The organism is Pseudomonas sp. LW8, assembly GCF_041956865.1.
Lineage (GTDB): Bacteria > Pseudomonadota > Gammaproteobacteria > Pseudomonadales > Pseudomonadaceae > Aquipseudomonas > Aquipseudomonas siliginis.
Window position 1 is genome coordinate 577,486 of record NZ_CP168138.1, and the last position, 57,671, is coordinate 635,156.

General features: G+C 61.3%; 46 protein-coding genes (2 of these 46 only partly in view). 22 read left to right on the plus strand and 24 right to left on the minus strand.

Going from position 1 to position 57,671, the window contains the following annotated elements; genetic code table 11:
* Both cobJ and AB9L16_RS02695 read left to right on the plus strand, forming a co-directional pair.
* On the plus strand, positions 1–329 hold the 3' end of the coding sequence (cobJ, locus tag AB9L16_RS02690; protein WP_375123070.1) for a precorrin-3B C(17)-methyltransferase. Its footprint begins 1,372 nt before the window's first position; the window shows 329 of its 1,701 coding nt (coding positions 1,373–1,701); its start codon lies beyond the left edge, outside the window; it ends in the stop codon at positions 327–329.
* Between the two features lie 366 nt (positions 330–695).
* The gene (locus tag AB9L16_RS02695; RefSeq protein ID WP_375123071.1) at positions 696–7,802 is read left to right on the plus strand and encodes a TcdA/TcdB pore-forming domain-containing protein; all 7,107 of its coding nucleotides are present in this window, start codon (positions 696–698) and stop codon (positions 7,800–7,802) included.
* A gap of 78 nt (positions 7,803–7,880) precedes the next feature.
* On the opposite strand, the gene AB9L16_RS02700 is transcribed toward AB9L16_RS02695, so the two are convergent.
* The 8 genes from AB9L16_RS02700 to prmA form a co-directional block, all read right to left on the minus strand.
* Complete coding sequence (locus AB9L16_RS02700) at positions 7,881–8,477, minus strand: MarC family protein (protein ID WP_016771870.1); 597 nt, start codon at positions 8,475–8,477, stop codon at positions 7,881–7,883.
* 63 nt (positions 8,478–8,540) lie between these two features.
* Entirely contained in the window at positions 8,541–11,318 is a 2,778-nt protein-coding gene (locus AB9L16_RS02705; protein ID WP_375123072.1) for a response regulator, read from the minus strand.
* Between the two features lie 99 nt (positions 11,319–11,417).
* On the minus strand, positions 11,418–12,713 hold the full coding sequence (purD, locus tag AB9L16_RS02710) for a phosphoribosylamine--glycine ligase (RefSeq protein ID WP_375123073.1): 1,296 nt from the start codon (positions 12,711–12,713) through the stop codon (positions 11,418–11,420).
* Between the two features lie 147 nt (positions 12,714–12,860).
* On the minus strand, positions 12,861–14,468 hold the full coding sequence (purH, locus tag AB9L16_RS02715) for a bifunctional phosphoribosylaminoimidazolecarboxamide formyltransferase/IMP cyclohydrolase (protein ID WP_375123074.1): 1,608 nt from the start codon (positions 14,466–14,468) through the stop codon (positions 12,861–12,863).
* An 83-nt stretch (positions 14,469–14,551) separates the two neighbouring features.
* Complete coding sequence (gene fis, locus AB9L16_RS02720) at positions 14,552–14,872, minus strand: DNA-binding transcriptional regulator Fis (protein ID WP_002555375.1); 321 nt, start codon at positions 14,870–14,872, stop codon at positions 14,552–14,554.
* Positions 14,869–15,879 (minus strand): tRNA dihydrouridine synthase DusB, encoded by a 1,011-nt coding sequence (gene dusB, locus AB9L16_RS02725; RefSeq protein ID WP_016771866.1) that lies wholly within the window; start codon positions 15,877–15,879, stop codon positions 14,869–14,871. Before dusB ends, fis begins: the two co-directional genes overlap by 4 nt.
* A gap of 185 nt (positions 15,880–16,064) precedes the next feature.
* Positions 16,065–17,324 carry a DUF3426 domain-containing protein gene (locus AB9L16_RS02730; protein WP_375123075.1) on the minus strand — a complete coding sequence of 420 codons (1,260 nt, stop codon included), beginning with the start codon at positions 17,322–17,324 and terminating at the stop codon, positions 16,065–16,067.
* Positions 17,325–17,354: 30 nt separating this feature from the next.
* Positions 17,355–18,233, minus strand: coding sequence for a 50S ribosomal protein L11 methyltransferase (gene prmA / locus AB9L16_RS02735; RefSeq protein WP_095180914.1), 879 nt, complete (start codon positions 18,231–18,233; stop codon positions 17,355–17,357).
* Between the two features lie 194 nt (positions 18,234–18,427).
* On the opposite strand from prmA, the gene AB9L16_RS02740 reads away from it, so the two are divergent.
* On the plus strand, positions 18,428–22,381 hold the full coding sequence (locus AB9L16_RS02740) for a type III effector 1 (RefSeq protein WP_375123076.1): 3,954 nt from the start codon (positions 18,428–18,430) through the stop codon (positions 22,379–22,381).
* Between the two features lie 65 nt (positions 22,382–22,446).
* Here the strand turns inward: AB9L16_RS02740 and accC are convergent, their stop codons facing one another.
* The 5 genes from accC to gcbA form a co-directional block, all read right to left on the minus strand.
* Positions 22,447–23,802: an acetyl-CoA carboxylase biotin carboxylase subunit gene (accC, locus tag AB9L16_RS02745; protein ID WP_024011424.1), complete on the minus strand. Its 1,356-nt coding sequence runs from the start codon at positions 23,800–23,802 to the stop codon at positions 22,447–22,449.
* A gap of 17 nt (positions 23,803–23,819) precedes the next feature.
* On the minus strand, positions 23,820–24,278 hold the full coding sequence (gene accB, locus AB9L16_RS02750; RefSeq protein WP_016771862.1) for an acetyl-CoA carboxylase biotin carboxyl carrier protein: 459 nt from the start codon (positions 24,276–24,278) through the stop codon (positions 23,820–23,822).
* A gap of 24 nt (positions 24,279–24,302) precedes the next feature.
* Positions 24,303–24,758, minus strand: coding sequence for a type II 3-dehydroquinate dehydratase (gene aroQ, locus AB9L16_RS02755; protein ID WP_016771861.1), 456 nt, complete (start codon positions 24,756–24,758; stop codon positions 24,303–24,305).
* A gap of 241 nt (positions 24,759–24,999) precedes the next feature.
* Positions 25,000–25,548: a methyl-accepting chemotaxis protein gene (locus AB9L16_RS02760; RefSeq protein ID WP_370593508.1), complete on the minus strand. Its 549-nt coding sequence runs from the start codon at positions 25,546–25,548 to the stop codon at positions 25,000–25,002.
* Between the two features lie 1,449 nt (positions 25,549–26,997).
* A complete protein-coding gene (gcbA, locus tag AB9L16_RS02765; protein ID WP_016771860.1) occupies positions 26,998–28,668 on the minus strand; it encodes a diguanylate cyclase GcbA in 1,671 nt (556 codons plus the stop codon).
* A 324-nt stretch (positions 28,669–28,992) separates the two neighbouring features.
* On the opposite strand from gcbA, the gene AB9L16_RS02770 reads away from it, so the two are divergent.
* The 10 genes from AB9L16_RS02770 (at position 28,993) to AB9L16_RS02815 (ending at position 38,774) form a co-directional block, all read left to right on the plus strand.
* A complete protein-coding gene (locus AB9L16_RS02770; RefSeq protein WP_375123077.1) occupies positions 28,993–30,141 on the plus strand; it encodes a DUF2515 family protein in 1,149 nt (382 codons plus the stop codon).
* Positions 30,141–30,863 (plus strand): hypothetical protein, encoded by a 723-nt coding sequence (locus tag AB9L16_RS02775; RefSeq protein WP_056787700.1) that lies wholly within the window; start codon positions 30,141–30,143, stop codon positions 30,861–30,863. Before AB9L16_RS02770 ends, AB9L16_RS02775 begins: the two co-directional genes overlap by 1 nt.
* Positions 30,842–31,348: an Hcp family type VI secretion system effector gene (locus tag AB9L16_RS02780; protein WP_056787703.1), complete on the plus strand. Its 507-nt coding sequence runs from the start codon at positions 30,842–30,844 to the stop codon at positions 31,346–31,348. Before AB9L16_RS02775 ends, AB9L16_RS02780 begins: the two co-directional genes overlap by 22 nt.
* Positions 31,345–31,821, plus strand: coding sequence for a hypothetical protein (locus AB9L16_RS02785; protein WP_056787705.1), 477 nt, complete (start codon positions 31,345–31,347; stop codon positions 31,819–31,821). The genes AB9L16_RS02780 and AB9L16_RS02785 overlap by 4 nt, the downstream gene beginning before the upstream one ends.
* A gap of 138 nt (positions 31,822–31,959) precedes the next feature.
* Entirely contained in the window at positions 31,960–33,027 is a 1,068-nt protein-coding gene (locus AB9L16_RS02790; protein WP_041480664.1) for a DUF2333 family protein, read from the plus strand.
* 3 nt (positions 33,028–33,030) lie between these two features.
* Complete coding sequence (locus AB9L16_RS02795) at positions 33,031–33,588, plus strand: NUDIX hydrolase (protein ID WP_041480663.1); 558 nt, start codon at positions 33,031–33,033, stop codon at positions 33,586–33,588.
* A 315-nt stretch (positions 33,589–33,903) separates the two neighbouring features.
* Positions 33,904–34,275, plus strand: coding sequence for a translation initiation factor Sui1 (locus tag AB9L16_RS02800; protein ID WP_007914613.1), 372 nt, complete (start codon positions 33,904–33,906; stop codon positions 34,273–34,275).
* Between the two features lie 220 nt (positions 34,276–34,495).
* Entirely contained in the window at positions 34,496–36,409 is a 1,914-nt protein-coding gene (gene speA, locus AB9L16_RS02805) for an arginine decarboxylase (protein ID WP_016771856.1), read from the plus strand.
* Positions 36,410–36,642: 233 nt separating this feature from the next.
* Positions 36,643–37,989: a type VI secretion system Vgr family protein gene (locus tag AB9L16_RS02810; protein WP_305382136.1), complete on the plus strand. Its 1,347-nt coding sequence runs from the start codon at positions 36,643–36,645 to the stop codon at positions 37,987–37,989.
* Positions 37,986–38,774 carry a DUF4123 domain-containing protein gene (locus AB9L16_RS02815; protein ID WP_252868741.1) on the plus strand — a complete coding sequence of 263 codons (789 nt, stop codon included), beginning with the start codon at positions 37,986–37,988 and terminating at the stop codon, positions 38,772–38,774. Before AB9L16_RS02810 ends, AB9L16_RS02815 begins: the two co-directional genes overlap by 4 nt.
* A gap of 7 nt (positions 38,775–38,781) precedes the next feature.
* Here the strand turns inward: AB9L16_RS02815 and AB9L16_RS02820 are convergent, their stop codons facing one another.
* Entirely contained in the window at positions 38,782–40,131 is a 1,350-nt protein-coding gene (locus AB9L16_RS02820) for an MATE family efflux transporter (protein ID WP_375123078.1), read from the minus strand.
* Here AB9L16_RS02820 and AB9L16_RS02825 point away from each other — a divergent pair.
* On the plus strand, positions 40,130–40,651 hold the full coding sequence (locus AB9L16_RS02825) for a hypothetical protein (RefSeq protein WP_375123079.1): 522 nt from the start codon (positions 40,130–40,132) through the stop codon (positions 40,649–40,651). The genes AB9L16_RS02820 and AB9L16_RS02825 overlap by 2 nt on opposite strands.
* A 4-nt stretch (positions 40,652–40,655) precedes the next feature.
* Here AB9L16_RS02825 and AB9L16_RS02830 read toward each other — a convergent pair whose 3' ends face one another.
* On the minus strand, positions 40,656–40,949 hold the full coding sequence (locus AB9L16_RS02830; protein ID WP_039757018.1) for a hypothetical protein: 294 nt from the start codon (positions 40,947–40,949) through the stop codon (positions 40,656–40,658).
* 245 nt (positions 40,950–41,194) lie between these two features.
* Here AB9L16_RS02830 and AB9L16_RS02835 point away from each other — a divergent pair, with 245 nt between their 5' ends.
* From AB9L16_RS02835 to AB9L16_RS02855, 5 genes are all read left to right on the plus strand, one after another.
* Complete coding sequence (locus AB9L16_RS02835) at positions 41,195–41,497, plus strand: MazG-like family protein (protein ID WP_016771852.1); 303 nt, start codon at positions 41,195–41,197, stop codon at positions 41,495–41,497.
* Positions 41,497–42,246, plus strand: coding sequence for a methyltransferase (locus tag AB9L16_RS02840; protein ID WP_024011431.1), 750 nt, complete (start codon positions 41,497–41,499; stop codon positions 42,244–42,246). Before AB9L16_RS02835 ends, AB9L16_RS02840 begins: the two co-directional genes overlap by 1 nt.
* Before the next feature lie 12 nt (positions 42,247–42,258).
* The gene (locus AB9L16_RS02845) at positions 42,259–42,870 is read left to right on the plus strand and encodes a DUF4136 domain-containing protein (RefSeq protein ID WP_095180903.1); all 612 of its coding nucleotides are present in this window, start codon (positions 42,259–42,261) and stop codon (positions 42,868–42,870) included.
* Positions 42,871–42,911: 41 nt separating this feature from the next.
* Positions 42,912–43,469, plus strand: coding sequence for a DUF4136 domain-containing protein (locus tag AB9L16_RS02850; protein ID WP_375123080.1), 558 nt, complete (start codon positions 42,912–42,914; stop codon positions 43,467–43,469).
* 219 nt (positions 43,470–43,688) lie between these two features.
* Positions 43,689–45,686 carry a pilus assembly protein TadG-related protein gene (locus AB9L16_RS02855; protein ID WP_375123081.1) on the plus strand — a complete coding sequence of 666 codons (1,998 nt, stop codon included), beginning with the start codon at positions 43,689–43,691 and terminating at the stop codon, positions 45,684–45,686.
* On the opposite strand, the gene AB9L16_RS02860 is transcribed toward AB9L16_RS02855, so the two are convergent.
* Together AB9L16_RS02860 and AB9L16_RS02865 are read right to left on the minus strand one after the other, a co-directional pair.
* Positions 45,671–48,433, minus strand: a complete 2,763-nt coding sequence (locus AB9L16_RS02860; protein WP_375123082.1) for an ATP-binding protein — start codon at positions 48,431–48,433, stop codon at positions 45,671–45,673. The genes AB9L16_RS02855 and AB9L16_RS02860 overlap by 16 nt on opposite strands.
* Positions 48,430–48,876: a TadE/TadG family type IV pilus assembly protein gene (locus AB9L16_RS02865; RefSeq protein ID WP_024011435.1), complete on the minus strand. Its 447-nt coding sequence runs from the start codon at positions 48,874–48,876 to the stop codon at positions 48,430–48,432. The genes AB9L16_RS02860 and AB9L16_RS02865 overlap by 4 nt, the downstream gene beginning before the upstream one ends.
* A gap of 75 nt (positions 48,877–48,951) precedes the next feature.
* Here AB9L16_RS02865 and AB9L16_RS02870 point away from each other — a divergent pair, with 75 nt between their 5' ends.
* The 3 genes from AB9L16_RS02870 (at position 48,952) to AB9L16_RS02880 (ending at position 52,010) form a co-directional block, all read left to right on the plus strand.
* Positions 48,952–49,422, plus strand: coding sequence for a prepilin peptidase (locus AB9L16_RS02870; RefSeq protein ID WP_150638175.1), 471 nt, complete (start codon positions 48,952–48,954; stop codon positions 49,420–49,422).
* A gap of 106 nt (positions 49,423–49,528) precedes the next feature.
* Positions 49,529–50,308: a response regulator gene (locus tag AB9L16_RS02875; RefSeq protein WP_370695132.1), complete on the plus strand. Its 780-nt coding sequence runs from the start codon at positions 49,529–49,531 to the stop codon at positions 50,306–50,308.
* A gap of 1,339 nt (positions 50,309–51,647) precedes the next feature.
* Positions 51,648–52,010, plus strand: a complete 363-nt coding sequence (locus tag AB9L16_RS02880; protein WP_252887265.1) for a DUF6124 family protein — start codon at positions 51,648–51,650, stop codon at positions 52,008–52,010.
* Between the two features lie 110 nt (positions 52,011–52,120).
* Here the strand turns inward: AB9L16_RS02880 and AB9L16_RS02885 are convergent, their stop codons facing one another.
* The 7 genes in view from AB9L16_RS02885 to AB9L16_RS02915 are tightly spaced (at most 23 nt apart) and all read right to left on the minus strand, a layout consistent with a single transcriptional unit that may run on beyond the window.
* Complete coding sequence (locus AB9L16_RS02885) at positions 52,121–52,393, minus strand: DUF3613 domain-containing protein (RefSeq protein ID WP_041480652.1); 273 nt, start codon at positions 52,391–52,393, stop codon at positions 52,121–52,123.
* A gap of 9 nt (positions 52,394–52,402) precedes the next feature.
* Positions 52,403–53,125 (minus strand): hypothetical protein, encoded by a 723-nt coding sequence (locus AB9L16_RS02890; protein WP_353188303.1) that lies wholly within the window; start codon positions 53,123–53,125, stop codon positions 52,403–52,405.
* Between the two features lie 23 nt (positions 53,126–53,148).
* Complete coding sequence (locus tag AB9L16_RS02895; RefSeq protein ID WP_110647081.1) at positions 53,149–54,033, minus strand: type II secretion system F family protein; 885 nt, start codon at positions 54,031–54,033, stop codon at positions 53,149–53,151.
* 1 nt (position 54,034) lies between these two features.
* A complete protein-coding gene (locus AB9L16_RS02900; protein ID WP_375123083.1) occupies positions 54,035–54,919 on the minus strand; it encodes a type II secretion system F family protein in 885 nt (294 codons plus the stop codon).
* Positions 54,920–54,936: 17 nt separating this feature from the next.
* Complete coding sequence (locus AB9L16_RS02905) at positions 54,937–56,205, minus strand: CpaF family protein (protein WP_041480648.1); 1,269 nt, start codon at positions 56,203–56,205, stop codon at positions 54,937–54,939.
* Complete coding sequence (locus tag AB9L16_RS02910; RefSeq protein ID WP_041480647.1) at positions 56,202–57,392, minus strand: pilus assembly protein; 1,191 nt, start codon at positions 57,390–57,392, stop codon at positions 56,202–56,204. The genes AB9L16_RS02905 and AB9L16_RS02910 overlap by 4 nt, the downstream gene beginning before the upstream one ends.
* Positions 57,389–57,671, minus strand: partial view of a type II and III secretion system protein family protein gene (locus AB9L16_RS02915; RefSeq protein WP_024011445.1) — the final stretch only. 935 nt of this gene lie beyond the right edge of the window; the window shows 283 of its 1,218 coding nt (coding positions 936–1,218); its start codon lies off the right edge, out of view; its stop codon occupies positions 57,389–57,391. The genes AB9L16_RS02910 and AB9L16_RS02915 overlap by 4 nt, the downstream gene beginning before the upstream one ends.

Consider the following 57,671-nt stretch of genomic DNA (forward strand, 5'->3'; position numbering starts at 1 on the left):
TCGAGAAACGTCTGGATCTGGCCGCCCAAGCGGATCTGGCCCTGGCGTTCTACAACCCGATTTCCCGGGCGCGCCCGTGGCAACTGGGCCGGGCGCTGGAGATCGTTGCGCAGCACCGCTCGCCTGAAACACCGGTGGTGCTCGGCCGGGACATCGGCCGGCCGGGGCAGACGCTGCGCACCACGACCCTGGGCGCATTGACACCGGAACAGGTGGACATGCGCACCATGGTGCTGATCGGTTCTTCGACCACCTGCACCTTCGCCCGTGCCGGAGGCGGTGAGTGGGTTTACACGCCGCGTTGGTATGGTGAAAAACCGCTGTCCTGAAAAACCCTCCGCTCATTCAATATTCGGCTTTGGGAAAGTTTGAGCGGTTGTAAGTCCGATTGAAGTTTCAATTGTTTTCCACCAGCAATAAACAATGGTCATGTCCCACAGGGCAGGGCCATTTTTTTTGCCCGACGGTCGCGCCGGTCCGCTAATTATTTCGCAGCCGTTACAGCATAGTGTTTCGGTGTTATCAGATATTGCCGGGGACAAGCTTTGTATTCCTTGTTGTTTGTGTGGCGCGTATTCGCCCACTAGGGTGCTGTGTTCATAGCACTTGTCGAGTGTCGTTCAATCAATTTACCGCTCTGCAGCGGCGCAAGAGTGCGCGCGTCAATGGGCCATTAAATAAACAAGGAGTGTGTGATGGCTTTAAAAAACGATTACTCGTTCGGGCGAGCATTCATTTCTGCGCAAGAGTATTCCGTACTTTCAAAAGCATTGCGGGAGCTTTCTGCCACCCCCCAATATCAAGCGCTGAACGACTATTACCAGCAAGCCGGTCAAACGACCGACCCGGTGTCGTTCTTGACCCTGGCGAGCCTGTTTCAAGAGCAACTTGCAGCGTTGTTGAAACGCAATAAAACCCCTGTTCCGGTGGCTGTCGATGACATTGCGCGAGGGCTGCAACGTTATCTGTCACGGCTTTTGACGACCGTGGAAATGTTGTCGGGGCCGACCCGGCCGGTGCCGAAAGTCATCCATTTCGTCTGGGTTGGCGGCAGCGAAGTCGGTGTCAATCAGCGCGATTACATGAATATCTGGCGCCAGGTGATGGCGGCGCAGGGTTACCGCTTCAATCTCTGGTACGACAGCGATGCGTTGCTGGCTTTCGAGATGAACCGGATCATTCTCGACAGCGCCAGGGCTGATGCGATGGCATCCGGTGGTGCAGCCCTCAAGCATGCCGGGCAACTGGCGACGATGATTGAAGAGCGTGCACGGGTGTTGAAACAGCAGATGTTCGACTACCTCAGCCAGCCGAGGTGGAAGGGGCGGACCGATGAAGCACGCATCGATCTGATGGTGCGTGCTTATGGCAAGGACCGCGCGAGGCTGCAGGATTTTCGTCAGCGCTGCCTCGACAGCCATCTGGCGATGGTGGGGCCGGATCTGCAATTGCGCGATGTCACTCACGTCTTTGCCGATGACTTGTTGGCGGACGTCTACCGCCGCGAAGTGTCGATGCGCGGCAACTTCGCCGCAGCGAGCGATGTGGTGCGCTTGCAGGCGGAATTTCGTGAAGGCGGGCGTTATACCGACATGGATTATCTGCCGCCACTGCTCGATAAGTTGGGCGGTGTCGATATCAGCGATTACAGCCAGACGCAGAAAATCGCGGTTCTGCAACTTCTGTTGAACAACAATCCGCAGTTGATGCCGGGGCGCGATCCGCAGCATTACCCCGACAGGACCGACAGTCTTCCAGAGCAACACAAACAACTTCTCGAGGATTTTGCTCGCAGCAAACCGGACGTGCTTGAACTGTTCGTGCCGCCACAAACCGTGGAGGCCGGCGAGAACGGCTTTCGCATGGGGCTGCAAATCGACGAAGAAATGAATGCTCATTTCATCGCCCAGCCGGGCAGCGGCATGACGATGTCGATCATGCAAGTCATTCGGCTCAATTACGACGTGCTCGCTGAAGTTGAAAAGCGCATGGCCAACTCGGCATCCGGTTGGGCCGACGGTGAAACCCTGACCACGGTCGCGGCGACAGTCATTGAAGAGATGTTGGTCAGGTCGAACTTCACCAGCTGGAATGAAGCTTATGCCTACCAATTGCTTAAAGCGGTTGTCACCTATTATCGGGACGGTATCCGCAATGACGCGGCGGGTACGGTAACGCTCACCGGCCCGGGCGCGGCACTCGCCGGATTACATGAATATATCGAAGCCAATTGCGATCCGTTTTTCACTCGTCAGGTGCTGGCGCAACAGCGTCTGCGCGAGGGCTACAACGTCAATACCGAAGAGGAAACCATTTCCGGCTGGATCGTCAGGGGTACGGAAAAAGACTGGCTGGAGAAGGAACACGCCCGGTGGGCCGAGGGAAAGCTCACGTCTCGTTATGCCGGACGCTTGTCCAACCTGCTCAGCGATCGAAGCCTGACCTTCGAGCGCGGCTGGCCCGTTGTCGAGGGCAAACTGGTGCTGTTGACCTCAGTGCTGCAACGCTTGATGGATGATCTGGGCGAGCCGTTCATTCGAGCGATGCGAGACAAGTTGAGCGGGGAGGTCAATTTCGCTCAAGCCGTGGTCATCGACTTCGACGCCCGTCAGCAAGTGCTGGCGCAAGGACCTGTGGTTGTGCCGACCTCCCATGGTGCGGAATCGGTCAGCCATCTCAACGAACTGTTCAGCCGGATCGCCCACGGTACGCTGCCGCTGGAACAACTGAGCCCCGCGATGCGAGTCGTGCTCGGGGGGATTTTCGGCGCGACGAGCGTGGACGATGTCGGGTTCGCCGATACCTGGCAACAGGTTCGCGACCTGGCCATCGCCACCGACCGTGACGGCACTTTCGCGCGCTACGATGCGATTGAAAAAGCCGTGCGCCAGCGCCGCTCGGCGGCGTTCGAGAACGGACTGGAACGCGACCTGCCGACGGCCACATCGACGACCCGCGAGCTCAAGGTTCAAGCCATGTCCGAGCCGCTGACGCTGCGCCAGTGGGGCGAACGTATCGGCCAGATCAAGCACAGCGCGCAGCGGGAGTTTCGCACGCAGATCCTGCAGCGCAGCGGACAAGTGCGTGACATCTTTTTCAAGGCCGGCGCGGTGTCGGTCAAGCAGTTGCCGCAGGATCTGTTGCAGCGCAACGCGGGCGACCCGGGGCGCCGCTGTTATCCGCTGGCGCTGCTGATGGGCGCCGCAGTGGCAGCCGGCGAGCCGGCGGAACGGGCGTTGGTCGGGCATGTCGCCAGCGCCAGCGTGAGTCCCGACGAACTTGGCTCGCGGGCGTTGCGCAGTGCGCTGGACGAACTGCGCGCCTTGCCCACCGGCGAGGTCGGCAGCGCTCGCGGCGTGCAACGCCTGGACAGCATCATCGCCGCGCTGGACGCCAGTGCGGCGCCTGCGGTGCTGCTGCTCGACATTGGCGACCACGCCCTGCTGCTAGCGAAAGTGCGAACCGGTGAGCACGCGGCCTATCGCTTCTACGATCCCAACTTCGCCCTCTACGGATTTGCCGATGGCGCGCAGTTGCAACGTGGCGTAGAGCGTTATCTGAGCGCGGACGATAACGCGCTGGCGAAGCTTTATGGTCTGGGTGAGATGGCCACGGCGCAGTTCACCGTCACTGAGCTGGACACTGCGGCGATCGCCGAACGCAGGCTGTCATCGGATCTGCGTGTGGACAGTTTTCTGCACAACGTTGCGCTGGCCGATCCGCAGGGAGCCTCGATCTGGCACAAGCAAGCGCTGGCCCGTACCCGATCTCTGGGGGAAAACGCTCGGCTGGGCACCAGCCTGGCGCAACTGGATGCGCGCTACTGGGCCAGCGAGTTCGAGCAGGCGACCGAGCGTTTGCGCCGTGAGCACAACCTGGCGCGTGATTACGTGCCGTTGCTCGATACCCACAGCAAAAACGCCGACGGCGGCCACAGCATTACGCTGATGGATCTGCGCAATGCGCAAAATGCCCGGACGGTCAGCACCCGGGATTCGCGCTTTCAGAAAATCAGGCAATACGTCGAACGACTCGTGCAGGGCGGTGCGGCCAGGCCCGGGCAGACGGCTGATCACGACGGTGGCAGCCGACTCAGTTTCGCCTTTGCGATCCAGACGCTGATCAGTGAAATGCGCCAGCGCGAGTACCGCGCTGGCGATACAGCGCCGACACTGACCGTCGCCCTGCAACTTCAGGTGTACGTCAGTTATGCACAGCTGGGCTTTGGTGTGGCCAGCGATGCAGTGCAGGTCATCCAGTTGGTGCGCCATTTAGCGGTGGCCGAGCGGGCGTTGCAGCAGGCCTTGTTCTCCGCACGTCTGGCCGGGCAGGCCGCCACGGGCGTCGGGGTGGCATTTTCCGTGGCCAATATCGGCTTCGACATCTACAACCTGACGCAGGCAGAGAATCATGAGCAGCGAGCGCGATTCTCCACGTCCCTGGCGTTCAATACGGCGGCCCTGGGTCTGGATATTGTCGCCCTGGCGGCGGGCGGAACGGTGGGCGCGTTCGCCGCAGCGCTGTCCGTGCCGCTACTGGGCGTCGGTATCGGGGTGACCGCGATTGCCAGCAATCTCGGGCAGATCATGGACAAGGCTGCGGCCATCGGCGAGCACCTCTCGCAGATTCACGACGCTTATCAGCAGTCTTACGAAAGCGTTGGTGCGGTCTTGCAGTTCCCCGCACTGGCAGTGATTACCGAGGTGGATCTGCACAGCAGAAGGGTGGCGTTCGAAGGGCAGAAGTTTTACCCCTGGAAGGGCAGTGCACTGGAATTGCCGCAATACGACGATGATCCTGCCAGGCGGCATGCTGCGATCAACATCCCCATAGCCTTTCAACGTCCTGCTGTCGGCAGCGTCTGGGGTACTTTGCCCACGATGGTGGTGCTGCCTTGTTCGCCAATCTGTTACTACGGCTACGAATATCAACTCGGCAGCGCCGGAACCGTGCCCTTTTCAACAACCCGCTACCCGCGGTTGCACGACCGCCTGGCACATCAGCTGGAATATGACGCGCTCGGTAACCGGGTGTTTTACCTGTTCAGCACGCCGTTTGCGCCACACATCCTCTACAAGCTGCATCCGGTATTCATGGTCACGACGATCAAGGTGCAGTTGAGCGCAGAGGTCAGCCAACTGGTGGTTCCGGACCTGCCACCAGAGTGGCGCGAGAAGATTGCCTACCGGATCACCGCACCGCAGGGGCAGTACCGAATTCGGTTGGTGCCGGGCCTGCTGGCGGTGAATTTCGAGCAAGCCCAAGGCTGGGAACAGGTGACCTGGACGGTGCAGGCGTCCTGGGCACGGGTCGAGCAGGTCAGCTTTCGTGCAAAACCACGGGACAGCATCGATAGCGCACCTGACATGCTGGTCGATGGCCTCGTGTTGAATCGTTTTTACGGCGTCATCGAGCTGGCTGAGGGGCTGTTCCGGATCGACTGGACGGGCCGCAGCCTGCATCTGATCGCCGTTGTCCTCGACTACGAAAACAACGCTGCGACTCAACTGCGTAGCGCAACCATGACCGCCAGTGGCATCCCGGCGCCGGTGCAGCGCTATTTGCGCGCTCAGGTCGCAAGCGGGCAACTGACCGCAGCCTATTTGCCGTTGCGTAACTTCAGAGTGCCGTTCGATTCGCCGAACCGGCCAGTGGTGACTACCGGCTATTACGACACTGCGCGGGATCGGGTGCTGTTCGCGCGTAACCTGCCGCTGGAGGTGAACGAGGGTGTGGTTCTGGCAGGCGTCAACGCCCGCCATGCGTGGTTCTACCATCCCGATCATCCATCGGTATGGCGGGTCGATGTGCTGACCGGCACTGTCCAGCATCGCTACCGTCTGAAAAATCCACGTACAGGTTCGACCATCATCGGCTGCCGACAACAAGCCGATGGAGCGCTGCGGATTGCGCAGAAGCTGACGGCAGAAGCGTTGCATGGCACCACCACGGTCGAGTACCGGATTAGCGGGCAGCATGTAGAACTGACCGCTTGCCAGATCGCTTTTGCCGCCGAGGACTATCGGTTCGAGCCGCGTGAAGCGCTTCGACAAACCGATGCCCCGGACATGAGCGTCTCGTCAGACATGGCCGCCAGCAGCAGTGATTGGTCTTGTGCTCCGTTCATTGTTGTCGAGGGCTATGCCGGGTCGCAGTTGCGCGACAGGGCTTGGCTGAACAAGACGACGGGCAAGTGCATTGAGGCCAGGCACGACCTGTCCTGGCCCGAAGACTTGTTGATGCTGATGCCGTCCAGCCCTGAAAACAACGCGGTGCTGTTCTATAGCCAGCAGGAGCGGACGATCAGCCGCGGCATCGAACCCCGTGTCGGTCATTGGCAGAATGTGGTGATCGAGCGCGATGTGGTGGAGGTCACTCAGACAAATCAGCGCTTCATCGCCACCAAGGACGACGGCCGTCTGTTCGAGGTCGATATCGTCGACGTGCCGGCAGCGGCAGCGATCGACGAGGTGATTGTGTTTCAGTACGGGGTACCTTCCCTTGCGCACAGAAGCGATGAGGCATGGCTCGATCAGGCCGATAAACCCTCGATTCTCCGGTTCGCCGGTGTCGGGCAGCGTTGGCTGCAGCGAAATCCCGATTGGTTGAGCACATTGCATTCGCTGGCCACGGTCGCAGCGTTGCTGCCGTTCCCGGTTTTCGGTTTACGTGATGGGGCAGGTCAGGCGTTCCTGACGGCGTGGTGTGTCGATGGCAAAGTCGCTGTGGCCGATATCGGTCAGGGCAAGGAGCTGGCGCTGCTCGGTCTGACCCCGGATCAAAGCGCTGTCTGGTTGCTTGAGGTCAGCGCCGGACAACTTTATCGCCAGCCGCTGATGGCGATCGAAGCACTGCGGGGAGTGTTTGCCGCTGACCATCGTTTGCTGAAACCGGAGGTGCTCGACCGGCCTGAAAAGGTCTGGACGTCATGGACTTTTGCTGAGGTGCGGCGCCAGGGTGAAGGGCTGATTGCGCAGACCCTCGACGGGGTGCATCTGCAATTGCTGGATAACCAGCCGGCAATGATCGTAGGCGTGGAAAATCGCTGGTCTCATGTGCCGGGGCAGAGCGATGAACAGTTACGTGCACGCCTGCGAGCATTGTTGCAAGGGCATGCCCACGCGCCTGTCATACAAGTGGCAAGTGCAACCGGACGCTATCTGTATTACCTGCCGCAACTTGATCGGCTGTTTGATCTGTCCGGGCGCAGTGACGGACAGTGGTCGGCATTCCTCGGTACGCGCGGGTCGAAGCAGCCGATGCTGTTCGACCCGCTCGACCAACTGATTTTCAGCGCCGGCCCGAACGACGGCGTCTGGCTGCCCGACAGTTATGCCCATCGCGACGCCGAGGTCATGGTGCTTGAGGTAGGTGATGAAATCACAGAGATCGAAACATTGTTGCCCGATGGCGTCACCAGGCTGCTGCTGACTTACGGTGCGCAGACCTCGGGTTATCGGCTGGCGCAAGCGTCCTTCCAGCGGTTGGACTGCATCGTGGTCGATGGACGACAGGCTTCGGATGCTGAAACGGCAGAACCTTGCCTGCTGGATCTGGATCTGGACGAGTGCGGGCATTGGTGGATGTCACGGGTCGATGACGGTGTGGTACTGACCGATCCGGACTCCGGGCACAGTCTGATCTTGCGTAATTTCGACGGACAACGCCCACTGCTACTGATGCTGCCCATTGCCGGGCGGCCACACACGTTCACGCTGGCTCAAGGGCTGGAAGCGTTTGCCACTGTGCGCGGCGCAGAGGCCACGGTCAGCCTGACAGCGGTGATCGCAGCGCTGCGCTGAGGTCGCTCCGCACAGCAAAACGCCGCGAACGGTGACCGTACGCGGCGTTTCGTTGTGGCGGTTGCGCCGCAACAACACTCAAGGCACCAGATAGCCTTTCACACCGGTAAAGATGATTTGCGCGGCCAGTGCGCAAACAAACAATCCCATCAAGCGGCTGACAATCTGCAAGCCCTGATCGCCGAGAATCCGCTCGATGCGATTGGACAGATACAGCACCACTCCGACAGTAAAACTGGCCAGGGCGATGCTCATGATTGCAGTGAGCTTGTCGTCCCAGTGCGGCTGGCTGACGCCCATTACCAGCAAGGCGCCGATGGTGCCGGGGCCGACCGTCAGCGGAATGGTCAGCGGCACGATGGTCACGTCCTGCTGCACATTGTCGGCCTGCACCGCCGGTTTGCCCTGAGCCATGCCCAGCGCGGAAATGAACAACACGCTGCCGGCACCGATTCGGAAGGCGTCCACGGTGATGCCGAAGACATCGAAAATCACCCGCCCGAACAAATAGAGCAGCACACTGGAAATCAGCGTCGCGAGGGCGACCTTCCACGCCAGACGCCGCTGTTCCTTGCGCGAATAGCCACGGGTCAGGCTGATAAAGCACGACAACACGAAGAACGGGCTGTAGAGCACCAGCATCTTCAGATAAACGCTGAACAACACATGGAGCATGATGCAAGCTCACTGGCGATGGAGTCGGGGGGGAGTCTATCAGGCACCGCAGATTCTGTCGGTTTACGACGGCTGGGTCGTGGCCCGGTTCTGCTGATCGCGCTGGGCAACCCAGTGTTCGATCAACTCGCGCAACTGGGAGAGCTCGACCGGTTTGGACATGTGCCCGTCCATGCCGGCCTGCCGGGCGCGCTCCTTGTGTTCGGCGAGGATGTGCGCGGTGAGGGCTACAACCGGTGTGCGGATGCGCTGATTGCTGACTTCCCAGGCGCGCAGTTGCTGAGTGGCGGAGAAGCCATCAAGGATCGGCATTTCGCAGTCCATCAGCACCAGGTCGTAACGCTGGGCCTTCATCGCTTGCAGCGCTTCTTCACCATTGCTCGCGGTGTCCGGTTGCAGGTTGAGCTTGCCGAGCATGCCACGGATCACTTTGGTCGAAATGGTGTTGTCTTCGGCGACAAGGATGCGGAAGTCGCTGGGCACTTTGGCCGCTGTGGCCGCCGTAACGACCTGCGGCTGGAACGCGACCTGGCCCTTGTTGCGTTGATTGAGCTCGTCAGCCAGCGTGGTCTTGAGCGTATAGCCGGCCACCGGTTTGGCCAGTATTCGTTTGATCCCCGAATTGCGCGCAATGATCTTGCTCGGCGCGTTGCTGATGCCGGTGAGCATGATCAGCAGAATGTCGTGGTTCAGGCTCGGGTCTTCCTTGATCTTCGCTGCCAGTTGCATGCCGGTCATGCCGGGCATGTTCTGGTCGAGCAGGACCACGTCGAAGTAATCGCGCAGATGCGCCTTGGTGCGCAGCAGCGCCAGCGCTTCCTTGCCCGACGGCACGGCGCTGACATTCAGGCCCCAGGCGCTGCACTGCTGCACCAGCACTTTGCGGCAAGTGTCGTTGTCGTCGACCACCAATACCCGCGCGCCTTGCAGCGGGCTGTCGAGGTCGGAGGTCGGATGTTCGAGGCGATCCGGGTCCAGTGGCAAGGTCAGCCACAAAGTGCTGCCCTGGGTGGCGCCGCTCTTGATGCCGAACTCGCCTTGCATCAGGCGGATCAGTTGGCGCGCAATCACCAGGCCGAGATTGCCGCCCAGGCGATTGGCCGAGAGGAAGTGCTTGCTGTGCAATTCGGCGTGCAACAGTGCTTCGCGCTCTTCCGGCTCCATCGGCACGCCGCTGTCCTGCACGGCAATGCGCAGGCGCGGCTTGCTGCTGCGCTCATCCAGTGCAACGACGATCAGCACTTCGCCTTCTTCGGTTTTCTTCAGGGCATTTTCCAGCAGGCTCAGCAAGGTCTGGCGCAGGCGCGTCGGATCGCCGCTGATTACCCGTGGCACTTGCGGCTGGATGAAGCTGATCAGCTCGACGTTCTGTTGCTCGGCCTTGGCCCGGTAGATGCTCAGGCAATCGTCGATCAGCGCGTTGAGGTCGAACTGCACGTCATCGAGTTCGATCTGCCCGGATTCGAGCTTGGAGATGTCGAGGATCTCGTTGATCAGCGTCAGCAGTTCGTTGCCGGCGCTGTGGATGGTTTGCACGTAATCGCGTTGCTTGACCGACAGCGGCGTGCCCAGCAGCAGCTCGGTCATGCCCAGTACGCCGTTCATCGGTGTGCGGATTTCGTGGCTGATCTTGGCGAGGAATTCGGCTTTGGCGTTGATTTCGGCGTTGCTTGCCGCCAGGTCGCGGCTGATGCTGAAACGACTTTCAGTGATGCTGCGCTGTCGCTCGCCCAAGGCGACGCTCATCAGCAGACCGCTGATGCAGATGAACACCATCAGCGTCATGATCAGGCCTTGCGGCGTGACCAGTGTCAGTCCCAGTAGCGCCGGCAGGATAACCAGGGTGCCGATGTTGAACACGATCATGGCGGCGACGAACAGACGCGCTGGTCGATAACCCTTTTGCCAGTGATAGAAGCCCACCAGCAACATGCTCAGGCCGGCCAGTGCGACCAGTGCGTAGGTGATGATGTTCAGCGGCAAGGTGTTGACGAACAGCAGCAACAGGCTGCACGTGACGATCAACAGAATGTCGCCCCACAGCAGTTTGTTCAGCGGATGCTGGCCCAGTGGTGCAAAGAAGCGCAGGGCGTACATCAATCCGGCTGGAGCCGTCAGCAGCAATGCCAGATAAGCGCCCGGCGTCTGAATGGCTTGCCAGTTCGGCAACCACGGACCGGCGAGATTGAGCAACAGGAACAGACTCAGTCCGAGCAGGCCTTCACAGATCGCCAGCCACAGACTGCTGCGCGAGCGCGAGTAGGCGTAGCGCACCAGGTTGTGCAGCAGGAGCATGGCGAGGCAGCCGAACAGCAGGCCGAAAATCAGCGTCTGCTTCTGATCGGCTGCGCCCTCGATTGCCGCTTGCAGGGTGATGTGCGGGCGCAACTGATGGCCGGAGACCATGCGCACGTAGACGTCCAGCGGCTTGTCGGCCTGGGGCAGGGGCAGCATGAAATCGCTGCTTGGCAAAGGATGTTCGGCCTGCGGCCGTTCGTTGCCGGTATTGCGTTGCTCGATCAGCCGGTCGCCGTCAAGCACGTAAAGATTAAGTTGTGACAGGTCGGGGGCAAAGATGCGCAGCACTTGTTCGTGCTTGCCCGGCGCCAGTTTGAAGCGCAGCCACAGGGCGCCCTCGGGTTCGGCCGCAGTCAGGCGGTCAAGCTCGATGGGGCTGAATTGATTGGTGTAGCGAGCGGAGCGGATGTCGCTCAGTTGCAGGATGCCCTGATCGTCAAGCAATACCGACCAGCCACTGCCTTGCGCGGCCTGGGCCGGGAGCATGCAGAGCAAGGTCATCAGCGTGACGGTGAAGCTTATGGCAGTCCTGAGCCAGCGCACGGCGAAATCCCTTCGTAGGTTGATGCCAGAATATAACGATGCGCGACGACCGAACAGCCCGGCGAGGAATGGCATCCCGCGCCGGGCCTGATGGATCGCTTACTCCTGGGTTTCGCCGCGTTCACGGGCAATGGCGCGGTAGCCGATGTCCTTGCGGTAGAAGCAGCCTTCCCAGTCGATGGCAGCGGCCAGTTTGTAGGCCTGCTGCTGAGCTTCACCCACGGTGGCGCCCATGGCAGTGGCACACAATACACGACCACCGGCAGTAACGACCTGACCGTCCTTCAACGCGGTGCCGGCGTGGAAGACTTTGCCTTCCAGACCTGACGCTGCGTCCAGACCGTTGATCGCTGCGCCTTTGGCGTAGTCGCCCGGGTAGCCGCCAGCAGCCAGAACGATGCCAACGCTCGGACGCGGATCCCACTGTGCTTCAATTTTGTCCAGTGCCTGCGCCAATGCGGCTTCAACCAGCAGCACCAGGCTCGATTGCAGACGCAGCATTACCGGTTGGGTTTCCGGATCGCCGAAGCGGCAGTTGAACTCGATGACTTTCGGGTTACCGGCCTTGTCGATCATCAGACCGGCATAGAGGAAACCAGTGTAGACGTTACCTTCGTCGGCCATGCCGCGTACGGTCGGCCAGATCACTTGGTCCATCACGCGCTGATGCACCTCGGCGGTGACCACCGGGGCAGGGGAGTAGGCGCCCATGCCACCGGTGTTCGGGCCGCTGTCGCCGTCGCCGACGCGTTTGTGGTCCTGGCTGGTGGCCATCGGCAGCACGTTCTTGCCGTCGACCATGACGATGAACGAGGCTTCTTCGCCGTCAAGGAACTCTTCGATCACCACGCGCGAACCGGCGTCGCCAAACGAGTTGCCGGCGAGCATGTCACGCACGGCGTCTTCGGCTTCGGCCAGGGTCATGGCGACGATCACGCCTTTGCCGGCAGCCAGGCCATCGGCCTTGATCACGATCGGCGCGCCTTTCTCACGCAGATAAGCCAGGGCTGGCTCGATCTCGGTGAAGTTCTGGTAATCGGCGGTCGGGATCTTGTGGCGGGCGAGGAAGTCCTTGGTGAAGGCCTTCGAACCTTCCAGTTGCGCAGCACCGGCAGTCGGACCGAAGCAGTCCAGACCACGGGAGCGGAACAGATCGACCACGCCTGCCACCAGCGGCACTTCCGGGCCGACGATGGTCAGGGAAACGTTTTTCTCGGCGAAGTCAGCCAGTTGCTCCAGCGCCAGCACGTCGATGGCGACGTTCTCGCACTTGGCTTCAATAGCGGTGCCAGCGTTGCCCGGTGCAACGAAAACCTTCTGCACACGCGGATCCTGAGCCACTTTCCAGGCCAGAGCGTGTTCACGGCCACCGCTGCCAATGATCAAAACATTCATTTCAAAAACCTCAAAAATCTGTCAGGCGCTGCTGGAGCGCTTTATGTGGGAGCGAGCCTGCTCGCGAAAGCGGGGTGTCAGTCAACGTCAACGTCGCTGGCAGATTGCATTCGCGAGCAGGCTCGCTCCCACATTTGAATCGGTGTATCAGTGACGGAAGTGGCGCATGCCGGTGAATACCATCGCGATGCCGGCTTCGTCGGCAGCGGCAATCACTTCAGCATCACGCATCGAACCGCCCGGCTGGATCACCGCAGTGATGCCGACCTTGGCCGCATTGTCCAGACCGTCGCGGAACGGGAAAAACGCGTCGGACGCCATGACCGAACCGGCCACCTGCAAACCGGCGTGTTCAGCCTTGATCGCGGCGATGCGTGCCGAGTTGACGCGGCTCATCTGGCCGGCGCCGACACCGATGGTCTGGCGGTTCTTGGCGTAAACGATGGCGTTGGATTTGACGTACTTGGCGACTTTCCAGGCGAAGATCAGGTCGTGGATTTCCTGTTCGGTCGGCGCGCGCTTGGTCACCACTTTCAGGTCATTGGCGCTGATCATGCCGATATCACGGCTCTGCACCAGCAGGCCACCGTTGACGCGCTTGTAATCCCAGGCAGCGGCGCGCTCAGCCGACCACTCGCCGCAGGCCAGCAGGCGTACGTTGGCTTTGGCGGCAACAATGGCACGAGCTTCTTCGCTGACCGATGGGGCGATGATCACTTCAACGAACTGACGCTCGACGATCGCTTTGGCGGTCTCGGCATCCAGTTCACGGTTGAAGGCGATGATGCCGCCGAACGCCGATTCGGTGTCGGTGGCGTAGGCCAGTTCGTAAGCCTGACGAATGCCGCCCTCAGCGTCCGGGCTGACCGCCACGCCGCACGGGTTGGCGTGCTTGACGATCACGCAGGCTGGCTTGACGAAACTCTTCACGCATTCCAGCGCAGCGTCGGTGTCGGCGACGTTGTTGTACGACAGTTCTTTGCCTTGCAGCTGGGTCGCGGTGGCGATGCCGACTTCGGCCGGCCTGGCTTCCACGTAGAACGCCGCGCTCTGGTGCGGGTTCTCGCCGTAGCGCATTTCCTGAGCCTTGATGAACTGGCTGTTGAAGGTGCGCGGGAATTCGCTGCGACCTTCAGTGCTCAAAGTTTCAGCGCCCTGGTTCACGGTGCCCATGTAGTTGGCGATCATGCCGTCGTAGGCGGCGGTGTGTTCGAAGGCCTTGAGCATCAGGTCGAAACGCTGAGCGTAGGTCAGGCCGCCGGCCTTGAGATTTTCCAGAACGTTGGCGTAATCGCTGGCATTCACCACGATGGCCACGTCTTTGTGGTTTTTCGCTGCCGAACGGACCATGGTCGGGCCGCCGATATCGATGTTCTCGATGGCGGTCGGCAGGTCGCAGCCTGGCTTGTTGATGGTCGCTTCGAACGGGTACAGGTTGACCGCTACCAGATCGATCGGCTTGATGCCGTGCTCGTTCATGATCGCGTCGTCAGTACCGCGACGACCGAGGATGCCGCCGTGGATTTTCGGGTGCAGGGTTTTCACCCGACCGTCCATCATCTCGGCGAAACCGGTGTAATCCGCGACTTCCACTGCGGCAACGCCGTTGTCACGCAGCAGCTTGAACGTTCCGCCGGTGGAGAGGATCTCGACGCCCAGAGCCTCAAGCTCCTTGGCGAATTCGAGGATCCCGGTCTTGTCGGAAACGCTGATCAAGGCGCGGCGGATCGGCAGGCGGGTAGTCTGGTCGGTCATCTCAATTTCCATCAAAAGCAAAGGAAGTCAGCAAAAAAGGCGACCGTTTTTTACGCGGGCGCCTTTCTGGTTTGATTGAATGCTTACAGCAGATCGTACTGCTTGAGTTTCTTGCGCAGCGTGCCGCGGTTCAGTCCCAGCAGCTCACTGGCCTTGGTCTGGTTGCCCTTGACGTAGTTCATCACGCTTTCGAGCAGGGGCGCCTCGACTTCGGACAGCACCAGGTTGTACACATCCGTGACGGACGCGCCCTCAAGGTGGGCGAAATAATTGTGCAGCGCCTTCTCGACACTCCCGCGAAGGGTCTGGCCTTCTTCGCTCGGCGTGTTGAGGTGCTGTTTCAAATTCACGTTGTCGCTCACGGGTGTTGTTCCACTCACTAAAGTCTCGGTCATCATCGTCATGCGGCCACCCCTTCTTCGTCCCCTGTCAGGCTCTTGTAACGCTCGGCGAAGAACTCCCGAACGTCGGCGCATTGTGTTTCCGTACCATCCAAACGATTGAAACGGGCGCGAAACTCCCTGGCGCCCGGCAAGGTTGCGAGATACCAGCCCACATGCTTGCGGGCAATGCGCACGCCCATCACGTCACCATAAAAGGCGTGAAGGGCAGCCAGATGCTCCAGCAGGATGCGTTCCACTTCGCTCAGTTCCGGCGCCGGCAATTTCTCGCCGGTACGCAGGAAATGATCGATCTCGCGAAAAATCCATGGCCGCCCTTGAGCGGCCCGGCCTATCAGCAGGCCATCGGCACCGGTCGCATCAAGCACGTATCGGGCCTTTTCCGGCGAATCGATATCGCCGTTGGCAAACACCGGGATCGACACGGCCTGCTTGATCGCGGCAATCGTGTCGTACTCGGCTTCCCCTGTGTACAGATCGGCGCGGGTGCGGCCATGCACGGCCAGCGCTGTGATCCCGGCCTGTTCGGCGATCTTCGCCACGTTCAGACCGTTCTTGTTTTCGCGATCCCAGCCGGTGCGGATCTTCAGGGTGACCGGTACATCAACCGCGGCCACTACGGCCTGCAGGATCTCGGTCACCAGTGCTTCGTCTTTCAGCAACGCGGAGCCGGCAGCCTTGTTGCATACCTTCTTGGCCGGGCAACCCATGTTGATATCGATAATCTGTGCGCCCAGTTCGACGTTGGCCCGTGCCGCATCGGCCAGCATCTGCGCGTCGCCACCGGCGATCTGCACCGAGCGCGGCTCGGGATCGCCTTCGTGGATCATGCGCATGCGCGACTTGCGGGTATTCCACAGGCTCATGTCACTGGTGACCATTTCCGAGACTACAAGCCCTGCGCCCAGACGCTTGCACAGCTGACGAAAGGGCTGGTCGGTGACACCCGCCATCGGGGCGAGAATCAAACCGTTCTGCAATGTATATGGGCCGATGCGTACCGCCGACATAGGACTTCCCTGAAGTGGGGCCGGATCATGAGAGTTCGAAAAAGGGTGGGCATGATACCCGCTCTCGATGACTGGTTAAAGGCTGAATTGAACAAAATCTGAACAGTTATTCTGTTATCGCCAACGGTTTGGTTGGCCGCGATCCAGTCAGAAAAATGCCGTCAATCGGGAAACGCTGAAGCGGTTCATTCCGGCGAGTGGAAGTTCAGGCTGTAATTCACCGCTTTCGGCCCCGGATCGAGAATATCCAGGGCGATGTGGATCGGCGTCTGCGGCGGCATTTCCGCGAGGCCTTCGAGATCGCCGCTCAGATACTCGCCGGGTTTGAAGCGACGACTGGCGATCAGGTGACCGTTGAGGTCGGCAAAACGCAGTTCGAGCAAGGGAAACGGCTGGGAAAACGTCGCCCGGTTGTAAATGATCGCGTCGACCACCAGCGCCCCGCTGAAATCGGGATGGCTGCGCACCACCAGGTTGCTGCTCTTGATTTTGCCGATATCGACTTTCGACGGCACCGTGCAGCCGATCTGCGGGCAGATCTGCTGGAACCACGGTCGGTATTGATCCTGCCGCGCCAGTTCCTCGAAGTGATAGGCGATGTACTGGGCGGCAAGGCCGCCGGCCGCCAACACCACCAGCACCAGCCAGAGCAGGCGCCGGCCCCAGGGCGAGCGGCGCTGCTGCCAGTCCAGTTGCAGCGGGTCGTCGGTCAGATCCTGCAGGACCTCGGCGCGCACGCCGGGCTCGGCCCGTTCGCGTTTTTTGCGCGGCGAAGTGATCAATGGCAGATCGTCGTCATCGTTGTCGTCGCTGGCTGACAGGCGTTCGCGGCGGGCGTTGGGATCGATCGGATCGTGCAGGCGCAGTTGCGGGATCGGCGGCTCGTCATCCAGATCCACCGGCTCCAGCGACAGCGAAGGTTCGGTGCGCTCGGGTTCGAGGGTTTCGATGCCGTCGATATCCGGTTCGATATCCGGCGCTACGCTGCGCTCATCCGCAGGCTCGCTGAACAGGCTGTCGGGCCATGTGCCTTCGTCCGGCTCCGGGCTGTCGCGTCGGGCGCTCAAGGATTCTTCGCGGGTACGGCCGAATTCGGCGGCCGGCTGGATTTCGCGCTGTTCGAGGCGGGCGAGTTCTTCGTCCAGATCGAGGCTGTCCAGATCCAGTTCCGACGCGCTCCATTGCTTCTGGCTGATGGCGCGCGGTGCGGGGATCTCTTCGACGACCGCAGAATCGCTGACAGGCGCGGGCGCTTCAGGCAGCGCTGGTGCGAGCGGCGTCACCGTGTCCTTGCCGGAATGTTGCTCGAGCAGCTGCTTGGCGGCATTGAACACTTGCAGGCAGGAGCCGCAACGAACCACCCCGCGCGCCACGCTCAATTGAGCATGGTTGACGCGGAAACTGGTCTGGCAATGCGGGCATTGGGTGACGAAACTGTCGGTCATGCGGCGATCCGGTTCAGGCAAGCGGTCATTTTAGCGCCGACGCCCGGTGATGCGCACCCAGCCGTCGCGATTGGCGATCGGGTCGAGCTCGAAGTCCTGCGCATAAGCTGCCGCTACTTCTTCGCCCTGCTCGGCGAGAATGCCCGACAGCGCCAGGCGCCCGCCGCTCTTGACCAGACCGGACAGTTGCGGCGCCAGCGACACCAGCGGGCCGGCGAGAATGTTGGCGACCAGCACGTCGGCCTGAACTTGCGGCAGATCCTCGGGCAGGTACAGCGGGAACAGCTCATCGGCAATATTGTTGCGCCCAGCGTTGTCGCGCGAGGCTTCCAGTGCCTGTACGTCGATGTCGGTGCCCACAGCTTGTTTGGCGCCGAGCAGCAGGGCGGCAATCGCCAGAATCCCCGAGCCACAGCCGAAGTCGAGCACGTGGCAGCCTTTCAGATCCTGACCGTCGAGCCATTCCAGGCACAGTGCGGTGGTCGGGTGGGTGCCGGTGCCGAACGCCAGGCCCGGGTCCAGCAGCAGGTTGACCGCGCCAGGCTCGGGCGCGGCGTGCCAGCTCGGCACGATCCACAGGCGCTGGCCGAAACGCATCGGCTCGAAACCGTCCATCCAGCTGCGTTCCCAGTCCTGATCTTCGATCACTTCGCTGTGATGTTCGGGCAACGGGCTGCCGGTCAGCAATTCCAGATGGGCCAGCACCGGTTCCGGTTCGGTACCGCCTTCGAACAGCGCCAGCAAGTGGGTGTGCGACCACAGCGGCGTGGTGTTGAGTTCCGGTTCGAAGATCGGCTGGTCTTCGGCGTCCATGAAAGTCACCGACACGGCGCCGACTTCGAGGAATGCGTCCTCGTAGGTTTCGGCTTGTTCCGGGGTGATGGCGAGACGGACTTGCAGCCAAGGCATGGCGGGCACCTTTGAAAATCTGTGGGGCAGCCCGAAGCTGCAAAAGCGCGCAGTTTACGCCAGGTCGCCGGCAAAGTGGACACACCGCTTGGCTGTTACACATTCGCGGCCGCGATATACATATGTATGGCCTGAGCACTTTTGTCGGCAAATAGAGTGAGCGCTCATCTCTACGCAACAAAAGGCTGGACGACATGGCGGATCAACAAGGGACTGTAGAAGAAAAACCACCGATAGCCGCTGCGTCTACGGGGTCGGTGCAGGAGATCCTCCTGCGCATCAAGCGCTGGCAGGTGATGATCGACAAGCGCTTGAACGGCCAGATGACGTTGCTCGAGGCGCTGGAGCATTTCGCTTTGACTGAACTGCGCAGGCATTACCCGGACGGCCATTTCGCCCCGGGTTTTGTGGTTGCGCTGCTTGACGCCATTCTGCAAAAGCTTATCGACGGCCGGCCAGTCATGTTCCTGGCGCTCCAGGACGCGCCATTTCGCTGGCCTGGGGGCGCTGACACCGGTTTACCGTCCAGCCGTCATGAGCATGTGATCCGGACGGTGGATAGCGTTTCGCTGCACTTCCTCGACCAGTACAAAAAATACCTGCGAGAACATTGGGCGACAAAAGGGCAGGAAGCGCTGTTTGATCGCCTGATCAAGCGCAAGCTGCGGCGCTATATCAAGGACATCGAGTTGCTGTTGCGCCGTGACCAACTGGCGGGCCTGACACTGGATCAATTGCGCAGCAAAATTGACCGGGTTCAGGCTCGCAGCACGCGTCGGTACCGATTGACCGCCCTGGCAACCGGTGCAGAAAAAAAGATTCTCGAGGCGCATTCCTTCGCGCAACTGCCGTCATGGATCAAAGCGCTGAAGGAGCCGGATCGCGCCTTGTTGCGCGATTATCAGGAGCAGACGTCACTGGCGCAGGCAGCTCTCGATGACTTGCTGCAGGGCCACGGCTCGTTGCGCGCCTTTGCCCGCCAGCAGGCCATCGAATACATTCAGCTCAAGCTCGACATGGCGGTTGAACCAGACCGAATCGACGTGCGGCTCAGATGGCGCTCGGCGGTCGGTGAGCCGACCCACAATCGCAGCCTCAGTGACCTGCTGGCATGCGGGCCGATCGGGCAGGACTTCGCAGCGGTATTGGAGATCACCAGTCCTGCGCCATTGCGCAACCAGTCACTCAAGCCGGCATTCATTGCCGACATGCTGGCGGAACAGGATTATCCGGCGGACTACCTGCGCGCCCTCGCCGAGCAGTACCAGCGCACCGACGTGCAAAAGGCACTCATCGACTGGTTCACCGTACGGCTCAGGCAGAGCGCATTCGTCGCGCGCTGCGCAGCTCATCTGGCGGATTCCGACCATGAGCGTCTGGAGCAGATGTGGTCTGGGCAAGCGGCAATGAAACCGTTGCAAGTGGCCGCATTGACGCTGCCCAACGGCATGCAATGCGCCGATCTTCTGGTGTTCTACCAGGCAGAGACTGAGCAAGCGGTGAATAACCTGGTGCTGTACGCGCCCAACAAACCGGACGGTCAGGAGTGGGTCCGGTTGCCTTCGATTGCGGCGTTGACCGGCGAAGTATGGAGCTGGACGCAGAGCGAATCCGGTCGCGAGTATCTGTTGCAGCAGCTTTCGCCGGCTGCACATCACCCGGCACGTGATTATCTTGTGGCTGCGGCGGCCAGTCCTGCTCTCTGGGGCATGCAGAGTGACCTTCGACGAACGCCCTTGCCGTTCGACGAGTGCGTCGAAGCCGCTGCAAAAATGGCCCTGGCAAACAACCTGCAGCGGGTCGAGCAGGACAACTCGCTGCGCTGGTACACGACGCTCGCGCTCGAGGCTCGCCGGCGCATCAGCAGCCTGAATCAGGAACTGATCGTTCATCAGCAGGTTTTCAACGAGCTGCTGGGCGGTTTCGAGGTTTTTGTCGATTTCGCCAGGCGCTCGGTTGCCGCAGCGATCACGCCCTATATGCGCAGCAAGAACGTGCTGGAACCGGTCGATCCGGCCACCGTGTTGATCGATTACAACCCCGGTGTCGCCGACCGCAGGAAGCAGCAGGTTGCCACGCTGCTCGACCTGGCCATTCACGGCTACGATGACAACTCCGGCATCGAACATCCGAAAAAAGGCGTGCGATCGTCGGTTGGCCAGGATCTGAGCCAGGTGCGCAGCGCCGATCTGGCGCTGTATCTGCGCCGGGCGTGGCTGGGTGAAAAATACGCCAGCGAGATCCGTGGCAAATATCTCGACCCGCGTGATGCTGCCTACGAACCGCGTCGCTTTGCCTACCGCAACGTGCTGCTGTCAAAGATGGACCGGGATTTACGCGTTGCCAGAAGTCAGGCGCGATTGAGCGACGCGGTGTATTCGGCGCTGGTCCGTCAGGTTTCTCTGTTGAGCCAGGTGCCAGCACCGGGTACGCATTTTCCGGGCGCCAGCATGGTTGAAAGTGACGGCGTGTTCAGGTTCACCGTGCGCCATCACGTCGTGCTCGGGGTGTATGTGCTGACCTCGTTCGACCCCGAGCCGTCCTGGTGGCTGTACACGCCCGATGCCCCCGACGGAATTGTGGTGCGCGCGTATCAGTCACTGTTCGGCGACATCGCGGGCGTATTGCATGACTACTTGATGGCGCGTACGCCGGTTGCTGCGCGCAGCATCGTGTCACGCACCCTGTATGCGATTGCGGCAAAAAAACAACGCGTCGATACGCTGCACGAAGCGCAGCGCCTGATTGACGCCCGTAGCGAGTTCAACGCGTACATCGAGCGCGCGGTCACGGATGTGCAGGACATCACCACCAGCCGCGCGCAAATGATCGAACGCCAAGTGGTCAAGGGGCTGATGTTTGCAGCCGCACCGTTTTGTATGGTGTTTCCACCGTTTGCCTTGCTGCTTGACGTTGTGTTGATTGCCGTCAGCGCTGGTCAGGCGGTCGCGGCGCATCTGGAGGGCGACATCGATGGCGCGCTCGGCCACTGGCTGGAGGCGTCGTGGGGGGCGCTGTTTGCCATGGTCGGCGCAGGCAGTGCGATCAAGTGGCTGGGCGGTGCGGCCAGGAGTCTGAAGCACACCATGAGGCCTGTTTCGTTGTTGTCAGAGCGTCTGAATACCGTGGCTCCGCTACGCAGGGACGCGCTGCCGGCGATCCGGGAGGTACGCTTTCATGCCAGGCAGGCCGTCAGCAAGACGCCCGAACATTTGCAAAGGGTGAGCGAAGAAGGCGTCTTTTTCGGCACCTGGCGCAGCCCGTCCAGCGCTGCACAGCCGCAACCGGCCTATTACATTCGCAACAGAGGCAAGTACTTTCTGGTCAGGGAAAATCCGCATTTCGGTGGCCTGAGCCTGGTCGATGCCCGTCGCCCGAGCGCCATCTATCAGCAACCGATTCAGCTTGCTCCGGGGGGCAAGTGGACACATGCCAGGGTCGGACTCACAGGAGGCAACGTGCGCAACCTTGGGCGCGTGAATAATTTGAATGATGCTTTTCCTGGAGGTGTCGAGCCCGTGCTGAACCGCGGCGCGCTGCAGGGCGAAGCCGTAGTGGCGGCTTTCCGTCCCGGATCGCAGGATAACTACCTGTTTTCGTTGAATGCGCAGAGTTGCGTCATCGCCTCGCTGTATAACCCGACGACGAGAGTGGGTGCGGTCATTCATTTTGATCACAATATTCGCCCGTTGATCGAGCGAAGTGTCACGCAGGTGCTGGAGCGTCTGGGGGGAACACCGCAGAACATTCGCGCCACGCTGGTGGGTGGCGACTGGCTGTCGGCGGGTGCTGACATCGGCGGTCCGGTCAGGCGAGTGTTGCGCGAACAGGGCCTGCAGCCGACATGGGATTACTGGTCATACTCGTCCTGCCTGGGCAACAGCTATGGCGTGGTGCTGAATCTGAACAATGGAGTCTCGAGAGTGTTCAAGCATTCCGCTGGTCAGATTGGCAGGTTGTACAACCCGCTTATCGCCAGATCGAGCTATGCCACGGACGGGCTCTCGATACGTGCCCGAAACTTTACGAGGCGGTTCACCCGCAGACCGTTACATGAAAACGCAGCAGGAGCGGTGGTCGATGAGGCTGGCCTGGGGGCATCTGCCACAATGGTCGAGCAGCAGGCGTTCTCCACGGTAATGGTCTGATCTGCTTGTTGCAGGCATAAAAAAACCCGATCCACAGGGATCGGGTTTTTCATGCCGCTTCAGCCTTACGACTGTTTGGCCAGCTTGTGCTCGAGGTAGTGAATGTTCACACCGCCTTTGCAGAAGCCTTCGTCACGAACCAGATCACGGTGCAGCGGGATGTTGGTCTTGATCCCGTCGACCACGATTTCGTCCAGGGCATTGCGCATGCGTGCCATGGCTTCGTCGCGGGTTGCGCCGTAAGTGATCAGCTTGCCGATCAGCGAGTCGTAGTTCGGTGGCACGGCATAACCGCTGTACAGGTGCGAATCGACGCGAACGCCGTTGCCGCCTGGGGCGTGGAAATGCTTGACCGTGCCCGGGCTCGGCATGAAGGTCTTCGGATCTTCAGCGTTGATCCGGCACTCCAGCGAGTGACCGCGGATGACCACGTCATCCTGAGTGAACGACAGCTTGTTGCCAGCGGCGATGCTGAGCATCTCCTTGACGATGTCGATACCGGTGACCATCTCCGAAACCGGGTGCTCCACCTGAACACGGGTGTTCATTTCGATGAAGTAGAAACGGCCGTTCTCGTAGAGGAACTCGAAAGTACCGGCGCCACGGTAGCCGATGTCGATGCATGCCTTGACGCAGCGAGCCAATACTTCCTGGCGCGCTTTCTCGTCGATGCCCGGTGCCGGCGCTTCTTCGAGAACCTTCTGGTGACGACGCTGCAGCGAGCAGTCGCGGTCGCCCAGGTGGATGGCGTGGCCCTGGCCGTCGGACAGTACCTGCACTTCGACGTGGCGCGGGTTGGTGAGGAATTTTTCCAGATAGACCATCGGGTTGCCGAACGCCGCGCCTGCTTCGGAGCGGGTCAGTTTTGCCGAGGCGATCAGGTCTTCTTCCTTGTGCACCACGCGCATGCCGCGACCACCACCGCCACCGGCGGCCTTGATGATCACCGGGTAGCCGACTTCACGACCGATGCGCAGCGCCGTTTCTTCGTCTTCCGGCAGCGGGCCGTCAGAGCCAGGAACGGTCGGTACGCCGGCTTCGATCATCGCGTGCTTGGCCGATACCTTGTCGCCCATCAGGCGGATGGTGTCGGCTTTCGGGCCGATGAAGGCGAAGCCGGAGTTCTCGACCTGCTCGGCAAAATCGGCGTTTTCCGCGAGGAAACCGTAGCCTGGGTGAATGGCGGTAGCGCCGGTCACTTCAGCGGCAGCGATGATGGCCGGAATGTGCAGGTAAGACTGAGCGGCGGACGCCGGGCCGATGCAGACGGATTCGTCTGCCAGACCCAGGTGCATCAGCTCTTTGTCGGCCTTGGAGTAAACGGCGACGGTCTTGATGCCCATCTCTTTGCAGGCACGCAGAATCCGCAGGGCGATCTCACCGCGGTTAGCGATCAGAACTTTTTCCAACTTCGCAGTCATCAAAGGCTCTCCGCGGTTCAAACGATGGTGAACAGCGGTTGGTCGTACTCAACCGGCTGGCCGTCTTCGACGAGGATGGATTCGATCACACCGCTGGTTTCAGCTTCGATGTGGTTCATCATCTTCATGGCTTCGACGATGCACAGGGTGTCGCCTTTCTTCACGGTCTGGCCGACTTCAACGAAGGCAGGCGAGGTTGGCGAAGATTTACGGTAGAAGGTGCCGACCATCGGCGAACGGGCCACGGTGCCGTTCAGCGCGGGTGCAGCAGCGGCGGCCGGAGCAGCGGCAGCGACTGGCGCGGCAGCAGGGGCAGCGGCCGGAGCCTGCATCGGGGCTGGCGCGTAGTACTGCTGCGCCGGGGTCTTGCTGTGGCGGCTGATGCGTACGGACTCTTCGCCTTCCTTGATCTCGAGCTCGTCGATGCCGGACTCTTCCAGCAATTCGATCAGTTTCTTAACTTTACGGATATCCATGAATCATCAACTCCCAAGGGTCGGTCAGGGGCGTATAGCTTGGTGTTCAAGCTGCTCTAGTGCGGCCTCCAGGGCCAGTCGGTAACCGCTGGCGCCAAGGCCGCAGATCACTCCTACCGCTACATCGGAGAAGTAGGAGTGATGGCGGAAAGGTTCGCGCTTGTGCACGTTGGACAAATGCACTTCGATGAATGGGATGCTCACTCCCAGCAGCGCGTCACGTAATGCGACACTTGTGTGCGTAAAAGCCGCCGGATTGATCAGAATGAAGTCCACGCCTTCACCGCGTGCAGCGTGGATGCGATCGATCAATTCGTACTCGGCGTTGCTTTGCAGATGCAGCAGATGATGGCCGGCTTCACGGGCGCGCCGTTCCAGATCCTGATTGATCTGCGCCAGGGTCGTTGACCCGTAGGTCCCCGGTTCCCGGGTGCCGAGCAGGTTCAGGTTGGGGCCATGCAGCACCAGTAGCGTCGCCATCTGCGTTGTCCTTGTTATCAATGAGCAGTCGTCAGAACCCGGCGACTATGCCGCAAAGCCTTTGTGACTGTCCAGTTCCATGCAATAGGCGGCACGATGGGCGATGTTTGCGCGAAATTTGTGACCGAGGATCAGGATCCGGTCATTTGTAGTGACTGGGCTGGCGCCTTCGCGAGCAGGCTCGCTCCCACAGGGGTATGCATTCCAATGTGGGAGCGAGCCTGCTCGCGAAGGTGGTATGTCAGACGCGGAAGGCCTGAACGGCCGTATGCAATTGGCCGCCGAGAACCAACAGGTTCTCGCCCTGTTCGCGGCCTTGGCCGATGCGCAGCAGGTTATCCCCACCCAATTGATGAATGCGCTCGCTGTGATCGCGGATCTCGCTGACCGCGCCACTTTGCTGCGCGGTGACATCGGCGATGCGCACGGCGGTGTCGGCGATGGTCTGGATCGCGCCAACGATTTTGTCCAGTGCACCGTCCGCCGCTTGCGCCTGACTGGCCGTGGCTTCGGCGTGTTCGACCTGCGCGCGCATGCCTTCGACCGATTGTCGCGCGGCGGTCTGCAGGCCGGCGATCAGTGTCTGGATTTCCGCCGTGGCCCCGGCGGTGCGTTGTGCCAGCGAGCGCACTTCCTCGGCGACCACGGCAAAACCACGGCCCATCTCTCCAGCGCGGGCCGCCTCGATCGCGGCGTTCAGGGCGAGCAGATTGGTCTGGTCAGCAATCGAACGAATCACTGTCAGCACGCCGCCGATGGTTGCTGATTCTTCTGCCAGATGTTCGATCATCTGCGCATTGCCTTGAACCTCACCGACCAGCGCATGCAGTCCGGTCAGGCTCTGGCCGATTACAGCCTGCCCATGCTCGACGGCGAGACCGGCATGACGACTGGCGTCGGCAGCCTGACGGGCATCGCCGGCCACTTGCTGAATGGTCGCCTCAAGTTCCCCCAGCGAATCGCGAATCAGCGCGGTATCGCCGGCCTGATGTTCGGCGCCGCTGTGCAGGTCATTGCTCAGTTCGGCGAGGGTGCGGCTGCTGCCCGCGACCTGCTCGGCGTTGCCGCGAATGGTGCCGACCAGATCCACCAGATAGGCGCGCAAGCGGTTGAGCGACGCTTCGATGTCATGCAATTCGCGATTGGTCTTGCCCAGTTGGATGTCGCGACTGAAATCGCCCTCGGCCCAGGTCGACAGCGCTGGGGCGAGGTTGGTCAGGGTGCGGGCCAGGCGCCGCTGCAAGGTATCGATGAGGAGGGCGATCAGCAGAATCAGGCCTATCATCACGCCTTGCATCAGCCGCACTTCGCCCTGGATCTGCCCATGTTGCGCGCGTACCACCGGTTCGAGGCCGGCGATGGCGTGTTGCACGCTGGCGATTTTTTCGTGAGTCGCGGCGCTGAGCTCGGCGCGTTTCTGGATCTGCTCGCGGGTGCGCGTCAGTTCCGCCGGATAGCGGCCGAGCAAGCTGTTCAGTTCGCGTTTGAGGCCGACACCGGCATCTTCGGCGGCGGCTTTATCAGTGGTTTCGATGCCCATCAGCGCGGCGAAATCGTCACTGCTCGATTCGTTGCTGGCGACCACACCGAGCAAGGGCAGGGCATCGATGGCCTCGGCCTGGGCGCGCATGTTGCTCACTTCACGCTCGACATCGGCGGCCAGCTCACTGCGCCCGCTGCTCACCAGTTTGTCCCGCGCCAGCGACAGTTTGCCCAGATGCTGCGATGCGGCGAGCAGCGGCGCGAGATAAGTCGCGTTGCCATTGGCGTAGGTATTGAGCTGGTCGAGGCTGGCGCTGAGTTCGCGTTCGGCCTGCAACAGCAGCGCCTGCGGATCGCCAGCCAGTTTGCCGGCGGCGAGCAGGTCGGTTTTGCTGAACTCATCGAGGCTCGACAGGCTTGGCCGTACGGTGTCGGCCAGCGTCGGGGGCAGCTCACCCAGTTGCTTGTGCACGCTGTCGATAGCCTGGGCGGCGCTGCTCAGGCGCAGCGCGTCACCGCTGGCCAGATAATCCTCGACGTTGCGCGCCACTTCATTCTGAAATTGTTGCGACAGCCCCAGGTAACGCTCCATCAACAGATAGGGGCGTTCGAGGGCTTTTTGCGACCACCACAGCGTGGCGCCAAGGGCCACGCAGACGGCGACCAGCAGCAGAGTGTTGAGATTGGTGAGCAACTTCAGGCGCATGACGGCTACCAACGGCAGGAATGGTAAGCGCCTGAATTTATTGCGGTTCTATTACAAGGTTATGACCGAATCAGTGGATTCCGATGAAAAAGTGGCACTTTGCTTTGACTGGCGCGCGGTCTGCACCCGATTGCGTCCTGCACCCTTGGCGCGATACAGCGCCTCATCGGCCTGGCTGGCCATCATCAGGCTGTCGGAGTCATCGCACATTTCTACTACGCCGGCGCTGAACGTGCACCAGAGGTCCTGCGGCTGTGCCGGGTAATGAATCTCGGCGAAGCGCTGGCGAATCTCGTCGAGGACTTTGTGCGCCGCGTCGATATCGGTGTCGGGCATGACGATGGCGAACTCTTCGCCGCCGTATCGGCCAATGAAATCGGTCTTGCGCAACCGCTGCTTGAGAAACAGCGCGAGGCTCTTGATCACCCGGTCGCCCATCGGGTGGCCGTGGCTGTCGTTGACCCGTTTGAAGTGATCGATGTCGAGCATGGCAAAGCTCAGCGGTTTGTTCTCGCGGCGGGCGCGGAACGAGCAGTCTTCGAGCAATTGCAGGATGTGCGTGTGGTTGTACAGACCGGTGAGGCTGTCGCGGACCATCCGTGCTTTGAGGTTGCGCGCCCGAGCGGCGCGGTTGCGCACAGTGGTGATCAGGTGTCGCGGTTTGATCGGCTTGGTCAGGAAGTCATCGCCGCCCTCGCTCATGGCGTCGAGCTGCTTGTCCAGATCGTCCTCGGCCGACAGGTAAATGATCGGCACGCTGACGTAGCGGTCGTTGTGGCGGATGACCTTGGCCAGCTCGGTGCCGGTGCAGGCCGGCATGTACATGTCGAGGATGATCAGGTCCGGCTGGAAATCCGCCAGCTCGGCCATTGCCTGAATCGGTTCGATCAGGGTGCGTGTGACAATCCCGGCACTGTTGAGCAGACGCTCGGTGTGCAGGGCCTGGGCGCGCGAGTCGTCAATGATCAGCACTTTATAGGGCTCGTACTGGGCGACGCAGGTCAGCACTTCGATTTTTTCCAGCAGGCTCGAGGCTTCGAGCGTGCCGGTGAGGAATTCCTGGCCACCGGCGCGCACGGCGGCTAGGCGGGTCGGGGTGTCGGTTTCGTGCAGGCTGAAGAACAGCAGCGGCAGGGGTTCTTCGAGGCCGACCTGAGCTTCGGCGGCGAGTTTCAGGCCGATGCCGGGGCCACTGAAATCCACGTCCATGACAATCGCCGCGGGCAAGCGCTCGACCATCGACGAACGAAACGCGGCCACGCTGTCCAGTGCCTGCGCGCTCAAGCCGAAAAATTCCAGTTGCTTGGCCAGGCGTTCAGCGCGGTCGTGATCCTGCAACATCACGTAGATCGGCTTGCGCAGCGGCGGCAGGAACGTCTGGTCGAGCTGATCGCCATGGCGCAGGCCAGTGCGCGACAGGCGCTGCATCAAACGATTGAGATCGGTGATCAGGCCGCTGCTGAGGCGTCCACGATTGGCATCCACCGCTTGCAACGACTGGCTGATGTGATGCGCCAACTGAGTGTGTTCCGGCTGTTCGAAGCGCTCGGCAAAACGCAGCAGACGCAGATTCGCCTCGCTCAGTTCGGCGAGATCGACGGTGGACCACTCACTGCGTTGCAGGCGCTGCCATATCTCAAGAATCTGACGTGCCTGATGAATTACCCGCTGGGCAAAGTGGTGCTTGAGACGCTCACGGCTGGGGTCTTCTGGCTCGGTCATATCCTGACTACTAGTTAGGGTGCATGCTGAGATCGACTGGTGGCTCTATGCTAGCACCTCTTTTCCCTTAGACGAGTGTCGTACGTCAATAATCTGCTGGACGACACGATTCAGTTTCTGACCGGGTGGTTTTGTTTTTACCTCTGATTTTGACCAAGTGCCCGCATGCTGGGGCTTAGCGAGCAATCCTGCCAGCGCTGTCGACATTTCAGCGGCCTTGATAGGCGGCGTCTGACAGCGCTTTCTGATTTTTCTTCTACGCGCTTTCACCGGCCCGGTTGGCTGGTACGGTTCAGGGATTCCCCTAGCTGCCGTCCATCCGCCATGAGCCAATGTTTCACCGAACTCGCCAGTGATGCCCAGCGCCTCAACCACAACATCACGCCCATCGACGACTGCGCCTGCGGCGAAGAGTTGTTGTATGGCGAGCGGGTGCAGGTGACAGAGGTGCCAGTGCTGACCTGCACTGGTCTATGGCGGCGCTATCAGCGCGCCGCCGAGGCAATTGTCGCCCCGAACGGCGTGCTGATTGCCGATCCGGTCGCGCGCAACCGGGCGATCAACGCGGCTTATGCCCGGTTGTGGTTGCACGACTCACGTTTTCAATGGGCGGGCCTGGCGGCGTTTGCCTCCAAGCAGGTCGGCTGTGGCTTGCTGCATGCGGCACAGAGTATCGAACGCATCCGCGAGGAATACGAAGCGCGGCAGCGGCTGCGAGACAGCCGACGCGAATCCGGATTGCTCACGCCGGAAAAAATGCCGGGACAGGCCGAAGACCTGCGTGAATATCAACAGGCTCAGGCGCGTAATCCGCTGTCTGTCATGGATGCCCGGGTGCCAGGTGAAGAGCTGTCGGTGGCCGAGCAACAGTTCCGGCATGTCTACGAGATGATGGCAATGGGCAATACCACGCTGTTTCTGGATGTTTATCCGTTGCATCAGTTCTATGCGGTGCGGGGATTGGCGGAGTTGAAGAAATGTCTTCGCGACCGGGAGAAGATTCAAGGGCATGCGAAGTGGCCGGTTCTTTGGCCGGTCGGGCAAGACACCCTCAGGTTCGGGGATGCATATCCCGAGATAGAGGTGGCCTTTGAAGCAATAGAGGCTGGGAAAATCGCCGAAAGCGTGAAGCATTTGGCGTGGCACGAGCAGCAAAATATTCTCCAGCCGACCATTTACGAAAACAGCCACCTGGTTGCGCTTTTGCGCGGCAATCATTTTTCTTATGTCACCAACTTCCCTTCCGGCGTCGCTCAGGCCATCGAGCTGACGCTGACCAGCCAATGCCAGCGTGTCGATGATGGCCGGACCATTGATTTTGATAGCAGCCCGCTGGCGGATTTGTCCGATATCGACCAGCGAATGAAGTTTGTGCTGCGGGCGGCAAGTCGTTTTGATCTGTTGCTCAACGACAGCAACAAGGCGTTGTTGGCGCAGTCAATCCGCGAGATTGCGCTCAGGGAGGAGGGCTGATGAGCTTGCGCCTTCGGCAAATCAGCCGACGTCGCTGGGTGTGGATGATTGTTTGTGTGGCTGCTGCACTGGCCGCCTTGCGGCAATTGATGCAGCCGCTATGGAATGATCCAGTCATTACCTTGAGGATCGGCGAAACCTACGAGTACATGGAGGCACATTCAACCGCTCCGTTCAGTGTGTGGGATCGCGGCAGCAAGACTGTTTCCGGTGGCATTCCGAAGACGGATGCACGTCTGCGCTTCGTTGATCCGCAGTACGGGTTCGAGACGCCGCTGGCTCGGTTTTTCACCGTGACGTTCGTCAATAATCTGACCGTGAGCATCCGCATGTCTCCGCAAATCGAACCTCTGCTGATTGAGGACGCCATGAAGGTTGTTACCGATCTGCAGAGCCAATGGTGCGCAAAAGGCTGGAAACCGATGGGTACGCAGGGCGACCCGACAATTACGGACACCCCCGAATGGCGCGCATACGTCAGACAAGGAGTGCTTTCTGGGCGGTCATTTTGGCAGGCCGGCGACAAATACCAGGCAATGCTGATTCTAGGACGCTTCAGAGATTCCAGACATCTCGATCAGGAGCGCTACCTCATCACTCTCGCCGTGGCGAAACCCTGGATTCCTTTCGACGAAGTCGAAGATCGCCGCCTCGAATCCCATCACTTCCTCCCACCCCTACCCGAAAAAGGAGCCATTCCATGCCCATCCCAGCCTTCATGACCATCCACGGCAGCCGCCAGGGCCTGATCACCGCCGGCGCTTTCACCGAGGCGTCGGTCGGTAACGGCTACCAGAGCGGGCGCGAAGACAAGATCATGGTCCAGGCCCTCAGCCATGGCATGTACATACCCAAGGATCAGGGCGCCGGGCGGCGGATGCACAGGCCATTGATCATCACCAAAACCCTCGACAAGGCTTCGCCCCTGCTGAATATGGCGCTGTCCAGCGGCGAGTTGCTGAGCGAATGCCGCGTGGAGTTTTATCGCACTTCGGCCAGCGGCGTGCAGGAGCACTTCTACACGGTGGAACTGGAGGATGCGTTGGTCGTCGGCAGCGAACTATTGATGCCGCACTGTCTCGACAGCGGCACGTCGCACCTTACGCAACTGGAGAAAGTCCACTTCAGCTACCGGCGCATCTACTGGCGCCACGAAATCAGCCGGACGATGGGTTCGGACGAGTGGCAAGGCGAGGGACTTCGATGAGGCTGGTCCGTGAGCTGAGCCTGACCGACCACGAGCGCCAGCATGTCTGTTGCGTGGAAGAGGCGCTGGAGCACGTCAGCAGTCTGTTGAGCATGCGCCAACCGCTCGAAGGTCTGGATCAACTGCGGGCCGGTTTGATGATCAATCTGGACAGCGAAGTCCTGGCGCAGATCAAACAGGGTGAATGGTGCCTGATCAAAGCCGAAGCCGACTATGGCTACTGGCAGGGCGCTGAAGCGGTGTTTGAACAGGCCGTACTCGATCTGATGAACAACCCGCCCGAGCAGCCCACCCGCACCGCACGAATCTTTCGTCTGGTCGACAGCGTGACCGGTGAGCCGTTGCCCGCGCAGGCCTACATCGCCACGATCGATGGAATACCCAGTCAGCAACGAACTGACGCCCAAGGCATTGCACATCTGTTTACCGACGACCAAGTGCGGCAGCTTTCGCTGCGCATCTTCAACGTCTGAAATCTGCGTCTATCCTTTCGTTCGCGACGTCCTTCGCTTGTTTTGCGCCAGTGCCGCGATAGCGGGTGCTAGGCCTTGGCACGTTGTTGTATGGTTGTGGTCGAACCGTTGAACCCAAGTGATTGAAAGGATATCGCCATGCTGGACTGGAAAAACCGCGCGGGCAGCGCGCCTGAACGTGCCGCCGAGCCCAAGTCGGCCACCCGCAGCTATGTCGGCGGGCTGCTGTTCAGCCGGGCGCTGGCCACAGTGATCGGTCTGTATTTGCTGGTCACCATCGCGCTGGGCTGGTACTGGAGCCAGGAGCCGGAACTGTTTCCGGTGGCGCAGAACGCCCAGGTCGCTGCCGAGAAAGAAGGCAAGCAAATGGTGGTCGGCTACACCACGGTCGAAACCCTGAAGACCGTTGCCGGCACCTTGCTCAACAAGCCGGGCGGTTACATTTCCAATGACCGTTTCCCGCCGGGCCTGTGGATGGACAACACGCCGAGCTGGGAATACGGCGTGCTGGTGCAGGTGCGTGACCTGACCCGCGCCCTGCGCAAGGATTTTGCCCGTTCGCAATCGCAGTCGGCCGAAGACGCCGATCTGGCCAAGGCCGAACCGCGCTTCAACTTCGACAACAAGAGCTGGGTGCTGCCGTCCAGCGAGTCGGAATACCAGGAAGGCATCAACTCCCTGAGCCGCTATCAGTCGCGCTTGTCTGATCCGAACCAGAAAAACGCGCTGTTCTACGCGCGCGCCGACAACCTCAACAACTGGCTGGGCGATGTCGGTACCCGTCTCGGTTCGCTGTCGCAACGCCTGTCGGCCAGTGTCGGCCGGGTCAAGCTCAACACTGCGCTGAAGACCGAAGTTCCGGCAGTCGGCGAAGTGCCGCAGGTTGACGAAGAAGTCGTGGAAACCCCGTGGATGCAGATCGACAACGTGTTCTACGAAGCACGCGGCCAGGCCTGGGCGCTGTCGCATCTGCTGCGCGCCATCGAAGTCGATTTCGCCGACGTGCTGGCGAAGAAGAACGCCACCGTCAGCGTGCGCCAGATCATCCGTGAGCTGGAGGCTTCGCAAGAGCCGGTGTGGAGCCCGATGATTCTCAACGGCAGCGGTTTCGGCGTGTTGGCCAACCACTCGCTGGTCATGGCCAACTATATTTCCCGGGCCAACGCTGCGGTGATCGATTTGCGTCAACTGCTCAATCAGGGCTGATACGTGAGCCAGACTACAAGAGAGGCGGCCCATCGCGCCGCCTCGGACGCCGAACAGATCGCTTGGGTCGACGAACAGGACAACCTGCTCGGCGCTCTGGTGCGCTCCGATTTGCGTGAGCGCGGGCTGATTGGCCGTGGCACTTACATCATGCTGTTCAACTCCGCCGGTGAGCTGTGCGTGCACCGCCGTACGTTGAGCAAGGCGATTTATCCTGGTTACTGGGATGTTGCCGCAGGCGGCATGGTCCAGGCCGACGAAAGTTATGCCGAGTCGGCGGCGCGCGAGCTGGAAGAAGAGCTGGGCGTCAGCGGCGTCGAACTCACCGCTCACGATCACTTCTATTTCGAAGACACCGGCAACCGTCTGTGGTGTTCGGCATTTTCCGCTGTATGGGACGGGCCGCTGAAACTGCAGCCGGAAGAAGTCCTCGAAGCGCGATTCATCCCTGTCGAACAGGTCATGCGCGAAATCAGCGAAAAGCCTTATTGCCCGGACTCTCTGGCCGCGTTAAGGCGCTATCTCAAGGCGCAGCAAAGCAACGTCGCAAAGAACACATGAATTGGCGCCGATTGGCACTTAGCAATCGCGATTTTTGCCGTTACACTGCGCGACCTTTTCAAGCTGCACCGGATAGCTTGAGGTTGGCCTGCAGATTTACCGTAGGAGCTGCCGAAGGCTGCGATCTTTTGATCTTGCCGTTAAAGATCAGGATCAAAAGATCGCAGCCTCGTTGCACTCGTCAGCTCCTACAGATTCAGTCCAGCGTCCAAAGTTTTCCGATGCAGTAGCGCTGCCCCTGCCTGAGTGGGGCTTCGCGGTCGCTGACCTTGCCCAAGGTTGCGATCAGTCTTTGTCCTCCCGAGAGGATTGCCGGTGGCCAAGAAAGCCGCATCCTTCGCCGCCCTGGGCGGCCTGGTATTTTCCACCGACGCAGGTCGTCATTGCCCGGAATGCAGCAAGCCGGTGGACGCCTGTATCTGCAAACAAACCGTGATCCCGGCCGGTGACGGCATTGCCCGCGTGCGTCGCGAAAGCAAAGGGCGTGGCGGCAAGACGGTGACCACCATCACCGGCGTGCCCCTGGCCGAAGACGCGCTCAAGGAGCTGGCGACGACGTTGAAGAAACGTTGTGGCACCGGCGGGGCGTTGAAGGACGGCATCATCGAAATCCAGGGCGATCACGTCGAGCTACTCTTGGCAGAGCTGATCAAGCACGGTTTCAAAGCGAAGAAGTCCGGCGGCTAGCAGCCTCTGTGAAACCCTCCGGCGGCTTGATCCGGCTTCGAGTGTTCTCGGATCCGGCGTCGTCGCCATGGTTTTCACAGAGCCTGTTCATGACCGGTTTCTAAACTCCACGCAGTCAGTGCGGTCTACCGCCGCACTGACGAACCGTCATTTTCATTCTTTAGACTGCGCCGGCCTGAACGTCAGGCGACGCACTCTGACTTCTTTATAGGGGACTTCGATGTCCGTACGACGCACACGTAAAGACGATGGCAGCCAATGGACAGTTGCGGACAGCCGCAGCGTTTACGGGATTCGCCATTGGGGGGCCGGGTATTTCGCGATCAATGAAGCCGGTCGCGTCGAAGTACGTCCGAACGGCCCGAGCAGCTCGCCTATCGATCTGTTCGAGCAAGTCGACCAACTGCGCAAGAGCGGTTTGTCCTTGCCGCTGCTGGTGCGGTTCCCCGACATCCTGCAAGACCGTGTCCGTCAGTTGACCGGTGCTTTCGATTCGAACATCGAGCGCCTGGAATACCAGAGCAAATACACTGCGCTGTACCCGATCAAGGTCAACCAGCAGGAAGCGGTGATCGAGAACATCATCGCCACCCAGAACGTTTCCATCGGTCTGGAAGCCGGCTCCAAGCCTGAACTGCTGGCCGTGCTGGCGCTGGCGCCGAAGGGCGGCACCATCGTCTGCAACGGTTACAAGGACCGCGAGTTTATCCGTCTGGCGCTGATGGGCCAGAAGCTCGGCCATAACGTGTTCATCGTCATCGAGAAAGAATCCGAAGTCGGCCTGGTGATCGAAGAAGCCGCCTCGCTCAAGGTCAAGCCGCAGGTGGGCCTGCGCGTGCGCCTGTCGTCGCTGGCCTCGTCGAAATGGGCCGACACCGGTGGCGAAAAATCCAAATTCGGCCTGTCGGCGGCGCAACTGCTGTCGGTGGTCGAGCGCTTCCGTGGCGCCGGTCTGGATCAGGGCATCCGCCTGCTGCACTTCCACATGGGTTCGCAGATTGCCAACCTCGCTGACTATCAGCACGGCTTCAAGGAAGCGATCCGTTATTACGGCGAATTGCGCAACCTCGGTCTGCCGGTCGATCACATCGACGTCGGCGGCGGCCTCGGTGTCGACTACGACGGCACGCATTCGCGCAACGCCAGTTCGATCAACTACGACATGGACGATTACGCCGGTGTGGTGGTCGGCATGCTCAAGGAATTCTGCGACGCGCAGAGCCTGCCGCATCCGCACATCTTCTCCGAGAGTGGCCGTTCGCTGACCGCGCACCACGCAATGCTGGTTGTGCAGGTCACCGACGTCGAGAAACACAACGACGAAATCCCGCTGATCGAAAACAAGGAAAGCCTGCCGGAAACCGTGCAGTGGCTGGTCGATCTGCTCGGCCCGACCGACATCGAAATGGTCACCGAAACCTACTGGCGCGCCACGCACTACATGAGCGACGTCGCCGCGCAGTATGCCGACGGCAAGCTGACCCTGGCGGAAAAAGCCCTCGCCGAGCAGTGCTACTTCGCCGTGTGCCGGCGCCTGCACAACTCGCTGAAAGCGCGTCAGCGTTCGCACCGCCAGGTGCTCGACGAACTCAACGACAAGCTGGCCGACAAGTACATCTGCAACTTCTCGGTGTTCCAGAGCCTGCCGGACACCTGGGCGATCGATCAGGTGTTGCCGATCATCCCGCTGCATCGCCTCGACGAAGAGCCGCTGCGCCGCGCGGTGCTGCAGGATCTGACCTGCGACTCCGACGGCAAGATCAACCAGTACGTCGACGAGCAGAGCATCGAAACCAGCCTGCCGGTGCACGCGTTGAATGAAGGCGAAGATTACCTGCTGGGCGTGTTCCTGGTCGGCGCCTATCAGGAAATCCTCGGCGACATGCATAACCTGTTCGGTGACACCGACTCGGTGAACATCTACCAGAACGCCGATGGCAGCGTGTACCACGCTGGTATCGAGACCCACGACACCATCGAAGACATGCTGCGTTACGTGCACTTGTCGCCGGAAGAACTGATGACGCACTACCGCGACAAGTGCGCCAGTGCCCGCATCAGTGCCAGCGAGCGCACGCAGTTCCTCGATGCCTTGCGTCTGGGCCTGACCCGCTCCTCCTATCTGTCTTCCTGAGACCCGATAGCGTTCCGCCCGGGTTGTCCGATTTTTTTCCGCAAGCTGTGGAAAATTCGGACAACCCGGTGGGACATCTCCTGATTTTTTCACGAAAACCTGTGCGATCACGGTCAGCAAACTCATCTGGTCTGCTTTTCGCGTAGGTCATTTCCTAAGTTGTACTTCGCCTCTCTACTCGGCCATGCCTCTCGGCGAGAATCCCCGGCCGCCCCTCCTGTAGAGATCCGCCCATGTTCGATCCAGTCAACGAGCCGTCGTTTCGTCTCGATGTAGCGGGCCTGTCCGACCCCTTCGAAGTTCTCGCCTTTACCGGAAGGGAAGCGCTCAGCGAACCCTTTGCCTTCGAGATCGATGTGGTGATCGACGATCCGCATCTGGATCTTGCCAGCCTGCTGCATCGTTCTGCGTTCCTGTGCTTCGGCGCGCCCGGCCAGGGTGTGCACGGGCAGTTGCACAGCCTTGTCCAGCACGAGCATGGCCATGGCTTGCGCTTGTGTCGAGTGCGTCTCGGACCGAGGCTCGACTGCCTCGACCTGCGCTTGAGCCAGCGCATTTTCAGCGGCCGCTGCGTGCCGCAGATCATCGAACAGGTTCTGCGCGAGCATGGCATCGTCGGCTTGCAACGACGTTTTGACCTGCATAGCGACTACCCGACCCGCACCTTCTGCACGCAATACCGCGAATCCGATCTGCAACTGCTCCAGCGCCTGTGCGCAGAGGCGCGCATTCACTATTACTTCGAGCATCACCGCGACAGGCACTGCCTGGTGTTCGGCGACGATCCGACACGGATGCCCCATGCAGACGTCGCGCCCTATCAGGGCGAGCATGACCAGCGTGGCGTCGCTCCAGCCGTCCGCCAATGGCAACTGCACGAAGACTCGCAGGCCAGCCAGCGAGGCCCCAGTGCCGAAGGCCACAGCGATCTGCCCGCCTTGCGCAGCGGTCAGTGGTTGCCCCTGGACGACCATCCTTTCATCGAATGCAACCGCCCATGGTTGCTGACCCGCATCGAGCACCGTGCCGATCAGTCTCTCGAACCGCCCTATTGCAATCGCCTGTTCGCGGCCGCGCGGGTACCCGTCTGTGCGCCTGCCGCTGCGCAGTCCAAGCAGCGCATGCACAGCCTGCAGCGAGCCTGGGTGGTCACCGTCGATGAGCCGCAGCCGGATTGCTCGCGGCCGGTGGCGGTGCAATTCGACTGGCTCTATCAGGGCGAAGGGGCTTCGCCGAGTCATTGCTGGCTGCCCCTCGCGCCTGACTTGAACGAGCTGCCCTCGGCGGCACTCGCTGATGGTGTGGAAGTGGTGGTGAGTTTTCTTGAGGGCGATCCCGATCAGCCGGTGGTCAGTGGCGTGCTCCAGCCCTCAGTGTTGCCAGAGGCTGCGGTCGAGGACGATGATCCGGTATCGCTCCCAGAACTGCTGGTGAGCGATGGGTTGCAGCAACTGTTGCAGTCTGGCGAGCCGTTGCTGCTGCTGTGCCTGATGCCGGGCGGTGGCAGCTTCAACCACTGCGCCGAGTCCGTGTGCAGTTGCCGGCTGCTCACCGCGCTCGATCAGAGCAGCGCACGATGAGCGGCGCGGCGCTTGAGCCCATGGCGCAATGGCTGTTGCTCGATACCCCGGACGCGGCACGCGCCCTGCTGACCTTGCGCCAGGGCTTTGCCGATGTGCAGCGTCACCGATTGTTTGACGGCACCGAATTTCAACCGGTCAGCGAGCACGGCCCGGTCCTCGTCGACTTGCGCGAGAGTCCGGCATTGACCGCCTTGTGCCTGCGCGATCCGGATACCTGGCGTGGCCTGTTGCTGAGCTGCGAAATACCGGCGCAGCAGCTGCTCAGCCACTTGCAGCGCATGCTTACCGTCTCGTTCGGTTTGAATCACCGGGCCTTGCTCAGCTATTACAACCGTCAGACCGCCAGCTACTTCTTCGACGCCTGCGACGCCGCGCAACTGAGTCGCTGGCTCGGGCCGATCCGCCAGTTGCGCTGGTTTGGCGGCACCTGGGCCGACCGCGCCATTGGCAGTCAGGGCTGGCAACAGCTGCGCAATCCCGGCCTGCTCGTCGAACCTTTGGGCATCGAAGAAAGCCTGACCCGGCGCCAGCGCGAGCGCTTGCAAACCTGTCTGCTGGAGCAGCACATCTGGCGCTGGTGCCAGTCTCTGAGCGTTGATTACCAGACGATCGCTGTGCATGTGCAACAAGGTCTGGCGCTGGGTTTCAGCGATCGTGCTGTGCTGGATGGCTGGCTGTGGCTGCGCCTGCTCAATCCGCGCGCCGTGCTGGTTGTGCCGCCGGCCGGATTGACGCAGCCGGAACGGCTCGACTTCCTGCGTCGGCAGTGGGGCGCGGGCTGACTGTCCGTCAGTGAGCCTTGCCGCTGAACCAGCCATCGCGGCGTTTCAGCCACAGGGCTTGCGCGCCAAGGGTCACGCTGCGCAAGACCATGAACAGCAGAAAAGATATCCACAGGCCGTGATTGCCCAACGCTTGCAAGAGCCAGGCGAACGGCAGGAGCAACAACACCGTCAGCAGCATGCCGTTGCGCATTTCCCGCGCGCGGGTAGCGCCGATGAACAGGCCGTCGAGCAGGTAACTCCACACCGCAATCAACGGCAGCACGGCGAGGTAGGGCAGGTAGACGAACGCCGTCTCGCGCACGCTCTGAATATCGGTCTGCATCTCGATGAACAGGTGCCCGGCCAGCAGAAACAGCACGGCAAACCCGAGGCTGGCGATCAGCGACCAGCCGCCGGCCACCACCAGCGATCGACGCAATGCCAGGCGATCCCGTGCGCCAATGGCATGGCCGCACAAGGCTTCGACCGCGTGGGCCAGGCCATCCAGTGCGTGGGCCGTCAGAAGCAGGCCGTTGAGCAGCAGCGCGTTGGCCGCTACGGTCGCATCGCCGAGCCGTGCGCCCTGCACGGTGATCAGGAAGAACACCGATTGCAGGGCGAGGCTGCGGATGAAAATGTCACGGTTGACCGCCAGCAGCGGCCGCCAGCTCTGCCAGACTCTCAGTGCCGACCAGATGATCTGCCCCGGATAGGCGCGCAATGCCGTGCGCGTCAGCCACAGGCCGAGCAGGGCGCCGCTCCATTCGGCGATTACCGAAGCCCGCGCCGAGCCGACCACGCCCCAGTCCAGGCCAATGACAAACCAAAGATTGAGGGCGATGTTGATCAGGTTGGTGCTCAGCAGAATCGCCAGCGGCGCTCGGGCGTTCTGCGTGCCGAGGAACCAGCCGACCAGCGCATACGTCGCCAGCGCGGCGGGCAGGCCAAACAGGCGCGTGTGGAAAAACTCCCGGGTCAGCTGATCCAGTTCAGCCGACGGTTGCATGAAGTGCAACGCAACGCCGCTGAGCGGCACGCCAAGAGTGCCGAGCACGACGGCCAGCCCCATCGCCAGCAGCAGGCCCTGCAAGAGAATCTGCCGCAACGCCGCGCCATCGCTGCGCCCGGCAGCCTGGGCGGCAAAACCGGTGGTGCCCATGCGCAGAAAACCCATCGCCCAGGCGAGAAACGTGTACAGACTGGCGCCGACCGCCACCGCGCCCAATTGATGGGCATGGGGCAAGTGACCAATGACAGTGCTGTCGACCAGCGCCACCAGCGGCACGGAAATATTGGAAAGAATCATCGGCGCGGCGAGTGCCCAGACCTTGCGGTGAGTCGGGCGGTCGCGCCAGTCGGTAATCAGTGAGGACATGCAGGCTCCTTGGGGGAGCGGGGATTGTAGCGGCAGAAACACCCTCACCCCAGCCCTCTCCCAGAGGGAGAGGGGGCCGATCTTCGTCGCTCTCAAGCGTGAGTTCGACTCGATATTGCAGGTCGGTGGAGAATTTCAAAGCAACGCGGTCAGCTCCCCCTCTCTCCGGGAATGGGAGAGGGAGCCGATCTTCGTCGCTCTCAAGCGTGAGTTCGACTCGATATTCCAGGTCGGTGGAGAATTTCAAAGCAACGCGGTCAGCTCCCCCTCTCTCCGGGAATGGGAGAGGGAGCCGATCTTCGTCGCTCTCAAGCGTGAGTTCGACTCGATATTCCAGGTCGGTGGAGAATTTCAAAGCAACGCGGTCAGCTCCCTCTCTCTCCGGGAATGGGAGAGGGGGCCGATCTTCGTCGCTCTCAAGCGTGAGTTCGACTCGATATTGCAGGTCGGTGGAGAATTTCAAAGCAACGCGGTCAGCTCCCTCTCCCTCTGGGAGAGGGCTGGGGTGAGGGGCTTTTGAAGCGCTAGTGAATAATCCAGCTCAACAACCACAACCCCAGCAGCAACCAGATGATCCCGGCAATGATCGACGCGTTCATGAACGCCCGGATCGCCGACCACAGCAGCATCAGGCCAACGATCAGGGCGATGATGCTGATGATCGAGGTGTCCATCCCCAGCGTTTGCGCCAGGCCGTCGACAAAGTTGCCGCCGGCATTGCTGAGCATATTGAACAGGCCGCTGAGGCCATCGACGATAAAGCGGATGACCGAACCGAGTGCCTGGCCTAGCCATTCGAAAAAGCTTTCTACACGCATGTGTGCATCCCTGATGAAAGAGCTGAGCCTTGGGCCACGCCGAGGGCGGCCGAGTTCCCTGCATGATAGAAGGTTTGCCCGGATCATGTGTGGGAGCGAGCCTGCTCGCGAAGGGGGCGTGTCAGGCAAATCCGGTCTGGATGATCCATCGCTTTCGCGAGCAGGCTCGCTCCCACAATAGATCATCTGCGCTGCTTGCCTTCAGCCCGCATCCCCCCGAAGCTATGCGTCTTCAGGAGAGCCCGATGAACCTTGTTGAACTGACCGAACGCCTGCATGCCATTCGCGACCGCAATGACTGGCGGCAATTTCACAGCCCGAAAAACCTCGCCATGGCCGCCAGCGTGGAAATGGCCGAGCTGGTGGAAATCTTCCAGTGGCTGACAGAAGACCAGTCGCGCCAGTTGCCGGCGGACAAGCTCGCCCACGCCGGGCAGGAAGTCGGCGATATCGTCCTGTATCTGTTGCTGCTGTGCAGCGAACTGGGTCTGGACATGAATGAAGTGGTGCGCGCCAAGCTCGCCGACAGCGAACGGCGGTTCAGCTGATGAGCGACCGTCATTTCGATCAGTTGGCCACGCGCTTCGCGGAAAAAATCTACGGCGGCGCCAAAGGCGCGATTCGCCTCGCGGTATTGCAGGCCGATCTGACCGAGGCTTTGCCGGATCGTCCGCTGCGCGTGCTGGATATCGGCGGGGGCCTTGGGCACATGTCGCTGTGGCTGGCCGAGCGCGGCCATGACGTCACCTTCACCGAGCCGGCTGAGCCGATGCTCGAGGGTGCGCGCCAGCGTTTTGCCGAAGCCGGACACACCGCGACATTCATACAGGCGCCGTGGCAGGAACTGCCCGGTCAGCTCACCGAGCCCTACGATCTGGTGATCTGCCACGCCGTGCTGGAATGGCTCGCCGAACCCCACGCGATCCTGCCGGTGCTGCATCAGTTGACCAAGCCTGGCGGCTGGCTGTCGCTGGCGTTCTACAACCGTGATGCGCTGATTTATCGCAATCTGCTCAAGGGCCATTTCAAGAAAATGCGCAAGAACGTCATGGCCGGCGAGAAGCAGAGCCTAACCCCGCAGCAGCCTCTCGACCCACGGGAATTGGCAACGCAACTCGCCGGTATGTGGCAGGTCGAAAGTCAGAGCGGCGTACGGGTATTTCACGATTACATGCCGGTGGAATTCCAGGCCCGCGCCGAACTGGCGGACTTGCTGGAAATGGAACTCGCGCACCGTCGTCACCCAGGCTTCGCCGGGCTTGGGCGTTACTTGCACTGGATCTGCCGGCCGATCTGAGCGGAGCGCGACATGAAAGCTCAATGCGGGTTATTGCTGATAAGTCTGGGGTTGGCCGCTTGCCAAGGCAGCAACCCCTACGTGGCGCAGTCGCGGCCGTTGCCGCCGGCACCGCCGCAAGCCGCCACCACCTTCGACCGCAGCGCCTACCCGGCGCCGCCGCGTGATTACGGGCGCTACCGCAATTGGGCCTGGCGCGACGGGCAGTTGCCGCCGGGCACGGCGTGGGCTGACTCGGCGCAGGTGGCCGAGGCGGTCAGCAACGCCCTCGACCAGCGCGGCTTGCGGCCGATGCGCGACAACCGCCCGGCGGACCTGCTGGTCAGCGCCGACCTGCGTCTGGAGACCCGTTTGCGTCAGGTTCGCGATGATTACGGCTACTACGGTGGATACGGCGGCTATGATCGTTATGGTCGTGGTTACGGCATGTACAACAGCGTGCCGATCGTGCGCACCTATCAGGAGCAGGTCGTAGTGGTGCGGGTCGATCTGTTCGATGCCGGCAATGGTCAGCCAGTGTGGAGCGCCAGCGCCGAGACCGGCACCCAAGGCAATCAGATCGAACGCGCCGATGCGATCCGCGAGGCTGTGGAAAAAGCCATGGCGGCGTATCCTCCCAGCTGACGTCGTGTCAGCAGGTTCATGTCTTCACCCGGAGAAAAATCATGTTCCGCCGTCTCGCTCTACTCGCTGTTGCTGCGCTGCTCAGTGCCTGCGCCGCCAATCAGGTCAATCACGATTTCGACGCCGGCCGCGACTTTGCCGCTTATCGCAGCTGGAGCTGGAAAGACCCGGCCCTGCAATATCGCCCCGATGATCCGCGCATCAAAAGTGACCTGACCGAACAGCGCATCCGCCAGGCGGTGTCCGATCAACTCGATCAGCGCGGTTTGCGCCCGGCCGCTGGCGGTGGCAAGGGTGATCTGAGCGTGCAGACCTACCTGATCGTCGAGGACCGGCAGCAGCAAGTGACGACCAATTACGGCGGCGGTTGGGGTGGCCCGTGGAACGGCTACTGGGGCGCGCCGATGTACAACGAAACGCGCAACATCACCTACAAGGTCGCGACCATTCAGATCGACCTGCTCGACGGCAAGGACGGCAAACTGGTCTGGCGCGGCAGCGATGAGCAAATGCTCAGCAACCGCCCGAATCCGGCTGACCGCAGCAATGCCATTCGCGAGACCGTCACACGGATCCTGGCCAACTATCCACCGCGTTGAACCGCTCTGAACCGTCCCTGTGGGAGCGAGCCTGCTCGCGAAGGCGGTGTGTCATTCAGCATTGAATCCTCTGGCACGACGCTTTCGCGAGCAGGCTCGCTCCCACCGTGGCGGTGGTGACAGGAATGGCGCCACGCCAGCACTCTCGACCGACCGCGTCTACACTCTTTTTCATTAACGGAGGTAGCGCTCGGCACTGCGCCGGCAAAGGAGTGCGCCATGTCGCGAGGATCGCAAGGCAACGGCCCGGCCCGGCAACGCGGGGCGATCGGCTTGATGGCAGCCGCCACCCTGAGTCTGGCGCTGGTGATGATGTTGCTGGTGGTCGACAGCGGTCGCTTGTACATGGAACAGCGCAAATTGCAGCGGGTGGTCGATACCGCCGCCCTCGAAGCGGTCAGTCGCGGCGGCAATTGCCTGCCCGGGCTGAGCGCCGCCAGTTATGCCGGGCAAAGTGCGCTGCGCAATGGTTACGTGGTGGATGCCGCCAATACGCTCGTCACCACTTGCGGCACGCTGGCCACCGCTGCCAGCGGTTTGCGCAGTTTCACTGTCGATGCCACGCAATCAAGCGCAGTCAAAGTCGCTGCCAGTCGTACGGTCACCAGCAGTTTTGCTGGCGGTGTGCAGGCGTTGTTCAGCGCCACGCCGGTCAGCCTCAATACCACGCTCAATGCTTCGGCAGTTGCCGCGAAACCGCAGCCGACCGTCGCCCAACTGAATATTCGCAGCACCCTCGCAAGCATCGACACGGCGCAGTCGAACATCCTCAACCCGCTGTTTTCCGGGTTGCTCGGCGGCAACGTCAACCTCACGGCGGTGGGCTGGGACGGTTTGCTGCACACCGATATCAACCTGCTCAAATACCTCGATCAACTGGCCATCGACCTCAACGTCGGCGCCGGCAACTACTCGCAGTTGCTCAACACCCAAGCGAAGGTGACGCAGTTGATTCAGGCCGCAGCGACGGTGGTGCAACTCAACGGCGCAACCGCGCAAGTGGTCACCGCGCTGGGCCAGTTGCAGGTCGCCGCGATCAACGCGGCGCCGGTCAGACTCGGCGAGATCCTGCAACTGCAGACCGGCACTACGGCGGCGGGGCTGGATGCCAATCTGCAATTGCTGCAACTGGTGCAAGGCGTGGTGCAACTGGCCAACAGCAAGAGCGCGGTGGCGGCGACCTTGCCGGTCAACGTGCTGGGGCTGGCCGGTGTCACGGTGCGGGTGAAGGTGATCGAGCCGCCGCAGTTCTCGGCGATTGGCGACCCTGCGCGGGCCAAGGCCGATCCGTTGGGGCCGGACCGGATTTATGTGCGCACGGCGCAGGTGCGCACGTTGTTGTCGGTGAATCTGCCGGTGCTCTCGGGGGTGACGGGGCTGACCAATGCGGTGCTGGGCCTGGTCGGTACGCTGACGCCGACGCTCAATGCACTGTTGAGCCTGAATCTGGTGGACACGCTCAATTCAGTGTTCTGCCTGTTGGGTGCCGGCTGCCAACAGCTCGATCCGAAGCTGCTGCCCTCACCGCAAATCGACATCGCGCTGGATGCCGGCGGGGCGAAAAGCTATGTCACCGATTACCGCTGCCCGACCGGCGATACCGACAGCAAAAGCCTGACTGCCGCCACCACGACTTCTCTGGCTGATCTCAAACTCGGCAAGATCGATCCCGTCGCCGCGTTCTCTTCAGTCGCCGAACCAACGGTGACGCCGTTGCCGCTGGTCGATCTCGGCATCATCACCTGCCACAAGATTCTCGGCATCGGCAGTTGCGATGCCGCCTCCCACGTGCAATACGGCGCGGGCGGCATCGCCCTCAAACTCGACACCAGCGTCGCGCAGACCACGCAGAATTTGCTGTTCTCCAGCACCACACCCTTCGCCACCCCGGCCAATCTGAAACTGCCGCCGAGCCTGCTGCCGGCCGCGCCGACCAGCAACATCGTCGGCAGCCTGGCAAACACGCTGTCCGGCATCAACCTGATCGTCTACAAACCCGTGGGCAGCAATCCGCTGGGCGCCATCGTCACCGGTGTGGCTTCACTGATCAGCGATGTCAGCAACCGCTTGTTGCCGGTGGTCACCGGTTTGATCAGCCCATTGCTTGATCCGCTGTTGAACAATCTGCTCAAGGGTCTGGGCATCAATCTGATGAACACCGAGGTGGGCGCCAACATGACCTGCGGGCAGACCGGCAAGGCCTATCTGGTGATCTGATCGTCGCTGGCGATCGGCAATTCGATGCAGAACCGTGCGCCCTCCGTGGAGTTGCGCACGCTCAACTGGCCGCCCATGTTGGCGATGATGCCGTAGCTCACCGACAGGCCCAGGCCGGTGCCGACGCCAATCGGCTTGGTGGTGAAGAACGGCTCGAAGATCCGCTCCAGCAAACGCGGATCGATGCCGCCGCCATTGTCCTCGACCCACAGCCGCACGCTTTCCTCGTCACGCTCGGCGTAGATTGAAATCCACGGTTTGAATGCAGGGTCGTGCTCGCGCTTGCCGAGCAGCGCGTCGCGGGCGTTGACCATCAGGTTGATCAGCACCTGCTCCAGCTGATCGACGTAGCCGCGCACTTGCGCCTCGAAGGCAGTTTCGCTGATGCGCAGATCGACACCTTTGCCTCGCATGCCCTCGGCCAGCAGTGACAGGGTGCCTTCGATGGCTTGGGCCGGGTTGAACAATTGTTGTTCGATTTCCGAGCGGCGACCGAACACACGCATGTGGTCGACCACCTTCGCTGCGCGTTGAACCTGAGCGTCGATACGGTTGAGTTTGTCGGTCAGGTAATCGACCTGCACATCACCGTTGCCGAGGCGTTTGAGCACGTTGACGATGGCCATGCGCATCACGTTCAGCGGCTGATTGATTTCGTGGGCGAGGCCGGTGGCCATTTCGCCGAGGGTGGCCATTTTCGCGCTTTGCGTGAGTTGTTGTTGCGAGCGCCGCACCTCGGTGTTGTCGCGGCCCACCGCTTGCACTTCGATCAACTGGTCGCGCTCGTCGAACACGCCGCGATCCGACCACACCCACCAGGCGTGTTCGCGTCCGGGCAATTGCAGGCTGATTTCCGCTGTACTCACTGGCTGTTCCGGCGTCAGTTGGCTCAAGCGCTGAACGAACGCTGCGCGCTGTTCTTCGGACATCCAGCCACCCAGATCAACCCCGGGCAGTTGTTCCGGGGTGCATTCCAGATAAGTCGCCAAGGGTCGGTTGCCAAAGATCAGCGTCAGGTCCGGGCGATAACGGCAGATCATCGCCGGCGAATCCTCTACCAGAATCCGGTAGCGCTCCTCGCTCTGCCGCACCTGCTCGGCGGCAAGCGTCGCTTCGGTGACATCCAGCCACAGGCCCACCGCCTCGACCGGCAGCCCGAGATCATTGCGCAGCAGTTTTGCCTCATCGAGCAGCCAGTGATACTCGCCACGGTTGTCGCGCAGGCGATAACGCGCACGCACCGAGCCTTCACGCAGCAACTGGCGGTTGCGCTGGAAATACAGTTCGCGGTCGTCGGGGTGCACGCGCTCGACCAGGGCTGTCGTGTCGCAATCTTCCAGCGTCCAGCCCAGCAAGGGTTGCAGGCTGGCGCTGAAAAACGCCGGGATCAGCGCGCCTTCTGCGTAGCGCTGCACGTAGATCACCGCCGGCGAACTGGCGATCAGATTGTCCAGCCGCGCATGGGCGGCAGCAGCCCGTTGTTGTTGATTCTGGATATCGCTGATATCGAGCATGAACCCGACCAGACGCCGATGCTCACCGGTGGCGCTGACCTGGCCCTGAATCCGATACCACGTCGCCGCTGCGCCGACCTCCGCGCGGTGCAGACGCACGCTCAGGGTCAGCGCTTCTCCTTGCAGTTGCAGGGCGCGCAAACGGCTGCGCAATTCGTCGCGATCGGCGGGATGAAACAGCGACAGCCAGTCTTCTACCGGCAGCAGGCGATCGCTGAGATTCAGTGCCGAGGCCAGCGTCGGCGCCAGCGCAATCTGCTCTTCGGCAGTGATTTCCCACCAGCCAGTGCCGAGCAGGTTTTGCAGGGAATCAAGACGCTCCATCGATTGCACATGGCGCTGCTCGCGCAAGCGGCTGAGCAGCGGTCCGGCCAGCGCACCGGCCAAGGTCAGCCAGTCGCGATCGGTCAGCCATGGCGCCACGTTGTCGACCGTGTAAAACCCGCAAAGCAGCCATGCGACCACGCCTTGATCATTGCTGTAGGGCACAGCGAACCCGTTGGCGTTGCCGAACGTGGCCTGCAATCGCGAATGTTCATAGCGGCCCTGCGGGCCGGCGAGGCGTTGCGGTGCGCTGCCGTTGAGGCTGTCCAGCGGCGTGCCCAATGGCTGGCCGTCCTCCCACAGTTGCGGGGCGTCGTGGGCACGAAACTGTTGATGAATCTGCCAGCCCTGGGCCTGTTCATCCAGCAAGGCCACGGCGAGGCAGGGGATGTGCCAGCGCTGGGCGATGGCCTGCAATTGTTCGCCAAGCACCGTCGGCAGACGCGTCAGGCTGCACGTGCGCAGGCGATCGCTGACTTGCGCGGCGAGGGCCTGGCAGGCGTCGCGGTCGCGCGCTTGCTGACGTTCGAGCAACAGGTCGGCGATGTCGAGCAGCTGCAATCGCCAGCCATCCTCCAGCGGCTGCACCCAGCCGCGCAGGTGCAGCGGCTGATCATTCAGTCCGGTGAAATCCAGATCGAGCAATTGCCCGTGCCAGTCCCGCGGCTGGCCTTCGACGCTCAGCAGGCTATGCGGCAGCAGATAGGCGCGAAGCGGCAGCGGCTGACCCTGAGGTTTGTGCTGGGCGAGCAAATGCCGCAGCGGGCCGGCGATCTGCAACACGGCGCCGTTGCCATCCAGATAAAAATGCAGGCCGATCGGCGGCGCGCCGAGGTGGTCCGGCAAGTCGTGGGCTGCGACGGGGGCGCGCTTGAGCAAGCGCCCGAAAAGCTTATCGCCGGCGGTCAAAATTGCAGGCTCGAGCGGGCGGTCAGGTGCGTCGGCAGATTAGGCACCGTGCCGATCCCGGGCAGCACCAGAAACGGCATGATCTGATTGAGCTTGCTCACCGGGTAATTGACGCTGACGGTCAGGGTGCCGGTCCCCGCGTCGTACGCCGCACTGGTGTCGGTGCCGACCACCAGATTCAAGGCCGAGGGCAGCCATTGCAGTTGTTGGGTCAGCGCAGCATTGGCGGTGTTGACCACCACCGTCGAATAGTTCGGCGTGGTCGGGTCCACCGCAACGCTGCGGCGCACCGCCTCAGCGGTGGCCTGGTTGAACGATTGCATCATCACGAAGGGCAGGCCGTAGCTGACCAGCCCGTAAAACACTGCGAAAAAGATGATGAACACCAAGGCGAATTCGATCGCCACCGCACCTTTTTGCGACCTGCGAAAGCCGTTTTTCATGCGTGCGTCTACCCTGACAGTCACTGCGTAGTATCAGCATAGAATCAATCAGGCAAAACGGACGGCTTTCAGCGGATGCAGATTTCCCTTGTTCTGATCTGGCTGGCGATCTGCGCCGCGCAAGATGCCCGGCAGCGGCGAATTTCCAACGCATTGACGTTAGGCGTGGGCGCGCTGGCGCTGGTCTGGTTGCTGGCGACCGGCAGCACCTGGCTGGGCGCCGACGCGGGGCAGGGCGGCTGGGCCTGCCTGATCGCTTTGCTGCTGACGCTGCCCGGTTATTTCATGGGCCGCATGGGCGCTGGTGATGTGAAATTAATGACAGCCCTGGGTCTTGCGACGAACGGCATATTCGTTCTTGGCGCGTTTATCGGCGCGGGCGTGGCCAGCGTGCTGTGGCTGCTGCTCGCGCCAAAAGTCTGGCCTCATATGGCTCAAGGGCTTAGAGCGCATCTGCGGCATCTGGCCCCGGACAAGTCAAAAAAGCTGCCATTTGCGCCGTTCGTGTGGGTAGGGGTAGTGCTTTCGCTGTACTGGATCACCTGATCGCGGGGTGCCACTAGTCCTATGTACATAGTCGGAAAGTGGGTCTACTTTCAATTCAGGCGAATACGCCACCAAAGTGCAGGAATCGTCAGCGTTGGCCGAGCAAATGGAGTGGTTCGTGAACAAGCCTAATTCGGTAAAAATCCTCGTGGTCGATGATCAGCCGCTGATCGTCGAAGAACTCTGTGAGTTTCTCGAGAGCAGTGGCTACCGTTGCGTGCCGTGCGACTCAAGTCTTGAAGCCATCGAGCTGTTCAGGGCGGACCCGGACATCGGTCTGGTGCTGAGTGATTTGCACATGCCGGACATGGACGGCATCGAGTTGATCCAGGCTTTGCAGCGGCTGGCCGGCAAGCAGCGGGTGTTCGAGGCGATCATGCTCACCGGGCGCGCTGACAAGCAGGATGTGATCAAGGCGTTGCGTGCGGGGATTGCCGATTACTATCAGAAGCCGATCGATCTGGCAGAGTTGCTTGAGGGTGTGCAGCGCCAGGAACTGGCTTTGCAGGAGCGGCAGAAGAATCTGCATCTGGGTCATCTGAATCAGAAGTTGCAGTTTTTGTCCGAGTCGATTGATGACCTTTATCAGGATCTGGACAAGGTGCGGCGCTCGCCTGTGCCGGTGGTGAGTGATGGTGAGCCTGAGTCTGTGGAAATGCCGGCGGTGTTCAGTCAGTTGTCGCCCCGGCAGTTGGACGTGGCGCGGTTGGTGGGCAAGGGGCAGACCAATTATCAGATTGCCTGTGAGTTGGGGATTACCGAGAACACGGTGAAGCTGTATGTGTCGCAGGTGTTGCGGTTGACGCATATGCATAATCGGACGCAGTTGGCTTTGGCCCTTTCGCCCGTTGGATCTGCTGGGCGGCAGCGGGTTACTGCGCATTGACTTGGCGGCCTTTGGGCCGACCATGCTTTGGGTGGTTGGGGTGAATATCCGTTTTTTTGGTGTCGCTGATTACGGTTCCGCCCTTACGGCGGGTCACTTTTGGCAAACGCCCCAAAAGTAACCAAAAGGTCTTCGCCCTGACGTTCGGCCCGCTCGCTGGGGCTCGGGGTTCCTTCGCTCCGGGATCGATCCTGGCGCAGCGGCTCCGGTTTGCTCCGCTGCACCTACACTCGCTGAGTACGACTGCGTCGTACGGTCGCTGCGCTCCCACGCCCGGATCAATCCCTCCACTCAGCCTGCCGACGGGCTCCCAGATCAAGATCAAAAGCTACTCGAGCTTGCGCTCATTGTTGAGTGGTGAAAAGCATGCGGTGTCTGGCTTTTGTTTTGCGCTGGATTCGCCCCTCACCCCAGCCCTCTCCCGAGGGAGAGGGAGCCGATTTGTGGGTTGTTCAAAATTTGTGTTCGACTCGGTTTTTCAGGTCGGTGTACTTCGCCCAAACAACTCGGTCGGTCCCCTCTCCCTCTGGGAGAGGGCTAGGGTGAGGGTGCTTTTGATCTGCTTCAAAATCTGTGTTCGACCCGGTATTTCAGGTCGGTGTACTTCGCCCAAACAACTCGGTCGGTCCCCTCTCCCTCTGGGAGAGGGCTAGGGTGAGGGTGCTTTTGATCTGCTTCAAAATCTGTGTTCGACTCGGTATTTCAGGTCGGTGTACTTCGCCCAAACAACTCGGTCGGTCCCCTCTCCCTCTGGGAGAGGGCTAGGGTGAGGGTGCTTTTGATCTGCTTCAAAATCTGTGTTCGACTCGGTTTTTCAGGTCGGTGTACTTCGCCCAAACAACTCGGTCGGTCCCCTCTCCCTCTGGGAGAGGGCTAGGGTGAGGGTGCTTTTGATCTGCTTCAAAATCTGCATTCGACTCGGTATTTCAGGTCGGTGTACTTCGCCCAAACAACTCGGTCGGTCCCCTCTCCCTCTGGGAGAGGGCTAGGGTGAGGGTGCTTTTGGTTTTGATTGTTTAAATCTGTGTGTGATTTGCCAGAACCTTCCCACAAGGTTTTCAGGTTGTCCGTCGGACGTCGGGTCACTAGTCTCTGGCTGTCGTCGAATCTTCGGCGATCGGGTGTGAGAACCCTGCTACTTATGGTCATCCAGTATCTGTGCACGCATAATCGCCGCCAGCTTGTCCGCTGTCTGCAATGTGTCATGGCGGCTGTGTGCGGGCAGACTTCGGTCTGGCCGGGTGTCCATAACCGGTATTCTCACCCCGCATACAGTTGCCACCTTTTGCCCCGTGAGAATGGCATTGGGTCGCACCGCAGATTTTGGAGAGCCGTTTTAATGGACAAACTGATCCCAGACCCACCCCCATCCCCCACCACCCCGCTCGAAGACGCCATGCGCGCCGACGATCTTGTGAAAAACCGCGAAGCGATAAAACGCGCGCTCGATTTCTATCTCTGCCCCGAACCCGCAAAACCGCACCCGCCCAGCGCGCTGTTCATGGTGGTGCCCAATGTCGATACCGAAAGCTTGTTGGCGCATGCCTGTGAGTCGCTGGCGTCAGCGAGTGCGATGGCGAGTAATTTCGCTGGCGAGTTGAGCGGGTTTCAGCGCAGCACGGCGTTGGCGATTCAGCAGATTGTCATGCTGGCCGAGCTAGCCGTGAATCGGGCGCTGGATCGGGTTGATCCGCAGACCTGACCTGCGACCGCGTTATCGTTCTTCGCGAGCAGGCTCGCTCCCACCGAAAGCACGCGGTCGACTGTGGGAGCGAGCCTGCTCGCGAAGGGGCCTTCAAGGGCACCACCAAACTAATTCTTGCTCTCGATCTTCCCGCCCGCATCCGGATCATAAAAATCCGGGATCTCGTACTGGTATTTCTTCAGCCAGCGCTGCATCGCCAGTTCGCGTTCGGTGGCGGTGGCGCTTTGGGGTTTGGGGGAGGCGGCTTTGTTGCGGCTTTGCAGGACCAGCCAGCCTTCGGTTTCCTGCTGCTGCGCAGAAGCAGGGCCGGCGTCGATGGCTTGGGCGCTGAGGGGCAGGGTGAGCAGGGTCAGGTAGCACAGGCCTTTGCGGATGGTCATGGCTGTCTCCTATTCGAGCGTCGGCGGTAACGGGTCGATGAAGGCGGCGACGCGGTCGCCGGTTGTGGCTTTGGTGTTGGTCGGGGCTTTGAGTTTTTCTGCGCGTTGCTGCGCTTCGGTGAATTGCTCCGGGGTCAGTTTCGAGCGGCTGACGATTTCCGCGGCTTGTGGCCAGTCGTTCTGGTAGAGCAGCAGGGTGACCATGTTCAGCGTCGCCAGTTGATTGTTCTGGCTCAGTTCGATGGCGGTGAGGAATTCGAATTTCGCTTCGTTGAGGCGCAGTTGGTTGAGGTAGACCACGCCGAGATCATTGCGGATTTTTTCGTCGGTGGGCGCCAGGCGCGCGGCGCGTTGCAGGTGGGCCTGGGCCTGGCCGTTGTCGCCACGGGCGGCGTAGACCTGGCCCAGGCCATGTTCGGCCTGGGCGGTGAGGCAGCCGCCGAGCAGGCTGCGGTAGAGCGGCTCGGCTTCGCTGCGGCCGAGCAGGCGATAAACCTTGGCTTTGCGCAGGCGCACTTCGCTGAGGTTGTCCGGCAGGCTTTGCAGGTTGGCGAGGCTGGCGTGGAGCTTGCCGTCGCTGGCCAGGTCATCGGCGAGGTTCAGCGACAGTTCCTGCTCCGAGGTCAGTTTGCTGCAGCTGGACGGCGACAGCAGCGAGGTCCACGGCGCCTGGCCATCCGTGGCGCAGCCGCTGAGCAGCAACAGACTTGCCATGACTATCAGTACTTTCATCAGACGCTCTCCATGAGCCAAGGTCAGTTTGCGAAGGCGCGGGCAATGGCGGTGAAACCCGGGCCGGCCAGTACGATCAGCAGGGCAGGAAACAGAAACAGCATCATCACCACCGACATCTTCGCGGACATTTTCGAGATGTATTCCTGCAGCCGGGTCAGGCGTCGGTCATCGAGTAATTGCTTGAGCGCCAGCAGTGATTTCATCGCGCCGCCGCCCTGGTGGATCAGTTGCTGGAGGATCACGCAGGTGTCGGTGAATTCGTCCACCGCGAGCATCACCGCAGTCTTGTTCAGCTCCTGCCCCAGCTCCAGACCCGAGTCGACGCGGCTGAGGATCAGGCGCAGTTCGCTGGTCAGTTCCGGCAGCAGTTTCTGCGCTTCGACGCTGAGCACGCGCAGCGCTTGTTCCACGGCCATGCCGGATTCGAAGAGGATGCGCAGCAGCGGAATGAACGTGGAGATTTCCACGGCGATGGTTTTCTGTCGGCGGGCGGCGGCGTAGGCGAGCAGGCGTTTGGGCAAGAGATAGCCGCCGCCCGCAGCGAACATCGGCGCCATCCAGCGGTGGCTGGTCTGCGGGAAAAACACTTCCTGCAAAAAGATCGCCAGCCCCAGAGCGAGCAGCGGCGTGCCGATCTGGCAGGCGGCGAAGAGCGCGCGTTCGTTGGCGCGGCGCCAGCCGAGGCGGCCGAGCAGGGTCTGGGTTTCGCTGTCGATGCTCACCGAGCCCCGGCCGAAACGGCTGTTGCCCAGCGCGCGCAGCCAGTGGCCGAAACGGTTCTCCCGGACCAATTGACCGTGCAAGCGCTGATGCACCTGACGCACGCGGCGGCGCTCGGTGAGCAGGTGATTGCCCAGCAATAACAGCGAACCGAGGAGCAACAGCAACGCCGCGAGCCAGACCATCTCAAACGCTCCGCAACATGCGCCACAGCGCCATACTGCCCAACACCTGCAACACGGCGGCGCTGAGCAGCATGGTCTGGCCGCTTTCGTCGTGCCACATGCCGAGCATGTAGCCGGGGTTGGTCAGCATGAAATAGCTCACCAGAATCAGCGGCAGCAAACCCAAAACCCAAGCAGTCATGCGAGTTTCCCCGGTCAGCGCGCGCAACTGCCGCGCGCCCTGGTCGCGCTCGCGGATCAGTTTGATCAGGTTCTCCAGCAGCTCACTGGCGTTGCCGCCGTAGCGGTGGTTGACCTTCAGGCCGAGGGCGAACATACGCAGTTCGTCCTGCTCGTAGAGTTCGGCAAAATCGCTGACGGCGTCAGGCAAGTTCACCCCCAGTTGCACGTTGCGCTGTACCCGGCCCATGGCCGCTTTCAAAGGGGCTTCACTGGCCTCGATGCCGCCCAGCACCGCATCGCTCAGCGTGCGCCCGGACTTGAGGCTGCGCACGGTGTGGTCGAGCAGTTGCGGCAGTTGTTCGATCATGCGACGGATCCGTTGCCGGTAGCGAATGGCGATGTACAACCGCAACGCCACGGGAGGGACGAGCAACATGATCAGCAGACCGACCCAGCTGGCGAGCAGAAATCCCAGGCCCATTGCCGCTGCCCACAGGCTCAGCCACAGACCGAAACGCTCGCTCGGCCGACCCAGTCCAGCACGTAAAAACATCCGTTCCAGTCCCACCCACCTGGCCTGCTCGACGGCCAGCTGCGGTTGTCCGGCGGCGAGTCGATTGAGGACTTTTTCCTTCGCGGTCTTGCGCAGCCCTTGCAGGAACAGATAGATCGACAGCCCCAGCAGCATCAGGCAAATGGCGATGAGAATGATCGGTCCCAGCATCTGCGCGCTCCTCGCCGTCAGCCCAGGTGAGCGTCGTGGCGCAGCTTGTCGCCGGCCGGGTTGACCGCTTCGCGCACAAAACCGAACCCCGTGCGGCGGTCGAGGCGGAACAGGGTGTTGGTGACGTAGACGTCCTCGCGAATGCCGACCACTTCCACCACTTCACTGACGCAGCGCCGGCCATCGGGCATGCGTGTCAGTTGAATGATCACGTCGAGGGCGGCGCAGATCATCTGACGCAAGGTGCGTTCGGCAATCGAGCGTCCGGTCAGGCCGACCAGAGTCTCCAGGCGCAGCAACGCGTCCTGGGCGTTGTTGGCGTGCACGGTGCTCATCGAACCGTCGTGACCGGTGTTCATCGCGGTGAGCACGTCGACCACTTCGACGCCTCGGATCTCGCCGAGGATGATCCGGTCAGGACGCATGCGCAGGGCGTTGCGAATCAGGTCGCTGGCCTTGACCTCGCCATGCCCCTCAGCGTTGGGCGGACGGGTTTCCAGACGCACCACATGCGGATGGCCGAGTTGCAGTTCGGCGACGTCTTCGATGGTCACCAGCCGTTCGTGCGGGTTGATCAACTGGCTGAGGATGTTCAGCAGCGTGGTCTTGCCGGTGCCGGTGCCGCCGCTGATCAGGATGTTGCAGCGCTTGCCCACGGCGTTCTGCAGGAATTCGAAAATCGCCAGATCGATGGTCTGCATCGCCATCAGGTCGGTGCTCTTGAGCATGTCCTTGCGGAACTTGCGGATCGACAGGCACGGGCCGTCGAGGGCAATCGGCGGGATGATCGCGTTGACCCGGCTGCCGTCCGGCAGGCGCGCATCGACCATCGGCGAGGACTCATCGAGGCGGCGCCCGAGCGGCGCAAGGATGCGTTGCATGACCCGCTCGACGTGATGCGCATCGATAAAACGCAGATCGCTTTGATGCAATACGCCGTCGCGCTCGATGAACACCCGGTGCGGGCCGTTGACCAGAATTTCCGTCACCGACGGGTCACGCAGCAGGACTTCCAGTGGGCCGAATCCGGTGAGTTCGTCGACGATTTCTTCGCCGAGGCGCTCCATTTCGTAGCGCGAGATCGCCAAGTGCAAACGCGCGATGTATTCGGCGACCTTGTCGGTGACGAACTGCGCCAGTTGCTGGCGCGAACCTTCCAGCAGGTTTTTCCCCGACTCCTCGATGGCGTCGATGATGTAGCGGTGCAGGACCAGTTTCAGGCCTTCGTGGTCGCTGTTGCCGATCGCTCCGTGCGACGTTGCGCCAAAGAGTTTTTCTGCGCTCATGAGTGGCCTCGCAGACGGTCGAACCAGGTGACTTTCGGTTTGCTCAGGCCTTCTGAGCGTTTCGCCAAGCGCTCGCCGAGGGTGCGCAGGCTCTGGGTGAGTTTCTCCCTGGGCGCCAGTTCGAACAGGCTGACGCCCTGGTTTTTCGCGTTCAGGCGCACGTCGGGACTGAACGCCAGCACGGCGATGACTTCCAGATTGAAGGTCTTGCCCAAGGTCTCGGCATCCGGCGCGACGTTGCTCAGGTAGCGATCGATCAGCAAGCGCCCGTGCTCGAGTTTCATGCCTTTTTCGCGCCACTGGTTAAGCACGGCGAGGTTGCGTCGGCAGTTGAGTACGTTCTGGTCGGTGTACCACAGCAGTTTGTCGCAATGGCTGACGAAGGTGCGCAATGCCTCACTGTCGGCCTGCCCGGTGAGGTTCACGACAATGTGCTGAAAGTGCTGGCGCAAGGCGCTGAGCAGCATGTACAGCTCGGCGGCGCTGGTGGTTTCCAGCGGCTCGTCAGTGTTGGCGTAGGCAAGAATGCGCAGGCCGTGGTCGGCGCTGGTGAAAGCGCTGTCGATCAGCGTAGCGTCGAGCCGGCGCAAATGACGCAGGGCATCGCCAAAGTGAAACGAACTCTCCAGCCCCAACAACGCCAGGCTGTCGCCACGGGGCAGGCCGAGATCGAGCAGCAAGGTTTGCTGGCCGCTCTTCTGCACCACCATGGCCATGTGATTGGCGAGCAAGGCACCGTCGGAGCTGCTCTGCACGCCGTACATCACGGTAAGCCCGCCCAGCTGCGTGTTGGGAGTGACGGCGGGCAGGCGTTTGCCCAGGCGCCGCACCAGCCCGGCGACTTCGCTTGAACGTGAGCCATAGGCGACGAAATCCCGTGCGCCGGCGCGCATCGCATTGAGTACGAGCTGATTGTCCATGCCGTCGCCGAGGGCGACGATTGCCAGCATCGGCTTGGCTTCCAGCGCACCTTCGATCAGCGCGCTCTGCGCCACGACATGCTCGCGATCGAGACCGACGAAGACCAGATTGGCGAACGTCACATCGACCAGTGCGAGCAGTTCGTCGAGGCTGCCGCCACCGGCGCTGACCACCTGGCCCAGGGGCGCGAGTGCGCTTTGCAGCCATTCCAGATCGGTGCTGTTGCGGGTGATGGCGAGGAAGGTCTGACTGAGGTTCTGGCTCATTGCGACAACCCGCTGCGCTTGTCGAAGTTGCCGTTCTCGAGGAAGAACATGCGATAGAAATTCGGGTCGTAATTGCGCAGTTTCTCGCCCGGCAACGACGGCAGTCGCGCGTCCGCCGCCAATGGCTGGACCAGGTGCGGGGTGACGATCATCAGCAGCTCGCGCTCTTCGCGTTTGATCTGCGAACCCTTGAAAAACGCCCCGAGGATGGGAATGTCGCCCAGGCCGGGAAACTTGTTCACCTGCGAACTGTTAGTGGTACTGATCAAACCGCTGATG

Excerpts from the sequence above, each read along its gene's own strand:
- AB9L16_RS02695 (WP_375123071.1), top strand. The coding sequence starts at position 696 with ATGGCTTTAAAAAACGATTACTCGTTCGGGCGAGCATTCATTTCTGCG.
- AB9L16_RS02700 (WP_016771870.1), bottom strand. The coding sequence starts at position 8,477 with ATGCTCCATGTGTTGTTCAGCGTTTATCTGAAGATGCTGGTGCTCTAC.
- purD (WP_375123073.1), bottom strand. The coding sequence starts at position 12,713 with ATGAATGTTTTGATCATTGGCAGCGGTGGCCGTGAACACGCTCTGGCC.
- purH (WP_375123074.1), bottom strand. The coding sequence starts at position 14,468 with ATGACCGACCAGACTACCCGCCTGCCGATCCGCCGCGCCTTGATCAGC.
- fis (WP_002555375.1), bottom strand. The coding sequence starts at position 14,872 with ATGACGATGATGACCGAGACTTTAGTGAGTGGAACAACACCCGTGAGC.
- dusB (WP_016771866.1), bottom strand. The coding sequence starts at position 15,879 with ATGTCGGCGGTACGCATCGGCCCATATACATTGCAGAACGGTTTGATT.
- AB9L16_RS02730 (WP_375123075.1), bottom strand. The coding sequence starts at position 17,324 with ATGACCGACAGTTTCGTCACCCAATGCCCGCATTGCCAGACCAGTTTC.
- prmA (WP_095180914.1), bottom strand. The coding sequence starts at position 18,233 with ATGCCTTGGCTGCAAGTCCGTCTCGCCATCACCCCGGAACAAGCCGAA.
- AB9L16_RS02740 (WP_375123076.1), top strand. The coding sequence starts at position 18,428 with ATGGCGGATCAACAAGGGACTGTAGAAGAAAAACCACCGATAGCCGCT.
- accC (WP_024011424.1), bottom strand. The coding sequence starts at position 23,802 with ATGACTGCGAAGTTGGAAAAAGTTCTGATCGCTAACCGCGGTGAGATC.
- accB (WP_016771862.1), bottom strand. The coding sequence starts at position 24,278 with ATGGATATCCGTAAAGTTAAGAAACTGATCGAATTGCTGGAAGAGTCC.
- aroQ (WP_016771861.1), bottom strand. The coding sequence starts at position 24,758 with ATGGCGACGCTACTGGTGCTGCATGGCCCCAACCTGAACCTGCTCGGC.
- AB9L16_RS02760 (WP_370593508.1), bottom strand. The coding sequence starts at position 25,548 with ATGATCGAACATCTGGCAGAAGAATCAGCAACCATCGGCGGCGTGCTG.
- gcbA (WP_016771860.1), bottom strand. The coding sequence starts at position 28,668 with ATGACCGAGCCAGAAGACCCCAGCCGTGAGCGTCTCAAGCACCACTTT.
- AB9L16_RS02770 (WP_375123077.1), top strand. The coding sequence starts at position 28,993 with ATGAGCCAATGTTTCACCGAACTCGCCAGTGATGCCCAGCGCCTCAAC.
- AB9L16_RS02775 (WP_056787700.1), top strand. The coding sequence starts at position 30,141 with ATGAGCTTGCGCCTTCGGCAAATCAGCCGACGTCGCTGGGTGTGGATG.
- AB9L16_RS02780 (WP_056787703.1), top strand. The coding sequence starts at position 30,842 with ATGCCCATCCCAGCCTTCATGACCATCCACGGCAGCCGCCAGGGCCTG.
- AB9L16_RS02785 (WP_056787705.1), top strand. The coding sequence starts at position 31,345 with ATGAGGCTGGTCCGTGAGCTGAGCCTGACCGACCACGAGCGCCAGCAT.
- AB9L16_RS02790 (WP_041480664.1), top strand. The coding sequence starts at position 31,960 with ATGCTGGACTGGAAAAACCGCGCGGGCAGCGCGCCTGAACGTGCCGCC.
- speA (WP_016771856.1), top strand. The coding sequence starts at position 34,496 with ATGTCCGTACGACGCACACGTAAAGACGATGGCAGCCAATGGACAGTT.
- AB9L16_RS02810 (WP_305382136.1), top strand. The coding sequence starts at position 36,643 with ATGTTCGATCCAGTCAACGAGCCGTCGTTTCGTCTCGATGTAGCGGGC.
- AB9L16_RS02815 (WP_252868741.1), top strand. The coding sequence starts at position 37,986 with ATGAGCGGCGCGGCGCTTGAGCCCATGGCGCAATGGCTGTTGCTCGAT.
- AB9L16_RS02825 (WP_375123079.1), top strand. The coding sequence starts at position 40,130 with ATGCAGGCTCCTTGGGGGAGCGGGGATTGTAGCGGCAGAAACACCCTC.
- AB9L16_RS02820 (WP_375123078.1), bottom strand. The coding sequence starts at position 40,131 with ATGTCCTCACTGATTACCGACTGGCGCGACCGCCCGACTCACCGCAAG.
- AB9L16_RS02830 (WP_039757018.1), bottom strand. The coding sequence starts at position 40,949 with ATGCGTGTAGAAAGCTTTTTCGAATGGCTAGGCCAGGCACTCGGTTCG.
- AB9L16_RS02835 (WP_016771852.1), top strand. The coding sequence starts at position 41,195 with ATGAACCTTGTTGAACTGACCGAACGCCTGCATGCCATTCGCGACCGC.
- AB9L16_RS02840 (WP_024011431.1), top strand. The coding sequence starts at position 41,497 with ATGAGCGACCGTCATTTCGATCAGTTGGCCACGCGCTTCGCGGAAAAA.
- AB9L16_RS02845 (WP_095180903.1), top strand. The coding sequence starts at position 42,259 with ATGAAAGCTCAATGCGGGTTATTGCTGATAAGTCTGGGGTTGGCCGCT.
- AB9L16_RS02850 (WP_375123080.1), top strand. The coding sequence starts at position 42,912 with ATGTTCCGCCGTCTCGCTCTACTCGCTGTTGCTGCGCTGCTCAGTGCC.
- AB9L16_RS02855 (WP_375123081.1), top strand. The coding sequence starts at position 43,689 with ATGTCGCGAGGATCGCAAGGCAACGGCCCGGCCCGGCAACGCGGGGCG.
- AB9L16_RS02865 (WP_024011435.1), bottom strand. The coding sequence starts at position 48,876 with ATGAAAAACGGCTTTCGCAGGTCGCAAAAAGGTGCGGTGGCGATCGAA.
- AB9L16_RS02870 (WP_150638175.1), top strand. The coding sequence starts at position 48,952 with ATGCAGATTTCCCTTGTTCTGATCTGGCTGGCGATCTGCGCCGCGCAA.
- AB9L16_RS02875 (WP_370695132.1), top strand. The coding sequence starts at position 49,529 with ATGGAGTGGTTCGTGAACAAGCCTAATTCGGTAAAAATCCTCGTGGTC.
- AB9L16_RS02880 (WP_252887265.1), top strand. The coding sequence starts at position 51,648 with ATGGACAAACTGATCCCAGACCCACCCCCATCCCCCACCACCCCGCTC.
- AB9L16_RS02885 (WP_041480652.1), bottom strand. The coding sequence starts at position 52,393 with ATGACCATCCGCAAAGGCCTGTGCTACCTGACCCTGCTCACCCTGCCC.
- AB9L16_RS02890 (WP_353188303.1), bottom strand. The coding sequence starts at position 53,125 with ATGAAAGTACTGATAGTCATGGCAAGTCTGTTGCTGCTCAGCGGCTGC.
- AB9L16_RS02895 (WP_110647081.1), bottom strand. The coding sequence starts at position 54,033 with ATGGTCTGGCTCGCGGCGTTGCTGTTGCTCCTCGGTTCGCTGTTATTG.
- AB9L16_RS02900 (WP_375123083.1), bottom strand. The coding sequence starts at position 54,919 with ATGCTGGGACCGATCATTCTCATCGCCATTTGCCTGATGCTGCTGGGG.
- AB9L16_RS02905 (WP_041480648.1), bottom strand. The coding sequence starts at position 56,205 with ATGAGCGCAGAAAAACTCTTTGGCGCAACGTCGCACGGAGCGATCGGC.
- AB9L16_RS02910 (WP_041480647.1), bottom strand. The coding sequence starts at position 57,392 with ATGAGCCAGAACCTCAGTCAGACCTTCCTCGCCATCACCCGCAACAGC.